The organism is Burkholderia sp. SIMBA_062, from assembly GCF_046534765.1.
GTDB lineage: Bacteria > Pseudomonadota > Gammaproteobacteria > Burkholderiales > Burkholderiaceae > Burkholderia > Burkholderia ambifaria.
This window is the reverse complement of record NZ_JAWRYD010000012.1, coordinates 1-55,694: the sequence shown is the minus strand read 5'-3', so window position 1 is coordinate 55,694 and position 55,694 is coordinate 1. Positions and strand designations below refer to the sequence as shown.

Sequence of the window (55,694 nt, the reverse complement as noted above, 5' to 3'; positions counted from 1 at the left end):
GGTAGAAGACGTTTCATCAGAATTTGCTCCGAGAAACCCCGCCATTTCCCCCAATGGGACTTCCTTCGGGGCGAGTGGCGGGAAGGAAAGGAGTGCTGTTGACAGGCAGCTTCTTCCACGGGTTAGGATCGCCGGCATGATTCTTGTCTACCGCTATCGCGTGAAGTCGCTCAACGGACTGCTCAACAAGCAGAGCCGTGCGGTGAACTACGTCTGGAACTTCTGCAATGACACGCAGAAGCACGCGCTCAAGTGGAGCAAGAAATGGCCGACGGGATTCGATCTGAACGTGCTGACGACGGGGAGCAGCAAGGAACTCGGCATCCACTCCGGCACGATCAACGCGACGTGCGAGCAATACGCGAAGTCGCGCAGTCAGCACCGTCGGCCCTACCTGCGCTATCGCGGCAGGAAATCGCTGGGCTGGGTGCCGCTGAAGGGGCGTGACCTGAAGCGCGAGGGTGACGCGTTCCGTTTCGCCGGCAACACGTTTCGTGTGTTCAACAGCCGACCGCTTCCCGAAGGCAAGATCAAGGACGGGACCAACTTTGCGCAGGATGCGCGGGGCAACTGGTTTCTCAACATCGCGATTGAGATGCCGGATGTTCAGGCCCGCCCGATCCATTCCGGTGTTGGCATCGATCTCGGCCTGAAAGACTTCGCCACACTTTCGACCGGCGAGAAGCTGCCCAATGACCGATTCGGCCGACGCGCGGCGGAGAAACTGGCGAAAGCTCAACGGGCGCGAAAGCACAAGCGGCATATCGCGAAGTTGCACGCGAAGGTCGCGAATGCCCGTGCCGATTTTCAGCACAAGCTCGCGCTCGATCTGGTGCGGCGTTTCGATTACCTCGCGGTCGGCAACGTGTCGGCCACGAAGCTCGCAGGAACCAGGATGGCGAAGAGCGTCTACGACGCATCCTGGTCGTCCTTCCGAAACAAGCTCCGTTACAAGGCGATGGCGCACGGGGCCACGTTCGAGGAAGTCGACGAAAGCGGTTCTACCCAGTCCTGTTCGTCGTGTGGATCGAAAGACAGCACGACGCGGCCGAAAGGTATCGCGGGACTGCGAGTAAGAGAGTGGGCCTGTAGTGAATGTGGTGTCGAGCATGATCGAGATACCAACGCTGCGCTGAACATTCTCCGATGCGGACGTGCATCGCCAGGTGTGGGAATCACCTGCCTTTAGGCGGGTGAGGACGTCAAAGGGTAGCGCTCCATGAAGTGACGACCGACAGCGGATGCCCGTGCGCGGGCGCATGACGACACGAACGATCACGCATCCGGCACCGGCACGCGCGACGAGAACTTGACCTCGCGCAGCGCGAGGCTCGATTGAATCGACGACACGCCGGCCTGCTTCCTCAACACGCGTTCGACGAATTCCGCGTACGCGTCGAGATCGGCCGCGACGACCTGCAGGATGTAGTCGGCCGCGCCGGTGATCTTGTGGCACGACGTTACTTCGTCGTGACGCCGCATCACATCCTCGAAGTGATCCGGATCCTGATCCGAATGCATGTTGAACGTGACCTGCACGAACGCGAATACGTTCATGCCGAGCGCGCGCCGGTCGAAGTTCGCCTGGTAGCCGGTGATCACGTGCTCGTCCTCGAGCCGCTTGCGGCGGCGCCAGCACGGCGTGACGCTCAGCGACAGCTTCTCGCCGAGCGTCGCGTTCGACAGCGCGCCGTCTTCCTGCAGCAGCCGGAGCATCGCGCGGTCGACGCCGTCCAGTTCCACCGAAGCGCGATTTTTGCTCATTACCGGGTCTCCGTAGGCGGTTTTCTCAAAATTGTACGAAACGACGGGGTGGAAAGCAAAGTTATTGCCGGCCGGCATCAATAGACTGTTTTCACCCCTCACAGCCTTCATTGCAACGGTCAACCATGCTCACGGTCTACAGCAGCGATCACCATCTGCATCGCGGCGTCGAACTGAAGGACGGCGCGATCACCGAGTCGTTCGAGAACCCCCTGCGCGCCGAGACGGTGCTCGCGCAGGTGCGCGCGGCCGGCCTCGGCGACGTGATCGCGCCGCGCGCGTTCGACCGCGCGTGCTATGCCGGCGCGCACAGCGCGCGCTATGTCGAATTCCTCGCCGGCGCGTGGGACGAATGGACCGCGACCGGCCGCACCTGCCAGGCGCTGCCGCTCGTGTGGCCGGTGCGCGCGATGCCGTCGGCGGTGACGCTGCCCGACTTCATCGACGGCAAGCTCGGCTTCTTCGCGATGGACGCCGGCGCGCCGATCAACGCCGGCACGTGGGACGCGGTGAGCGCGAGCGCGAACTCGGCCCTCACCGGCGCCGACCTGCTATCGAACGGCGGCGCGCGCGCGGCGTTCGCGCTGTGCCGCCCGCCCGGCCACCATGCGGGCCGCGAGTACATGGGCGGCTACTGCTACCTGAACAACGCGGCGATCGCCGCGCAGCACGGCATCGCGAGCGGCGCGTCGCGCGTCGCGGTGCTCGACGTCGACTTCCACCACGGCAACGGCACGCAGGACATCTTCTACGACCGCGCGGACGTGCTGTTCGCGTCGATCCACGGCGAGCCGCCGGTGTCGTATCCGTACTTCTCCGGCTACGCGAACGAGCGCGGCAGCGGTGCGGGCGACGGCTTCAACCTGAACCTGCCGCTGCCGAAGGGCACGCAGTGGGACACCTACGCGGCAGCGCTCGACCACGCGGCCGCCGCGATCGCCGCGCATGCGCCCGACCTGCTCGTCGTGTCGCTCGGCGTCGACACGTTCGAGCACGACCCGATCAGTCATTTCCGCCTGCGCTCGCCCGACTACCTGCGCGTCGGCGAAGCGCTCGCGCGCCTGAACCTGCCGACGCTGTTCGTGATGGAAGGCGGCTACATGGTCGAGGAAATCGGTATCAACGCGGTGAACGTGCTGCTCGGTTTCGAAGGGCGCGCATGACCGTATCGCTTTGCCTTTGATTGCCTTTGATGAACGACGATCCAATCACGAACGAAGCGCGTCAACGAAGGAGGCGAACATGAATCGACATCGGAACACGACGACATGCGCGGCCGTGCGTCCGGACGTGTCACGACGCCTGGACGCGGCGCGGCTCGAGCTGCTGCGGCTGCCGTTCGACGTCGTGCACGATGTGCAGCTCGCGCGTGCGGATCGGCAGCGCGCAGTCCGCGTCGGCGAGCGTCTTGCGCACCTGGCGCGCGAGGCGCCAGCGCATCGCCCAGAACTTGTCCGTGTGCGTCCACACGCGCATGTTCGCGACCGCCGTGCTGTCGTCGAAGCGCATCACCATCACATCCGGCGCGGGATCCTTCAGCACGTCGGGATCGGCTTCGGCAAGCGCCCGCAGCGCATCGAGCGCACGATCGATGTCGTCGTGCACGGACACTTCCACTTCGAGATCGAGACGGCGGGTCGGATTGCGCGTGTAGTTGCGGATCGAGCTGCCCCACAGCGCGCTGTTCGGCACGTATTCGCAGATGCCGTCCGGCTTCGTCAGCCGCGTCATGAAGAGCCCGACCTCGTCCACCGTCCCCGCGACACCCGTGCCGCCGTCGATGTAGTCGCCCACCTTGAACGGCCGCAGCAGCAACAGCATGATGCCGGCCGCGATGTTCTGCATCGTGCCTTGCAGCGCGAGCCCGATCGCGAGGCCGGCCGCGCCGAGCACCGCGACGATGCTCGCGGTTTCGATGCCGAGCTGTGAAAGCGCACCGACGATCGCGACGATGCGGATGCCCCACACGGCGACGTCGCAGAGGATCGGCCGCAGCGTGTCGTCGACGCGCTCCTTGTTCGCCAGCAGCCGGCTCAGCCAGTTGCCGATGCGCTTCGACAGCCACCAGCCCGCGACGAGTAGCGCGAGGGCGGCGCAGAGCCGGAGCGACAGCGCGGACAACGCGTTCCACAGGAACGTCCAGCGTTCCGGATGAAGATGATCGAGAAACATGACGGGGTTCCGGTTTGAGGACAGAAGACGCGACGAGGGGCGTCGTCCGCCGTGGTTGGGCGGGCATCCGCTCGCGCGTCGGCCGCCCTCGACTGTACACGCCAGGGTTATTTCGCGCGAATCCATGGGGGCCGACACTCACGCGTCAGCGCCGTGAAATCGCGATTTGGTTCGTGTACTAAGAGAGTATTCAAACAAATCGGACTTGTCCTATTTGGCTATGTTGGCCGTGCCGATACACTCGCTTCCAGGCTACCGGATCGCGATGATCGTTCCTCCGCGACACCCGGTTTCCCCCCCTTTTTCATTGATAGCGAGTGACGACGCAATGCGGCTTGACCTGTGTTTACGTCTCGCACGCGAACAAGGTCGGCCCGCGCGCTGCGGCGCCATCCGTTTTCCGATTCGCCGCGCGCTGATGCGCGGTGTCGTTGCTGCGGCATGGCTTGCCGGCGTGCAGGGTGCGGTGGCGTGGGCGTCTTCCGACGCCATGCCGCTTTCGCCCGTGGCTGCGCAAGCAGCGGACCTTGTCGACGTGCCTTTTTTCAGTTCCGCCCGGACCATCTGGGGCGGCTTGCTGGCATCGACCGCCGTGCCGCGTGTCGCGCTGGAGCCGCGTGCGACGAGCACTTCGGTCACGTTCGCGATGCGTACCGGTGCATGTGCGCCGTACGTTGTCCTCTGCGATGCGGCACGCGATGCGATCGAGCGCGTTTACGCAGCCCGCTTCGCCTACGGTTTTGCGTCGCCGCTTCCGGCAATCGCCACTCGGCCGGCATCCGACGCGCGTCCTGTCGATCTGGCGTCCGCCGAGCCGTTCGTGCTCGCGGAGCAGGAGCGCGGCACGCGAGCCGGCACAATCACCGGCAGCCTGCGCGCGTCGCTCGCGCGTGCCGATCTGCCGGCCGGCGTCGCCGGACAGATCGCGCGCATGCTGGCCGGCCGGATCGATGCGACGCAGCGCGGCGCGATTGGCGATACCTTCCGCGTCGCCTTCGAACCGGACGACAGCGCGACCCGGCCGGGCCGCGTGCGCGTGACGGCGCTCGACATCCGCTTTCGCGGCCAGCGCGTCGCGGCCGTGTGGTTCGCGCCGCAGGCCGGCTCGCCAGGCGCGTACTACGATCTCGACGGCATGCCGCTCGCCGGCGCGCGGTTCGCGATGCCGGTCAACGCGACGCGAATCAGCTCGCGATTCGGCGCGCGCGTGCATCCGGTCACCGGCGTGCGTCATGTCCATTCCGGTGTGGATCTGGCCGCGCCGACGGGCCGTGCCGTCCACGCGTCGGAGCGTGGGGTCGTGTCTTTCATCGGCTCCGAGCCGGGTGGCTACGGCAAGTACGTGGTGATTCGGCACGACGGCGGCTATGCGTCGTACTATGCGCACCTGTCGGCGTTCGAGCCGACGTTGCGAACCGGCGCGCGGGTCGTGCGCGGGCAGCGTGTCGGCGCCGTCGGCAGCACAGGCACCGCCACCGGCCCGCATCTGCACTTCGAGGTGCGGCGACATGCCCGCCTCGTGGATCCGATCGAACTGGTGCAGGCGGCGAGGGCGGCGAAACTGAAGGGCGAGCAGCGGGTGGCGTTCAACCGCGTGGCCCATGCAGCGCGCACGCAGCTGGCCGCGGCCACGTTGGCGCCGCCGCTCGCGATGTCGCAGTCAGGCGCACCGAACGACGGCTGACCGTCGAGCTCGGGCCCATCGCCGCCGTTGGCGGCGGCGCGCACATCGGCGCGGCGTACCAAAGCAAACCGCCACGCCGGGCGGCGTGGCGATGGTTGGCAAGGATGCGGCTGCTTAGCCGAGCGGCCAGTTCAGGATCGCGATGCCGTCGTTGTAATCGCCGTCCGTTCCGTCTTCCGACCCGACGAGCCCGAAGTAGGTCTTCTTGAAGATATCGACCTGACGCGAACCGATCTTCGAGGGTTTGCCGTTCGCCGTCACCACCACGCGCACCTTCCCTTTGCCCGAGTTCACGATCTGCGTGTTCAGGTTCGCGTCCTGCGTGCCCGCGCCCTGGAACGTCGCGGCCGGCTTCGGGTTGTCGTCGACATAGACTTCGATCATCTGCTGCGCGGCCGAATTGACCAGCGCCGTCACGCCGAACGCGATGTTCGGCGGCAGATTGAAGATGCCGTCGCGTTCGCCGCCGCCGGTCGTCGTCCCCGGCTGCGCGGGCTGCGGTTGCGGCGTCGCTTTCGAGAAGTAATTGACCACCGCGCCGACGCCGAACTTTGCCGCGGCCCCCGGCAGCACGCCGGGCGCGCCGGCCCACGTGACCGTGCAGGCGACCACCTGCCCCGCCGCATCGGCCTTCACCTTGTTCTGCCAGCTGCCGACGTCGAAGCTGTACGGGATGGTCGCGATGTCGACGAACACATCGTATTGCGGCAGCTTTTCCACGAGTTGCGTGGTCATGAACTGGCGCATCCGGTCGAGCACCGCCTGGTCGCCGTTCGCCTGTACGGCGGTTGCATCGTTGCCGGCGAGTTGCAGCAGTGCGTACAAATCGTCATGGGTAAACGGTTGTGACATGTCGTCCTCGTCTCGATGATAAGGCTCGCGTCGCGCGGCCGGCGAGTGGATCCCGCCGTTGTCGCGCACGGAGTACAGCGTGGGACTGCAAATGACTGCTCGAATGAATCGATTCGCAATGTGTGGATGGCCCCGGCGCTATCGCGGGGTCAGCCCGGCGATCGATCGGTAAGGCGCTTCACCGTGTCGCGCAAACGTTTGCTGTTTTAAACACGGTTCGGCCAGCATGGCGAAAAAATAAATAAAAAAATATTCGGCCGGGAATGGAAATTGTTCAGAAAATCGAAAGATGAAACGGTTCGATTTAATGGCGTGAATTCGATTGACTGTCGATCGACATAATCGCGAAATAATATCGATGCATGTCGCGAGTTTCTGAATAACGGGCGGCGCAGGCGGGAATGGAGGAAGGATCCGGCTTCGGAGCAGGCGCTCGGCGTTCGCATATGGCAGCGTATTGTTTCAACATCGTCTTTCCCTGTCGTGGCCGCGCCCACCGGCCACCACCGAACACCCACGCCGAAGCCGGATCGCAACGGGAGGGGTGTGCGGCGCCGGTGAAGCTCGATGACTGCTCACTCCGAACTTGAACAAGACACTCCACCGGCACCGCACCCCGAAAGCATATCGACCGGCAGGCGCGGGGCCTATCGGACGAGGCTGATTCTTGCGCGCGATATCGCAACGCGCTGGCCTGACATACCTGACAGGCGATCAATTTCGAGATTAGCGGTATCGTGCACGCAACGCGCGCGCCCGATGTTCGGCGGCTTTTTTGATTCAACCGGCCCGTTGCCGGGCCCTCACCAGGACAGTGCGATGACGAAACCCGAAATTCTGAAAGGCGACATCAAGGAGCAGGCCCAGGAAGCAGACCGTCACAACCTGGCGCGGCCTGCGGTGAATGGCGCACTGTGGGCGCGCGGCCTGACGACGCAGCGCGTGGCCGACCTGTTCAGAACGCTGCCGGGCCTGCCGGGACACTGGATGCAGCTGCAGAACGAAGTCAACGCCGGGAATCGCTATTTCTATGGTGTCCAGAACGGTCACCAGACCACCGACGAAGGAAAGGAACTGATCCGCTGGATCGCCGACGCGGTGGTCAGCGCGGCGCAAAAGGCGGGGTTCGATTTTCCGTTGCAGCAGCTTCGGTTTACGGCCGATACCGGGTGGCTGAAGCTGCAACGGGTGTCGGGGCGGGTGATGGTGTTGTCGCGGCCTTGAGATCAACGGCATGCGCCGCGCGCCGGATCGTCCTCGGCTCGGCGGCGCGAGCGTGTCGGTGGCCGCCTATGGCGCCACCGCCTGCCGTTCGCCCGGAGGTCCGACGCGGTCGGTGTCGCCGCCAAGGCGCCGCGGAGCATGCGGTTCGGCAAGGCCGGATGGCCGATCGGCGAGACTAGTCCCGAACCTGCGCGCCATGCGTGCATGAATCGTACGCATCGCGGCGCGATCGTCGCGGGTGCCTGAGCACGAACGCCATCGGCAAGCCGAATAGCAGGATCCATCGCACCGTGTAGTACACCATGACGTTCGAGTCGAACAGAAAGAACAGGAACGGCAGCGGCCACATCACGGCCCGCAGCGGCAGCCATCTGCGGGAGCGGATTCCCGTGTTGTTTTGCACGACAAGCAGAATGGCGGGGATCGCAAACGCCAAAACGAATCCCGCGATGCCGAAGTTCACCAGGAATTCCCCCGGCATGCCGAACAACAGGGTTGTCTTGTCGAGCGCGGTGCGCTCGAAATCGCGCATGATCTCGGATTTTTCCAGCGCAAACGTGTCGGGCCGATCACCCCACAGCGCACTTGGAACGATCGACGCGATCGCACCGACGAAGCTTCGCCCCATCGGATACGCATAGGTAGGTTGCGTGACCGTATCGATCGCCAGCGCCTGCACGTCAAAGCGCGACAGGTCTCGAAACAGGAACACGCTGACCGGCCCCATGCCCAACTCGAGATCGCGCTGTTCGGCAAACCGCTGCGACAGATTCGCGATATCGTCGTAGCCGAGGCCGAATTTCAACGGCATCAACAGCAGGCTGGTCAGCGCCACGCCGGTACCGGCGATCCTGATCGTGCGCGGACTGATTCGCGCGATGAAGCTGTGATGGATGAACAGTGCGAACACCAGCACGAAGACGACACCCTGGCGACTCCCGGCGATGCCCGAAGAGAGCCAGCCCAGCACGCCGAGCTGAACGAACGCCACAGCCGTCAGCACGACGCTGCGGCGGCGTCGCATCATGAGGCAGACGAATACCCACAGCGGCGACGTGTTCGCCAGCGCCTGAATGACCCCCAAACCGCGAAACGGATCGTTGTCGGTGCCGGTTTGCTCGACGCGCGTGTCGTATAGCTCGACGATTCGTGCGTAACCGCCCAGCTTGACGTAGATGTACGCGAGCGCACCGAGGGACAGCAGCGCGAACAGATAGGCGAGGCTGCTGACGCGCATGCCGGGCTCGAATGGCAATCCGGCGTTGCCGAGGCGGCTTGCGTTGAGGTCGAGCGTCAGCTTGACGATCAGCACGCCGGCGAGGCTCAAGAAATACCAGAGCGCGACGGCCGGATCATCTTGCGGCAACAGTCGCAGATAGATCTCGTCTCCCGCCAGCAGTTGCCACAGCGGGAACACGCCGAGAATGAAGAACAGAAAGATCCGGAACCAGCGTACGGTCGGGGTTCTCGGACGAATGCCGGCGATCGCCAGCAACAGCGCGACGTTCAGTAGCAGCAGCACGCCATGCATGCGCTGGGTAATCAGCAGCGTCGCGACGATCGCGGCAAGCGCGCCGACGACGACCGTCGTCCACACCATGTGCCGGTTGCCGCCTTTCCGGCGCACCTCGAGGTTCGAACGCAAGGAATTCATCGAGATTGTCCTTCGATCGCCCAACCGCTGTAGTAGCCGTACTGGCTGCCGCCGTCCGATTCTGTCACCGCCAGCTCGCCCGCACACTCGAGCACGACCCGTTCGTTGCGAACGATCGAGAATGTCGGCAGCCCGGGCGTGCTCGGGACATCGACGAACGAAATTCCGGTCGGTAGCGACCGGCGGTCGGCGCGGGCGTGCTGGCCGATCGTCAGCAAGGCGGGGGCGGTCAGGAATACACACACGCAAATGCGATCGACCAGTGGCCCGTGCGGCATGCGCGGCGACCCGTATGTCGATGCCGAGCGGCCATCGGCGGCAGCTGCGCGTTGCCCCGCCAGGCCCGGACGATAGAAAAAGAACAGCTCGTCGCGGACGATCGGCGGTTCGCTGCCCGTCTTGAACCAGCGGATGTAATGACGCGACGCGCGCAGATAGCCTTCGTGGTTCAGGATCGGGCCGAAGCGTGCGTCATACACGCAGGCCTGCCGGGCTCCTCCGGTCGGCGCGACATACGTCGATTCCGCCCAGTCGTTCCAGGTCACGATCTGCACCCAGGTCGCGCGGGACTCGATCGCCGCGCGCCATTCCTCCGCCATGCCGGCGAACCCGCGCGTCTCGAACGCGCGATAGTTCGTGCCTTGCGGCAAACCCCGGTAGTACGGCGTCACCGGCGCCATGAAGACCTTGCCGGCGTTGCGCAACGCGGGAGCCAGTGCGCGCGTGGAGCGGGCCAGCAGCGACGGTGCGCCCGCCGCACCGAAATAGAAATAGCCGTCCGCGGAACGGATTTTCCCGACGATCTCGGCTGCCACGTTTGCGTCGATTTCCCGTTCTCCGGTGCTCGGAGACAGATGCGGGACAAAATACGCGCCGAGGCGTCTGGCGGTCTCGATCAGCGATCGTGCGCCGGTGCCATGCCGCCCGCCCAGCGCGTATGCGGACAGCACGGGGCGTCCGTCGACCGTCAACTGCGCACGGCGTCCGCGAACCGTCCGGATGATGTCTGCGAGTTCGTCCTGGGCGTTGCCGTCGGCGGACACGAACAACCTGAACGCCCCGTCGAACCGGTCGGCTGCGTCGTAGATCGTCTCGACCCGCCGCTTGTAGTACGGCTCGGAAGCGTTCCACCCGCCGCAATTCAGTGCGAAGCCGTCGATGCCGGCCGCCATCGCGTCACGCATTTCCTGCGCATATTGTTCGGAGCCGGCCGCCTTTCCGCCTCTCGGCCAGGCCACCATGTAATGGGCGAAAACCCGGCAAGTGCCCCGCGCATCGCTTGTCTCGCGGGGACGCGCGCGAAGCAGCCCGCCAGGGGCCAGCGCGGTCGCGACCGTCGTCGTGATGAAGGATCGTCGTTTCATGACTGCTCCCGCCCGGCATTCGCCGGAAGCGGCGCGGCAGGCGTGGCGTGACGCGTCAGCAGAACACACGACCACGACAGGATGACGAACGCCGCCGCGCCGACGCCGCAAATTGCGCCATAGGCGCCGAACGTCCAGCCGAGTGCCGCGACCAGCGCGAGCGTGAGGACAGCCTCGAACGACGCCATCTTCACGAACGCGCGCCGGCTCCGCGCATACAGCCACAGCGACAGGATCCTGCAGAGAAACACGAGGCAGGCGCCCAGCAGCACGGCGAACACGAACGCAAACTGACTGGCCCGGCTCCCGAGCGAATGCACCGGAAACAGCCGTATCTCCAGCAATGCATACGATGCGGCGGCCAGAACGACCAGCCCCGCCAACAGGCTCGCCGCAAGCATGCGCGCGAACCCGGCCCCGCCGATCAATCGAAGCGCCCGCCCGCCGTTTCCGCTGATCGCCAGCGAAACCGATTGTCCGAAATTGAAGGCCAGGTTGTTGAAGCCTTTGGCGACGCGATACAGCGCGGCGCCGGCCGGCCCGGCCACGGCGGAAACGATCAGCACATCGAGGTGCTTGGCACCGGACAGCACCGCGTTCGCATACCAGCTGCTCAGCATTTCGCCGCGCGCCTGCGCGATAAAGTCGCGATACCAAGCCAGCCCGCCGCGCACGGTGGGCGGATATCGGCTCGGTTCCGGACCGGCCGTGCTGCCGCGCGTCACCCACAGGTAGGCAGCCAGCAGCAGCGCGCCATACGCGGCCTCGACCAGCAACAGCAGATCGGGAAGATGGCTGCGCAAGCCGTGGTATTCGGCGAGCACCGCGATGACAGCCAGGCGCGACAGCGCCGAGATCGTCGAGACGACCAGCACGACACCATTGCGCCTGGTCACCCGGAAGAATCCGAGCGCAAAGTGCGACAGCCCGTAACAAACGGGCGCGAGGACGAGCATGGCGGTCCAGTTCGGCAACGCGATCGAGCCGGTTCGGCCCAGCAGCGCGCAAGCCAGACAGAACAGCACGGTCGAACCGAATGCGCTGACGCAGTCGAGCCGAAGCAGGTTCGGAAACCGTGCCCGGATGCGATCGATCGTATAGATGCGCGCGGCCCCGAAGTTGAAGGCGTCGATGGCGACGTAGAACAGGGCCAGCAACGCATACGAGCGACCGACGAGCACGGGGTCGAGGAGATGCAGCGCCAGTGCCGCCACGACGAAATTCACCAGGGCCGGCAAGCCGGTGCTGGCGACGACGTGGATCAAGTCGGTGTTCAGGCGGCGCATCGCTCGACCAGGTAACGGCAGTACGCGTCGTATTTTGCCTGCAGCGCCGAATGGGAAAATGCAGCGGCTTTCGCCTGCTGCCTGATGCGCATGTCGACGAGCTGCGCGCGGTCGCGAGCGACCGCCTCGACTGCACCCACGATCGCGTCGACCGAGCCGGCCCGGATCAAGTCGCACGCGGGCAGCACTTCCGGTATTCCGCCCACGCCGGTTCCGAGCACGGGCGTGCCGACCGCCATCGCTTCCAGCATCGCGCGCGGCATCCCTTCCTGAAGCGAAGGCAGCACGAACAGATCGTGTTCGGCGACGGTCGCGCACGCCGTCTCCGACGATACCTGTCCGCGGAAGACGACGACGTTTGCGATGCCGAGCGTATGAGCCAGCGCTTCCAGTTCCCGGCGCAACGCACCGTCGCCGACGAGCGTCAGCACGACGGGCACGTTCTTGCGCTTCAGGCGCGACACGGCTTCGAGCAGCGCCACGTGCCCCTTGCTCCGGTTGTGCATCATCGAAACGTTGATCAGCCGCAATGAGCCGGGCCGCGCGAGCGCGTCGGGATCGCGCGCCGCGAAGAGCCCGTTCGGCAGGAAGGCGTCGCTGAAGCCGAACGAATCGACGCGCGAGCGCGCCGGATACTTCGCCTGCAAATAGGTTTCCGTCACGTATCGCACGCTTTGCGCGCGCCGCGCGGCGAGCGCGGTCGAGCTGCAATGGATCCATTTCGCGACACCGCGCAACGGATGGGTGGACGCATCCTTGCTGAAGTAATCCTCCGGATCGGCGACGATCTCGGCCGAGAACGGCTTTCTCGTGATCCAGCACAGCAGCAGTGCGAGCGTTGCCACATTGCCCGGAAAGCGGATCATCAGTGTTTGCGCGCTCCGGATGACGCGGTACAGCCGTACCGCCGTACGCGGCAAGCCAGTCAGCCAGCGGCGGCCGCGAATGGCGCCAAGGTCGACGAACGACGTGCGCAGCCCGGTGACGACGGAGCCGATCGGCCGGGCTTTCGGAAACGCGCGGGCGACGATCCGCACCGCGTCGAAATGCGGCGTGAATCGGCTCGCGAACTTCTCGTGGCCCATATGAGGACTGTAGATTTCGTCGCCCACGCGCGAAAAATTACCGTCCATCACAAAGGTGATTGAACTGCTCGATTTCATGACGAATCCTTTCGACCATCTCGTTGTAGCGCGTCGCGTCTGCCGTGCGCAGCGCCCGCCAGTACGTGCTGTCGTCGTGTGCAAGCTCGCGAGCCAGCGCGGCGACGCGGTCCGCGTCGAAGTCGCTGGCGTGCACCACGTAGCGCGACAGGCCGAGGTCGTCGTACGCGGCGTGGCCTTTGCGCTCGTACGCGATATGAATGCTCGGCACGCCGGCCAGCACGCTTTCGAGGCTGCCGTGCAGCCGGACGGAGACGACCACCGGGCGCTCGCGCGCGACGAGCGTCGCCAGATCGTCGACCTGCCCGACGTCGAACGCATCGCGATAGAACGTGTCGTCGCCGTTTCCGCGCCCGCTGCTTTGCAGCGCGAAACCCGCGTCCGGCAGCAGCTTCGCGACGCAACGCAGACGGGCGACGTAGTCGTCGCGATACGGTTTGCCCTTCAGGTCGCGGAACACGAACCGGATCGGGCGGGCGTGTTCGGCACGGCGTTCCGGGTCCGGCTGGCTGCGCGGTGTCCTGCCGATCTCGAGCACGACGAGGTCCCCCGTGCGAATGCCGTGCGGGTGTGCCAGCTCCTCGACGCTCTGGCCGTCGCGCAGGAACACCACGTCCACGCAACGCCGGACCAACGCGGCCAGCAGCGTGCCCGGCAGCGACTTCAGCGGACCGATGCTCTGCGGCAGATAGATCGATCGCTTCGAGCGCCGCAACGCCGTGCAGGCCAGTTGGCTGCCGTGCGCGACGAGCGATTTCCAGCCTTCCATGCCGCTGGACGCGCGCAGGTAACCGCCGCCCACGCCGAAGAACAGCGCCGGCCTCGCGCGGCCGAAGCGGCGCACTGATTCGATGCAGAAACGGGCCAGCGACCAGAGGCGGATGTTCGCGTCGTCGAGATAGCCGCGGAACGATGCCGGATCGAGGCAGACGATCGTGACGACGCCGTCGATGCCGGCGGCGCGGATCGCCTTCAGGCTCAACTTGACCAGCAGGCCGTCGCCGCTGTTTCGCGAGCTGTATGCGTGCAACAGATAAACGTCAGGCTTGTTCATAGATCCGCATCAGCGATTTCAGGAAATGTTCCTGCCTGAAGGTCTGGTCGAACACGTGCCGGGCGTTCTCACCCATGCGCCGGCATTTGTCGACCGTCAGGCGGTTGAGGTTGTCGGCGAGGCATTGCCCGGTGAGCTCGGTGAGGATGATCCCGTTGTAGCCATGGATCACCTGCTCGGGCAGCGAGCTTTCGCCGGAGACGACGAGCACCTTGCCGGCGCGCATCGCCTCGATCGGCACGAGTGCCAGCCCTTCCCAGCGGGACGGCACGATCACGACGTCCATCGCCTGCATGGCGCTCTTCGTCGCGGCTGCATCGACCCAGCCGTGGTAGACGATCCGATCGTCGCCGGCCCGCTCCGTGACGCCGCCGCGCACCGCCATGCCGTACACGTTGATCTCGATGTCCGGCTTCAGCGCCGGCACCGCGTCGAGTACGACGTCGAAACCCTTCTGGTAATCGAGGCGGCCGAAATAGCCGACGCGTATCGTCGAGCTGCCGGCCGGACGATCGAGGGCGGTCGTGGCCTCGTCGCCGGCAATGCCCGTGTAGACGAGGTCGACCTTCGACATCGGCAGCCGGTACTTGCGTGCCGCTCGCAACTCGTCCAGCGACATGCAGACGATCCGGTCGCATCGAGTCGCCAGCAGGCGCTCGGTCAGCGCATAGCCCAGCCGCGTCACGGGGTTGACGTCCTTCTTCAGGAAGGCCCACGCGTGCGGCGTGTACAGGACCTTCGCGTGTCGATGCCGGAGCAGGCGCACGTACACGCCGGGGAACGTGCTGTGGCAATGGATCACGTCGGGGCCGATGGCCTTCAGCAACGCCCGGATCTCGCGCGCGACCCTGGCGATGCGCGCCGGATGCCGGCTCGACCGGTATCCGATCAGCGTCAGCCCTTCGACGCCGGTCGTGCCGGTCATCTTGTCGGGATCGCAAATCAGCAGGACTTCATTGCCCATCGCGATCTGCTCGCGGGCCAGCGCGCCGACGTAGGTGGCGATACCGCCCACCCAGGTTTCCACGACGTGAACGATCTTCATGATGTCTCCCGCTCGCGCGTTGCGGGCGCGTCGCTCGCTTCGGTCGTGCCGTACGGCGCATATCGATACGCGCCGTATCGGGTGCGATAGCTGAATGCACGCGTATTGATGCCGTTGAAGAGGACGCCGAGCAAGCCCGACGAAATCCTGTTCAGCTGCTTCGCCGATTCGGCGATCTCGTCGATCGTCGTTTGTCTCGCGCGGCTCACGAGGAAGATCGTTGCGCAGTGCGGCGCCAGAATGCTGGCGTCCGACACCGCGAGTACGGGCGGCGTGTCGATGATCACGACGTCGTAGGCGGCGCTCATCTCGTCGAGCAACCGGGTCGTCGATTCACCCAGCAGCAGCTCCGATGTGGATTGCGACGCGACGCCCGTCGGGATGAAGTCCAACCCCTTCGAGACGCCGCGTCGCGTGGCGTCTTGCAACGAGACGCGGCCCGTCAGCAGGTCCGATAGCCCGGGTGTGCTCGGCACCCCGAACGAATCGTGCAAGTGACCGCGCCGCATGTCCGCATCGATCAGCAGTATGCGATGACCGGCGGCAGCCATCACGGCCGCCAGGTTGGCCGACACGAAGGACTTGCCGACACCGGGGCTCGGGCCTGTCAGCAGTACACGGTTGTTGTCCGCGTCGAGCAGGGCCAGGCCGAGGGCCGTGCGCAGGCTTCTCAGGCTCTCGATGGCGCCGTCGTACGGGCTCTGGTTGGCCAGCAGCGACGGGATCGACCGGCGCCGCGCGGCCGATGCGGCGGCGGTCCGCTGCATCGGCGAATCGGGGATCGTGCCGTAGACGGTCAATCCGGTGCGGCGCTCGATGTCGTCGGCGTTCTTCACACCGCCGAACAGCGCTTCGCGCGCGACCGCCGCCGTGACGCCCAGCATCACGCCGAGAATCGCTGACAGCGCGAGAATCAACGCCTTGCGCGGTTCGACCGGCTCTTCCGGGACGGGCGCGTTGTCCACTTCGCGAACGTTGCCGACCTTGCCCGCCGACACCAGCCTGAGCTGCTGGATATTGTTCAGCACCCCGACGTACATTTCGTTGCCGACTTCGACGTCGCGTCGAAGCCGGAGTTCGTCCTGTTCGATATCGGGGAACGCGCGCAGGCGCGACGACAGCCCGTCGATCTTCTGTTTCGCGCCATCGATCTGACGATCGAGCGCCTGCATCTCAGGATGGCCGGCCGCGAACCGGGCCGACGCCTCCGCGCGCTTCTGCTGCAACGCCAGCAGCGTCGCCTGGGTTGCGATGCTGTCCTGCAGGTAGGCCTGCGCCTCGATGCCGAGGTCGAACGTGCCGCGCTTGCGCCGCATCGCGTTGAATTTCGCTTCGGCCTGCTCCAGGTTCTGTTTCAGTTGCGGCGCGACGCCTTCGAGGAACGCGAGGGACTTCTCCGCCTCGGCCGATTTCCGCTTGACGTTCTGGGCGACGTACGCGGTGCCGATCGTATTCAGGATGTTCGCCACCGTGTCGGGGTCTTCACCCTTCAGCGACACGTTGATGACGTTGCTCTGCTTGCGAATCTCCGACACGCTCAGGTGTTTCTGCAACCGCTGGAGCGTCTTCAGTTCGGAGTGACGTTCCACCCGGAACACCGCGCCCGGCCGTGCATGGAGTGCATCGACACGGATTCGGAACGTGCCGCCGGCCTGCGTCGATTCGACGAGGTGCCCGAGCGCGCCTTCGATCGGCTGGTCGAGATCGTCGTTTTCCAGCCGGAACCGGCCGTCGGGGAGTGCCGTCAGTTCGAACAGGTCGCCCTCGAAGGTTTTCGGAACGTCGAACGTGCCGATATCGATCGACTCGGTACCCCAGCCGTATCCGCCGAACCCGAACAACCCGGGCCGGGACAGGCCGTGTGCGCGCGCGGCGATCGCCTTGCCGATCAACGGGAAGCGCTTCGGCGTCGCGTCGATATACAGGCGCAGGTTCTTGACGGCATGGCCGACGACCATTCTCGACCGGAGAATCTCGATCTCGGCCGCCGCCTGGATCTTGCCGTCGAAGAGCGACGACACGCTACCGAGCAGGGAGTCGGCCGCCCCCGTGCCGTCTTCGACCTGAATCAGCAGATTCGACGTGTAGATCGGGCGCGCGAGCAACGCATACGCCGCGCCCAGGGCAAACACGGCCGCCGCGATGCCGGCCACGAGCCAACGGTTCGTCAGCAGCAGATCGACATACCGCACGAGTTCCGGCTCGTCGCCCAGGTCTGCTTCGGGTAACGGGTTCGGTGCTTTGTTCATGGAAATTACGTTCATCATTTGATGCTCACCTCAGTGCCTGGATCTTCGGCACCCACGCGTTCACGCCTCGGTCGATCAGGGAATAGACATGCCGGAACGCGTCGATCGGCTTCAGGTACGGATCCGGCACATCCATGCCGTTCCTCCCGTCGAGTTGAAACACGCGCCCCAGCGAAAATGAATGGCGCTCGACGATCTCGCGCTGCTGGCCGGCTTCCATCGTCAACACGATGTCCGCACGACGAACCAGTGCCGCGGTGAGCTGCTGCGCGCGATGCGCGGAAATGTCGATCCCGGCTTCGGCCGAGACGGATGACGCGAGCGGGTGCGCCGGTGCCCCGACGAGTGCCGACGTGCCGGCGGAGACCACCTCGATACCCGGCAGTCGCGCCCGCAGCAGCCCCTCGCCGATAGGGCTGCGGCAGATGTTTCCGGTGCAGACGACGAGAATGGATCGAATCATTTTTCCTCCGGCTTTTCTGTTGTGATGGCCGTATCGATGGCTTTCGGTCATTTCGTGACGATCGCGCCCGTCAGCCCGGCATTGATCGCCGGCAACAACAGATTCAGCACGCGGCTGAACCGGACAAGGCTGTTGCTGTCCACGTAGACGACATCCTTCGGCTGAAGGTCGAACTGATTGGCGAGCACCATCGCGACGGGCGAGCGTGCGTCGAGGTGGAACACGCGCGGCGCATCGCCCGACGCACCGCGGATCACATAGAGCTGCGCGGCGTCGGCGGTCGCGCTGTTGAAGCTGCCTGCCTGCGACAGCGCGTCGCTCAGCGTCAGCCGGCCCGTGCGCAACGGCAGCGCGGTAACCGGCCGGGTCACTTCGCCCATCACGTAGACGCCGTTCTCCTCGCGCGGCAGCACGCGCAACAGATCGCCGTCGCGCAGCAGCACGCCGGCGGGATTCGTGCCGCGCGCCAGCATGCCCGGCAGGTCGAGCGGATACGAGACGCCGTCGCGCACCAGCACGAGCCGGCTTTGATCGGCCGCCGGCATGAAGCCGCCCGCGCGGCCGACCGCTTCGTACAGCGTCATCGGCACGTCGTTGACCGGTACGGTGCCGGGCGTGCGCACCTCGCCGTCGACATGAACGTGCTTCGCGCGGAACGATGCGACGCGCACCGTGACCTTCGGCGCGACGAAGTAGCGCGCGAGCGCGGCGGAGATCGCCCGGCGGGCGCCGTCGACGGTCAGGCCCGCGACCGGCACGTTGCCGGCATAGGGCACCTGCACGTTGCCCGCATCGTCGATCACGAACCCTTGCGGTGGATCGGACGGCCGCACATTCGTCTGCTGCCCCGGCCCCTGCGCGATGGTCAGCTCCGGGTGGTCCCAGACGGTCACCTGCAGCACGTCGCCCGCGCCGAGCGTATAGGCGGCGGGGCGGCCGAGCAGTGCATCGGCCTGGTTCGCGTCGGCCGCGCGCGCGTCGGCCTTCAACTGGCGGATCAGCGTCGCGTCGATTTCGGCGATCGGCACCGGCGGCGTCGCGGCAGATGCCGTCGCGTTGCCGTTCGAACCCGGCAGGCCGGTCGTGGCAGGCATCTTCATCCCCGGCGCGAACGCACAGCCCGACAACACCGCGCAGCACAGCACGCCGACGCAGGCGCGCACGGCGCCACTTGCGGGCGACGGAGCGATCGCGGACGTGCGATGGCGGCGACCGCCGAAGGATCGGAAGAGAGGTAACTTCAAGGTTGAGCCTATTCGGACGTGTGAAGCGGATGGACGATGTGCATGCGGTGCTCAGTACGCGTTCTGATGGCCGAAGCCGCGCCACACCGTCGCACCGATGATTCGCAGATCCAGCGCGAACGACCAGTTGCGCAGGTAGTAGAGGTCGTACTCGACGCGGGACCGCATGCTTTCGAGTTGTTCGGTCGCGCCGCGCAGCCCGTTGACTTGCGCCCAGCCGGTAATGCCGGGCTTGATCCGGTATCGGTGGATGTAGCCGTCGACGAGCGTGCGGTACTGCGCGTCGTGCTCCACCGCATGCGGGCGCGGGCCGACCACCGACATGTCGCCGAACAGCACGTTGACGAACTGCGGAAACTCGTCGAGGCTCGTGCGCCGCAGGAACGCGCCGATCTTCGTCACGCGCGGGTCGTTGCGCGTGGCTTGCGCGACCGTGCCGGCTGGTTCGACATGCACGCGCATCGTGCGGAACTTGTAGATGTCGAAGGTCTGGCCATCCGCGCCGCGCCGCTTCTGCGTGAACAGCACGGGCCCCGGCGACGTCAGCTTGATGGCCACGGCGACGACGAGCAGCAGCGGCATCAACCCGACCAGCACGACGGCCGCGAACGCACGGTCGAAGATCGCCTTCGCGAACCGTGCACCGCGCGACAGCGGCGATGCGGCCAGCGAAATCGCCGGTTCGCCGAGGATGTCCTCGACACGGCTGCCGAACAGCGCATGCTTGCTGACGTCCGGCATCAGGCGCAGTTCGACGAAATCGTGGCGGAATTCGTCGATCACGCGGGTGATCGTGGCGTCGTCGTCGAGCGGCAGCGCGATCCAGATCTCGTCCACGCGTTCGGTGCGCGCAAGGGCGGCGAACGACGCAAGATCGGTGGCGACGAAAGCGCCTTCGCCGAACGTGGCCGCGTGCTCGGTGGTGCGATACGCGCCGACGAACCGGTAGCGCGACGCGCCCGCCGTGTCGATCGAGTCGACGAGGCGTTCGAGCCATTCGCCGCCGCCGACGATCGCGACGCGGGACGGCCTGCACGGCACATGAAGGCAGCGGTGGCGTGCGACGCTCAGCCCCACCCGGAACACGGCGAGCGCGATCGCGACGCCGAGCGTCCAGCAGAAAAGCCAGGCCAGCAACGTCATCGTGACGGGCATCAGCGCGATCGTCATCAGTAGAACGAAGCCCTGAACGACAAACCAAAGAGCGAGTGTGCGCAGCGCGTAGCGCGTGGCCGGACGCGTCCGGCCGTCGAGGCCGATGCCGGCGAGCCGCAACATGAACGCCGCGAGCAGCGCGCTGGCGCCGATCAGGATCCATTCGGTTCGGAGCGCGGCGAGATTCCACATCGAATCCCAGTGCGTGATTCCCGCGATGACGATGATAAGGATGACATCGACGGCGCATATGGCTCTTGTTGCGCTACCTTTTTCCTGCTTGCGTTTCATACCTGTGTCCATTCAGCTTGATGCACCGTCAATCCGGTGTTGCGGCGTGGACTGATCGCTGGCGTATCGGGGCGAACCAGATCTGACATCGATAATTAAAAATGACAGTTGGCAAGGAAGAAGCCGAGTTTATTGGGGGGGGGCTCTCGGAACCATCAGACAACGTGTCGTCCACCGAAGCAAATAGATAGGACAAGTACTATTTCGTTGCGCATACCTACGCGGTCAAACAACGAAACGTCGGGGGTAGGGGCGAGGGTAGAGCGGGATTGTTGTAAGACCCGGCCGATAAAGATCGGTGTCGTCTGCGCTTTTAATGCAAGCGTTTCATCCGACACGAAGTACTGAACGAGAGTGATGCGGATTGCCGTGAGGCGGACGTGGAGGTCGCCAGACCGACACCGTGATATCTGCCGAATGCGACTGCCCAGCAGGCAGCACCACGATTTCCACGTGCTGGCCCAGCCGCACCAGCGTGTGCATCGGCAGATCCAGAGAAACGTTCCGGATTCTCTCGCGCTGCGCCGGGATGACTATCGGCCGCGCCATCTCGGCGGCGAGTGCCGCAGCCGGCCTCGCTCAAGCCGCGCGATGCAATCAACGCGTTGAGCTTTAATGCGGTCGCGCGGCGCGGCGCGGCGCGGCGCGGCGCGTCGCAGCCCGCCTCCCGGGAACTTCACGCCCGGCACCACGAGCCGCTTCTCCGCCCCTTCCATTCGCTGCCGCTGGCAGCTTCTCGTCGTTCGACGGAAAGTCCGTGACCAGGTGCGCGGGATTCATACGATCCGAGCGGAAGCTATCTCGTTAAGGATAACGTCAAATCGGTTTGACAATCGTCTATTTAAAAGCCGTGAATTTCGATTTTAGTACTTGTCATACGTGATTTGTCGTCAAACTTAGAAATCGTCCGATTTATCGACGGAGGCTCTATCCATAGAATGGCGGCGGTGGAATTCATTCTTCCACGCATCGAGTTCCGATTGGTTAATTAATCGAAATTCGTTCTAAAACCAATTCTTTAAATAGAGATCATTCGATGAAACTCAACAAGATCGCTCTGGCACTGGGTATGAGCGCTGCACTGTTCGGAATGGCGCAAACGGCGCAGGCTGAGCCCGTTTCGAAGAAGATCACGCTGACGGCGCAGATCAACGACGCCATCTTCGTGTCGAAGCCGGACGGCTCGACCTGGTACGGCACGGAAGAACTGAACGCCACCGACTACACGCAGAAGAAGTTCACCAAGACGCTGCCGGTCCGCGTTTGGTCGAAGAACCCCGACTTCAACGTGTCGCTCGCACAACCGCTGAAGATGTCGAGCGGCAAGTACGAGATGAAGAACCCGCAAGTGACGTTCTCGAGCAACGGCGGCGACGCTGCAGTCCAGTTCGGCTCGGTCCAGAAGATCACGCAAGTGGTGGCGGGCAACGGCGGCTTTGACGAAATCCACAACCTGAAGATCGACGTCGACTCGCCGGACATGATCGGTTCGAACAGCACCAACGGCAGCTATAGCGGCGATCTCGTGATGGTGTTCGAGCCGGTCGCATCAGCGGCTCCGTAATCGCCCCACACAGAGCCCCGATTCGACCGGGGCTCTCTCCCCGCCGAGTTCCCATGGCCGTTTGTCCCAATCCTCCATAGAAAAAAACAGCGTGATCGCCTATCAAGCTCCTTTTCGATTCAACAAGCTGTGGCTGGGTGCATTCCTTTTTGTTTCGTCGTACTCATATGCACAACTAAAAGTCACGTATGGGGTGCCTGAGGGGTTCAGCGCGGTTCAACTGGATGATAGCGCGAACTATGTTGGGACCTTCAATGGGCGCACGCTGCCGGGGTTCATCAGTTATTCGTCAACCGACACAGCGCTCAAGTTCGATGCGGAGAAGTATGCGGCAAACGGCATCTTGCCCGACGACGTCGACACCATCCGGCGCGTCATCTCGAAGCTCGACTACAAGCGCTGCAGCAAGGGGTGCGACGTCGAGATCGACGGGTACTACGTCACGGTCGACAAACTGAAGCGATCGATCTCGATCCGTGATTCGCGCGAGGACTATATCGCGCCGGAAACGGATTTCGGGCTCGTCAACAACCAGTCGATCGATTTTCGGGCGGCGTCCGACGGCTACCGTGCCGCCAACGTGAACGGCAACACGTACGTCGGGCTTCCGTTCCAGAGCTTCGGCTACATGAACTGGTACGCGAACCGTACCGAAACGCGCAATTTCAGCGGTAACCAGCAAGGGCTGTCGTCGTATTACCTGCAGAAGAACTTTTCCAAAACGTACGTTCGGGCAGGCAAGCAGAACAACATCGACTACGCGGCCGGAACGGTCAGCACGCTGCTGACGCCGAGTTTCGACCAGTTCGTGACCTTCGGGAGTCAGACCCATCTGCGGGTCGACACCAACACCGGCTCGCTGGTTCTCTATTCGGCAGCCGAAGGCAATTACGAGTTTTACCGGAATGGCCGGCTGATCCTGAAGCGGCCCGCCGTGCTCGGGCGCAACGAAATCAGCTTTGCCGATTTGCCGGGCGGCTACTACCCGGTCGAGGTCCGGCTCGTCGATCGCAACGGTAATGTGGTCAACCGGGAAACCCGCGAGGTCAACAACCTCAATTTCGGCGCGAGCAGCGGCAACGCATGGCACGTGACGGCCGGCAAGGAGATGTACACCGGCGGCTATCTGCTCGAAGCCGCGATGAGCCGGAACTTCAAGCAGTTTTATCTGAACGGGTCGATGCTTGCCGGCAGGGGCGGCAAGTGGGCCGGCGAAGTCAATGTCACCCGGCCGACGCAGGTGGCCGGGGTCGACATCACGCCAACGCTGGGCCTGTTGAGCGGAGAGCGCAGCACGGGCGGCTACGTCAACCTGTCGGTGGCGAGCGAGGCGCTCGGCAGCCTGATGGTCAGCCGCTATCAGAATACGGAGGTGTCGCGCTTCTACTTCGGGCAGCCGAGCACGGGCGTGTCCTACAGCCGCATCTTCCGCGGCGTGACGTTCGGCTACAACTATCAGCGCTCGAAACTCAGCGAGACGCAGCAGGCCGAGGCGCGCTGGAACTATAGGCCGAACGGTCTGTGGGGAACGTTCGCGCTGGGCGTCCAGAAGGGCGGCTATCAGGGCAGCAGCGGCTATGGCGTGTATTTCAACATGACCATGATGCTGGACAAGGCACAGGCCAGCTTCAGCGCCGCGCATTCCGGCGGCCAGACCCAGCTCAGCGGCGACGTTCGCAAGGATTTCCAGGACAGTTTCGGCACGACAACCGTCGGCCTGACGGCGAACCGGATCGGCACCGACTACGGCGTGAACGTCTACGGTACGCGCTCCGGCACGCGCGGCGACGCGTCGCTAAACCTCGGCCAAAGCAGCGCGGGCAGCAACGCGGACTTCAACTACCGCGGCATGTTCGCGGCCAGCAAGAACGGCGTGGCATTCGGGCGCTACAGCTCGAGCGGTAGCGCGATGCTGTTGAAGACGCCGAAGATTCCGGGCATGAAATACGGCTTTAACGTCGAAGGCAGCCCGGTTGGCGGCAACAGCACGTATGCGGTGCCGCTCGACGCATACGCCGACGTGCCGTTCGCGCGCGTGATGAGCAACAGCGAAAAGATCGACATGAACGTCGAAGTGCCGGCAAACGTCGTCCGGGCTCACCCCGGCCAGGTTTATGCGGCCACGGCGAAGGTCGATATCAACATGGTGTACAGCGGTTTCCTGAAGGATGCGAACGGCAAGCCGGTGAGCGGGAAGGTGCTCGAGACCGGCGACACGGTGCATCCGAACGGCCTGTTCTCGATCGTCAGCAAACAGATGCTGTCGCAGATCACGCTCGATCAGAACGGGCATCGCTACACGTGCAGCCTGAAAGACACCAATGGAAATGACTTCCGTTGCCAATGACGATGCATTCAACCATTTCCAGGAATTGACCACATGATCCACAATTTGCGAACCACGCTTCCGATTCTATGCGGCCTGCTGATTGCGGCGTCCCAACCGGCGATGGCCGATGGCGAGCTGATGGTAATGCCGGCCACCACCAAGGTATTCAACGCTCACGACCAGCACGTCACCGTGAAGAACATGGGCGATGCACCGCTGTACCTCGCGATTTCGACGCAGAGGGTGATGAATCCGGGCAAAACGCCCGAAGTGAAAGAGGATATCGGCAACCTGCAGCATCCCGGTGTACTCGCGAGCCCCGACAAGCTGACGCTCGGGCCGAACCAGACGCGCTCGATCGTGCTCAAGTCACTCGCGGAGCCGGCCAGTGAAGAACTGTATCGGCTCTACATCGTGCCGGTCAGATCGCTGCAGGTTGAAGAGGCGCCGCAGGACAAGATCACCGCGCCGATGTCGGTAGCGGTCGGGTATGGCGTGCTGGTCCGACATATGCCGCCGCCCGGCAAGCAACGTAGCGGCTGGACGCATCGCTGCGAAGGCGGCGGCCTCACGCTCGAAAACACGGGCAATGTGCGGGTGGTCTTCACCGATGTGAAATACGACCAGGCGCCGTCCGCGCAAACCATTGCCGTCTTTCCGGGCACGCCGCAGCACTTTCCGACGAAGCGGATGTCGCTGAACGTCGACGACAAACCGCAGACGCTGGAGTGTCCGTGATGACTCGCGCGTCGCGGATTGCACTGGGGATGTTGGCGGCGCTGGCGTGCACCGGCAGCATGGCCGCCGGCGTCCTGAAGTTGTCGCGCGCGGAGCTAACCCTGGAGCCGGACCGGCCGGCAGGCGAGCTTTACGTCGAAAACGCCGGCGATACGCCGCTCTATCTGGATATCGAACAGCAGCTGCTGACCAATCCGGGCGATAAGCCGGAGCATCTGGTGCCGGTCGCGGAAGTGGAGAAGCCAACTCTGCTGGTCACGCCGGGCCGGTTAGCGCTGGCGCCAGGGCAGAAATACAGAGTCGGATTGAAGGTGCTTGCCGTGCCGTCGCAAACGAACGTGTGGCGGATCACGTTCCGGCCGAACGAGCGGATTCTTGTCGATGCGTCGTCGAGCGACGGCGCGCCGGCTCCGTTGTTCGTCAATGTCGGGTATGGCGTGGTGATCTACCAGCGCGCGGTCTTGAAGCACTGAATGTCCACACGAAGGCGACATCGGTTCGTGGTTTCGGCGCTGCTCGCAGGCGTTAGCAATACGTTAGGCCGACGAAGGGGGCGGGTATGTTGCCGGCCCCGCCGTGACGGGCGAATGGGGCCTTCGGGCGAGATGGTGAAATGGATTGAATGCAAAGTGAAGCGATTAAATCGATGAGCAGAATCGAAATTATCAGGCAATGGCGGAGTTGTTCATTGGCTATGCGGGTTGCCGCACTTTCCTTTGCTGCATCCTCTCGGGCGCTCTTTCCTGACAAGGTCGCCGATGGCTATGGCGGCGTGCCGTTGTTCAAGATCGTGACGAAATCGTAGGAGAAGAAATGATGAAGATATGGAGAAATTGCGCATTAGCCGCGTGTCTCGCTTTACTTTCCTTTAAAGCATCCGCCATCATACTCGTGACCGCCAAGGTTGCTGATGGCTATAGCAATTGCACGTGGAGAAACAACGGCAATGGAACCAGCACGTTGAGTGTCACAATAAGATACAGAGAGGCTGCGGGCAATCTTGGAGGGCAGAAATTCTGGTCGCGAGGGATACTGCTGTATACATACGATGCTTCCGGAAATATGCGGCCCAGTAGCGCGGCAGCCCGCTATGTAAAGATAAATGGCGATTTTCACATGACAGTCTATAAGGGCGATGGTTATATGATGTACTACGGATACAACCCGGAGTGGAAAAAAACGGATCCGTTCACAGCCAACGTCGAGGTATTGATCACCAATGATCAGGTAAAGGACTGGCCCGGGATTGCCATTCGTGCCGGGAACTACACGGACGGTAACGATGTCGGCGAGGTCACGGGCGCGGCCTATATCAACATGGCGAGCAACAGTGGGGCATGCACGGTGCTGGATCCGTCAAAGCCGGTCCCCCCGCCGCCCGCGATGGTCGTCAACATGGCCGCACCGGATTGGAATCTCGGGGACCTGAGGCGGGGCGAAAACGAGAAAACGCTTGCCGGTGCGTCGCAGCAGCTCTGCTTCACGTACATGGGGTTCGAGAGTTACCGCAATTTCGTCATCAACGCGACGAATGCGAACGGAATGTCGGGCAACCGCTATCTGCTGAAGAACATCAGCAAGCCTTCGCAGACAGTTCCGTACAGCGTGACGCTGGACAGCGGCAGCGCGATTTTCCCGTTACCGAATATCGGCAATAGTGAAATAAGGTTGAACAATAACTATCGCACGTGCTTCGTGCCGACGTTCAAGGCCTCGGTGGACAAATCCACGGACGGTGGCGATTACAGCGACGTGTTGTCGTTCACGGTCGTGACGAAAACGTAGGAGCGTGGAATGAAAAAAATCATCCTGAACGGATCGCTGGCGGTTCTGGCTTTGCTGCCGACATTTGCGTCGGCGCAAATTCTGGCGATCACGGGCAAGACCCAAAGCAGGGTCACGGCCAAGGTGGTTCGCCCAAACAATCTGATCATCACCGACGACAAGGGCGGCTGGTTCGGGCAAGGCCTCGCGATGCAGCAGTTAGGCGGGTGGAATACCGCTTACGAGGTGCGGGCGCGACTGCGCGTCGTATCGACGACGGGCACGTTTCAGGTCCGCATGGATCAGCCGCTGGACATCCGGAATCAGGCGAACCCGACGCTCGCATTCCGGAGGCCGGCCGTCAGCATGGGCGCCGAAAACGCTGCCCCGAAGCAGTTCACCGTCGGGCAAGCGATCGAATTTGTGAATCCGGCATCGCCGTCGGAAGACATCGATTCGGAAGGTTACTATACGCTTGACGTTTCCGCGTATCCCCCGGAGGGCGATTTCAAGAGTACGGCCGGAACCTATACCGGCACGCTGTCGCTGGTCTTCGAGCCGGTCGTGACGGAGCAGCAATAGCGGCGGCCGTCGCGTGTGCCGGAGCCGATCAGGTTCGTGATCGCTCGCCACGACGCGGGCGGTGCATTTTCTTCCCAACCGTCGTCGACTTCGCTTTTTCGAGCATGGTGCACGAGCGAGCGGCTACCGGCGCAAGACGAGCTCTGACGAATGTTTCGGCACGATGCCGGTTCACCGAGACGCGAACATGAAACTGCACACATTCTCTTTTTCGATTGCGTCGATTGCGGCAGTGATCGCCGGGTTCATCTCGAGCCCCGCGTTTGCCACGATCGACGTGCTTCCGAAGGAAATCACGGTCGACTCGAATACGTCGAGCGTGGAGATCGTCAACAATGGCGACCGGCCCGAGTACGTGACCATTTCGCTGTCCCGGCTGCTCAATCCGGGCGTGCCGCTGGACGACGAGAAGCTCGAATCCGTCGGAACCGCGGCCAAGCCGTCGCTGTACGCGTATCCGTTCAAGCTGAGTCTTGCGCCAGGGCAATCCAAGAAGATCGTATTGAAAGCGCTGCAGCCGGTCCAGAACGAAACGGTGTATCGGCTGGACGTCAAGCCCGAAATCAAGGTGTTGGGCAAGGAGCAGCAGAACGCGATCGGCAATATTGTCGTCAACTTCGCGTTCAGTGCGCTCGTGCGCCAGTTGCCCGAGAGCCCGCGCGAGGCATTGTCCGTTACGTGCGATGCGCATGGCGCGCGCCTGACCGCGACCGGAAACATTCGCTATGCGGTGAAGGATGCGACGGTCGACGGGCAGGCGGTGCCTCGCTTCAATGTCTACCCGGGTGTGCCGCGACCGCTGCATGGTCGTGTCGTCGAGATTCCGGGGTATCCGGCGTGTCGCGGTGATGCCGCCGTGCCGGACGCGGAAGCATCCCGGGTCGACGGGCTGCCGCAAAGCCTCCCGTCAACTTCCTCGAACTGAGCTTCCTCCCGGCTCTTCGCGCTTCAACGGCCCCGGGTGATATCGCAGGTTCCTCCGTTCGCTGAACTGACCCAGTCCGGAAGGAACTGCCCGCGACGCGCATTGCTTGCGTCGCACAACCCGACATCGCGGCGATTTCCGTCCGCTCGCCGATGCAAAGGGACGGGCGCTCGAGTGCGTCGTGTCGGCGGAGTTGGCCGATGGCTATATCGGCGACCCGACCCGCCTGCGGCAACTCGTGTCGAACTGTCATTCGCGTCGTGCGGATAGCGTTCGAACTGATGCGCCAAGCGCGGCCGTCAGGGGTGCAAGTGCGCGTTCACGGTGTCCTTCAGCCGCGCGGCGGTGATTTCGCCCATGTGCGATTCGGCCAGATTGCCGTTCGCGTCGAAGAACAGCGTCGTCGGCAGCCCGCGCGAACCGTAGGCCTTCATCGTCTGCAGCGTGCGATCGAGCAGCACGTGATCGAACCGCAACCCCTTTCGTTCGAGGAACGCGCGCACGGTCTGCGCGTCTTCGCCCTGGTTGACCATCAGAACCGTGATGTCCGGATGATCCTGCTGCGCCTGCGCAAGGATCGGCATTTCGCGTTGGCACGGCGGGCACCAGGTGGCCCACAGATTGACGACGACGGGTTTGCCGGCAAAGCGCTGTGGTGCGACGGGCGTTGCGTCGAGCGCTTCGAGCCGCATCATGGCAAGCGGCGGCGCACCGCGCTGCAACGTCGCGAGCGTGCCTTGCGCGATGCCCCATGCGGCGAGCCCCGCCAGCATGCCGGCCAGCACCGGGCGACGCAGCGCGGGCAGGCGGCGCAGTCGCCAGCCGGCGAACACGAGCGCAGCGGCGACGCCGATGCGCCAGTCAAAGCCGCCGTCGCCGAGCGCGACGATCGCGCGCGGGGCGGCTAAATATTCCGACCACCATTGACCGACGTAACCGACGCGCGCGGCGATCAGGCCAAGCAGCAGCGTGTCGAGGATCAGGCTCGCCGCGCTCTTGTGCTGGCCGGCCGGCGGGCGGCGCTGCATGAAACGGGCGACGAGCCATGCGATCAGCGCGGCGGCGGCTACCGCGACGACGCGGATCGAGAAGGGACCGATGCTCAGCATGGAAGCGACACGATGAGGATGGAGGGGCGACCGGTGAAAACGGCACGGTCGAATGGCATGTCGCGTTTCGACCCGACATCGTGCGCGGCGTTCCCGCGGCGGCCGTGACGGCGCGTGTCACCTCCGACGATCCGGATTCCTCGAACGGGCACTCCTCACCGGGCGGCGATTTCTTTCGTGATGCCCGGTGAAGTGCGTCGGGCGACGAACCGGCAGCGTCGCCGGACGATGCGCACGGCGACTGCCGCCCGGCGGCCCGTGATTGCGCGATCCGCCGGGCGTCGGGCCTTACAGCTTCTTCGACGTGTCCGGTGCCGTGTCAGCCTGCTTCGCAGCCGTTGCCGGATCGAGGGTTGCGAGCGTCTGCTCGGTGAATTTCTCGTACAGCCAGTCCATGCGCATGCTGTCGATGCCGGCGATGCCGCCGAGCGCGTACGACGCCGACACCTTGAAGCGGTCGACCGGATGATTGTCGGCATCGACGAGCGTCACGGTGCCGTTGACATGATCGTTGCCCGCCATGAATCCGAACATGACCGCGGAAAAGCTCGACCGCACGCGAATGCCGGTGACTTCGACATTCAGGTGCATCGCATCGGTGGAATCTGCGTTGGCGAGCAGTTTGCGTGCGCCCAGTGCGCTTTCGATTTTCTCCTGCAGTTTCTTCGCGTCGAACTTCAGGTTGTCTTTCAACTCTTCCCGCGCGGTATCGTCGAGCGTGACCTTCACGATTACGGGTTTCGTGCCGAAGTGGGTCGTCGATGCGGTCACGGGCGCCCCCGCCGAATTGCTCGTATCGCGTGTCACACTGCTTGCGCAGCCCGACAGGAAGCCGATGGTCACCAATGCCAGAGCGGCATGACGGAAAAGAGATTTCATGATTTGGTCTTTTGATTGGGGTTATTTGAACAGGCTTGGTAGCCGGAACTGAATCTAACATGGGGTGATTCGATTCAATTCATCGAATTGACGGGAAAGATCGAGAATCGGTTCGGCATTTGTTCACCGGGGCACCGACGCGCCGATGAATGATCCGCGGCGCGGTGAGCGATGACGAGTGCCGGAGATTGGCCGTTGCTATCGCGGCGCCGGCGATCGACGCGCGATTACCGTCCGTGGCCGGATACCGCACCGCCCAGCCGATACGCGGTGAAGAACTCGTACCACGGCGTACCTTGCGCGACCGGCACGCCGAGCGCCGACGTGCGCTGCTTCAACGCGGTGAACACGTCGTTGATGCGCGCGGTCTGCGCGGCATCGCTGAACGGACGCGGCCGTACCCGGCCGGCCGCGAACGCGCCGTAGGCGATCGCGAGTAGGCGCGCGCCGTCGTCGATCGAGAAGATCGAGCCGTTGATCGCTTCGACGAAGCGCGGCCGGTCCTCTTCACGCGATACGGCGATGCACTGAAACACGATCGCCGACACTTCACGCAGGTCGTTCTCACGCAGCAATGAGGGCAGGCGCGCGGCGATCCGGTTGGCAGGTTCTTCCTGCAGCGCGGCGCCGAAGTCGAGCACGGCGGCCATCGGATTGCGGTCCTGCTTCATGCGATCAAGCGCCGACGCCGACGACGCGGCCGCCGCTTGCGGGTCGTCGCCGGGCGCGGCCCGCAGCACGTCTGCGACCTGCTGCCGCCACTCCGGAAAAATCATCCGCACATTGCCGAACTGCTCGCCGCCTTCCGCGGCCGGATTCCATCGGTAGACGATCGTGCCGCCGTGAACGAACGGCGAATACAGGTGCTCGGCCGTTTGCGGCAGCGGCCGTCGATTGATCGGCAGCCACGCGAGCGTCAGCCAGTCGTAGCGGCCGGTGGCGGGCACCGACGGGCTGGAACTCGCGACGACCTGCCAGGTGCCGCGGTTCGCGTAGCGCCGGCGTGCATCGGGCACCGCGACGGTCTGCTGTTTCGCGGTATCGAAGTAGGTCGTGCCGGTCACGTTTTCGCCGCTGTCCGGGGCCGGCGTGATGGTGGCGATGACCCACGATGCACCGTCGGCCGAACGATAGTCGGCCGGCTGCAGCGTGGCGACGTCGTGCACCATGCGCGTTTCGGCGGCGACGGGGCTCGGCGGGAGATGGGCGGGACCGGCGACGATACTCGGCATGGACATCCCTCGGAATCGGGTGCGTATCGGCGGATGCGGCCGATACGCGGCGGCGCATGGCATTGCTCATAACTGTAGGACGCCGTGGCCGGAAACGGAAACCAGCCGAGGTGGGCTCCGGCGACGCCAGCGACGGCAGCGACGCCAGCGGCTCCAGCGATGCCAGCGATGCCAGCGACGCCAGCGGCTCCAGCGATGCCAGCGGCCCGGACAGCGCAAAGCCGCGCTCACGCGCTCCGCCGCTTCGGCTTACCATGCGCACCTGGGCCGGAACGACGGACCCCGATCGGGAGCGAACATGACCGACACGAAAGCCATCACAGCGCACTGGACACACGTCGCCGACCAATGGATCGACTGGGCCGGCAGGCCGGGCCACGACGCCTTCTGGAAGTATCGCGAGGGGCTGGCCGCCTACCTCGGCCGCGGGGCCGGCCGCGCACTGGAGATCGGCTGCGGCGAGGGCCGCGTGAGCCGCGAGCTGAAGGCGCTCGGCTACGACGTGACCGCGAGCGACGCGGTGCCCGCGATGCTCGACGCCGCGCGTCGCGCGGATTCCGCGCACCGCTACGCGCTCGCCGACGCCGCGGCGCTGCCGTTCGATCCGGCCAGCTTCGATATCGTGATGGCGTACAACGTGCTGATGGACCTCGACGACATGGCCGGCGCGCTGCGCGAGGTGCGCCGCGTGCTGAAGCCGGGCGGGCTGCTGTTCGTGTCGCTCGTGCATCCGTTCCGCGATCGCGGCCGTTTCGCGGGGCCGCAACCGGACGCGCCGTTCGTGCTGGAAGGCACGTATTTCGGCAGCGAGCATTTCGAAGGCGTGGAAACGCGCGACGGGCTGTCGATGCACTTCGCGGGCTGGTCGCTGCCGCTTCAGGCCTACATGGATGCGCTGGAGGCGGCCGGCTTCGCGATCGTGTCGCTGCGCGAGCCGCCCCCCGACCGCGCCGACACGGACACGCTGAAGCAGTGGTCGCGCGTGCCGCTGTTCCTGTGGATCAAGGCGCGGCCGCTGGATTGAAGCCGTCGCGGCCGCGCTGCATGCGGCACGCTCAGCGCGGCAAGACCTTCCGATAGATCACGAACCCGGTCTTTTCCGCGACCGTGTCGTACAGCCGCATCGCCGTGTGATTCGTTTCGTGCGTCTGCCAGTACACGCGTTCAGCGCGATGCGCGTGCGCGGCGTCGTACACGGCTTCGATCAATGCGCGGCCCACGCCCTTGCCGCGTTCGCTGTCGAGCGTGAAGACATCCTGCGTGTCGAGCCGATCGGCGTCGATGCGCAGGGGCTCGCGCCGCATCCGGACGACTGGCGCGATCGTGCGCCGAAGCTCGTCTACATCACGCCGTCGCATCAGTATCCGCTCGGCGCGGTGATGAGCCTCGAACGGCGGCTCGCGCTCGTCGCACAGGCGCGCGCGGCCGGCGCCTGGATCGTCGAGGACGACTACGACAGCGAGTTCCGCCACCACGGCACGCCGCATGCGGCCGTGCAGGGGCTCGCCGACGATGCGCCCGTGATCTATCTCGGCACCTTCAGCAAGGTAATGTTTCCCGCGTTGCGGCTCGGCTTCATGGTCGTGCCGCCAGCGCTCGCGCAGCCGCCGCGCGACGCGGCGGGCGCGCTGATGCTGCACGGCCGCGCGGTCGAGCAGCGCGCGCTCGCGGATTTCATCGACGCGGGGCATTTCACGCGGCATCTGCGGCGCATGCGGCGCGTCTATGCGGAGCGGCGCGACGCGTTGCACGATGCGCTGGCGCGGCGGCTGGGCAAGCGGTTGACCGTGTCGGGCGGCGCCGGCGGCATGCATCTGTCCGCGCGCCTCGACGTGCCGGTGGCCGACACGGAACTGAGCCGCGTCGCGCAGGCGCACGGCTGATCCTGCGGCCGCTGTCGTCGTTCTGCGTGCCGGGCACCGCGCACGGCTACAACGGGCTCGTGCTCGGCTACGGCGGCGCGCCGGCCGAGCGGATGGACGCGCTCGCGCGCCGGATCGGCGAGATGATCGATCGCGTGCTGGCCGCGCGGTGACGGCCGTCGCGCCGCGTTCCGATGGCGTCGGAGCGCGACGGCTTGCGGCCTCGCTTAGCCGCGCATCGGCGGATTGATGCGCGCGAACGCGTCCTGCCGGCGATACGGGAAATACGGATACGGCGCTTCGACCGCGCTCGCCGCATCGAGCGTCGCGATCTGCGCGTCGGTCAGCGACCAGCCGACCGCGCCGAGGTTCTGGCGCAACTGTTCCTCGTTGCGCGCGCCGATAATCACCGACGACACGGTCGGCCGTTGCAACAGCCAGTTCAGCGCGATCTGCGGGACGGTCTTGCCGGTTTCCTCCGCGATCGCGTCGAGCACATCGACCACGTCGTACAGCCGTTCGTCGTCGACCGGCGGTCCGAAGCCGGCCGTGTCGTGCAGGCGGCTGCCTTCGGGCAGCGGCGCGTTGCGGCGGATCTTGCCGGTGAGCCGGCCCCAGCCGAGCGGGCTCCACACCAGCGCGCCGAGGCCCTGGTCCGCGCCGAGCGGCATCAGGTCCCACTCGTAGTCGCGGCCGACGAGCGAGTAATAGACCTGGTTCGCGACGTAGCGCGACCAGCCGTGCCGGTCGGCCGCCGCAAGCGATTTCATGATCTGCCAGCCGGCGAAATTCGATACGCCGATGTAGCGCAGCTTGCCCGCGCGCACCAGGTCGTCCAGCGTCGACATCACTTCCTCCACCGGCGTGGCCGCGTCGAACGCGTGAAGCTGCAGCAGGTCGATGTAGTCGGTGCCGAGCCGGCGCAGCGCGTCGTCGACCGCGCGGATCAGTCGCGCGCGCGACGTGCCGGCGTCGTTCGGCCCGTCGCCGGTCGGCAGGCCCGTCTTCGTCGAGATCAGCACCTGGTCGCGCCGTCCGTGGATCGCGGCGCCGAGTACGCGTTCGGAGGCGCCGTCGGAATACACGTCGGCCGTGTCGAACAGGTTGACGCCGGCTTCGAGGCAGATGTCGATCAGGCGGCGCGCTTCGTCGACGCCCGTGTTGCCCCATGCGCCGAACAACGGGCCGGCGCCGCCGAACGTGCCTGCGCCGAAGCTCAGCACGGGAACCTTGAGGCCGGAGCGGCCGAGCGTGCGGTATTCCATGTCGTGTGCCCTCTGTTGAGCGGAAGCCGGCGCGAGTGGGCGCCGGCAAGGTTGACCCTCACTCTAGCGCTTGCGGTTCAGCCGGATAATTGGGCAGACTTCGAAAATATCATTCGGAGAAAGCGAAGAATGCTGCTCGATAACCTCGCGCTGTTCCTGCGCATCGTGGAAAAGGGCGGGCTGGCCGCGGCCGGCCGCGAGGTCGGCCTGTCGCCGGCCACGGTCTCCGAGCGGCTGGCGGCGCTCGAGAGCCATTACGGCGCGGCGCTGCTCACGCGCACGACCCGCGCGATCAGCCTCACCGACGAGGGCCGCACGCTGGTCGCCGGCGCGCGGCGGCTGCTTGCCGAGGCCGATGAACTCGAAAGCCGCGTGCGGCTCGGTGCGCAGACGCTGTCGGGGCCCGTGCGGCTCAGCGCGCCGGCCGACCTCGGGCAGGCGCGCGTCGTGCCTATCGTCGACGCGTTCCTGGCCGAGCATCCGGGCGTCACGGTCGACCTGCATCTCGGCGACGGCTACGTCGATCTCGTCGGGCAGGGGCTCGATTTCGCGATCCGGCGCGGCACGCTCGCGGACAGCGCGCTGCGCAGCCGCTCGCTCGGCCGTTCGCGCCGCGTGGTGTGCGCCGCGCCCGGCTATCTCGCCGCGCACGGTGCGCCGCGGCATCCGGATGAACTCGCCGCGCACGACTGCATCGTGATGCGTTTCGGGCAGGAGCTGTATGCCGAGTGGCCGTTCCGCATCGACGACGAACTGAAGCGCGTGTTGGTGCGCGGCCGGCGCGTGGCCAACGACGGTGCGCTCGTGCGCGCATGGTGCGTCGCGGGGCACGGGATCGCGCTGAAGTCGCTGCTCGACGTCGAGCAGGATCTGGCGTCCGGCGCGCTCGTCGAAATTCTGCGCGACTTCTCGCCGGGCGAAGTCGACCTGCAGATCGTTTATCCGGGCGGCGCCGCGCAGCCACGGCGCGTGCGGGCGCTGATCGAGCAATTGGCGCAGGCGCTGGCAGCGGGATGATCGCAACCGGATCGCGCCGCGCCGGGTGCCTGTCCGTGCCAGCTGCGACGTGATGACGTCGGATACGGTGTGATAGCAGACGAAGCGGCTGCCGGCACGACAGCGAACGCAAAAATTGGCCGCCGGCCTGGTTGTCGACGTTTCGTCATTTAGCTAATATTCAAAACGTTAAACGAAACCGAACCCGAACCCCATGGACGACGTCACCCGCATCAGCGCACTGGCCAACGAAAGCCGTCTGGCCGTGATGCGCTGGCTCAAGCAGCCTCGCGAGCATTTTCCCCCGCAGCCGCACGGCGACTTCGACGAACTCGGCGTGTGCTGCACCTACATCACCGAGAAGCTCGGCATCGCGCCGGCGACGACCACGCGGCACATGCGCATCCTCGCGGATGCCGGGCTCGTGCAGGCGACGCGCGTCGGCAAGTTCACGTACTACAGGCGGGTCGACGATGCGCTGCATCAGTTGGGCCGCGATCTCCTGAAACTCTGACTTCACCGAGGCAATCGACATGGATGAACTTGCCCTGCTGGCCGATGCCGACCGGCGCGCGCATGCGTATCTCGCCGCGACGAACGAACGGCGCGCGTATCCCGACGCGGCCGCGCTCGCCGGTCTTGCGGCCTTCGACGAGCCGCTGCCCGATACGGGCCATCCGGCCGACGACGTGCTGCGCCTGCTCGACGAGCGCGGCACGCCCGCGACCGTCGCGTCGAACGGCCCGAACTACTTCGGCTTCGTGATCGGCGCGACGCTGCCGGCCGCGGCGGCGGCCGAGCGGCTGATGCTCGCGTGGGACCAGTGTGCGTCATCGTTCGCCAATTCGCCGGTGGCCGCGACGATCGAGCGGCAGGCCGCGCGCTGGATCGTCGACGTGCTCGGGCTGCCCGAGGGCAGCGCGGTCGGCTTCGGCACGAGCGCGACGGCCTGCACGCTCGTCGCGCTGGTCGTCGCGCGGCGTGCGCTGCTCGCGCGCAAGGGCTGGGACGTCGACGAGGACGGCCTGATCGGCGCGCCCGAGGTCAAGGTGGTGGTCTCCGAGCTCGTGCACGTCACGGTGAAGAAGGCACTGCGCGTGCTCGGCTTCGGGATGAAGCGCGTGATCGTCGCGCCGGTCGACCCGCACGGCCGCATCGATCCCGCGCAGTTGCCGCCGCTCGACGACTTGACGATCCTCTGCGTGCAGGCCGGCGAAGTGAACACCGGCGAATTCGATCCGTTCGCGGCGCTGATTCCGCCCGCGAAGGCCGCCGGCGCGTGGGTGCACGTGGACGGCGCGTTCGGGCTGTGGGCGCGCGCGTCGTCCAAGCGCGCGCTGACCAACGGCATCGACGGCGCGGACAGCTGGACGACCGACGGCCACAAGTGGCTCAACACGCCGTACGACGGCGCGATGGTGATCTGCCGCGACGCGGCCGCGCTCGCGACCGCGATGAACAGCGACGCCGTCTATCTGAGCGGCGCGCAGGACGCGCAGAAGAACCTGAACCTCGAATTCTCGCGGCGCGCGCGCGGCATTCCGGTGTGGGCCGCGCTGTGCGCGCTCGGCCGTGCCGGCGTGGCGACGATGGTCGAGCGGCATTGCGCGCAGGCCGCGCGCGTCGCGGACGGCCTGCGCGCGGCCGGCTACGACGTGCTGAACCGCGTCGTGCTGAACCAGGTGCTCGTGCGCGCCGGCACCGACGACGAGACGACCGCGATCCTTCAGGCCGCGCAGGATTCGGGCGATGTGTGGTTCGGGCAGACCGTGTGGCAGGGGCGGCCGGCGTTCCGGATCAGCGTGTCGTCGTGGCGCACGGAGGACGAACATATCGATCGTCTCGTCGCGTTGCTGACGAGGCTGCGCGGCGTGCACGTGGGCTGAGCAGCGGCGGCGCGCGACCCTGGCGCGGCGCTTGCATTGCGCATGCGTCGCCAACCCGCGGCAGAAGCTGTCTCGTTGTGCCTCAGACCGGGCAGTGGTGTGCGGCTATGCCGACGCGCGCATACACGTTTCTCATCCGCATGAAAATGCCGGACAATAGCGCGGCATGCGCGCCGCGCCGGCCCGGGCGGCACGTTCAACCGCTGCATCACGCTGACGAGATCCCCATGTCCACGACGCCTCCCCGGGAACTGCTGAAAGCTGCCGACATCGCGAAGATGGAACCGACGCGCGCGGTGCATTCGCTGAACCCCAATGCCGTTCGCCTCAAAAGGCAGCTCAGCGACCTGACCGGCCTCACGCAAATCGGTGCTCACCTGCTCACGCTGATGCCCGGTCACGAATCGGCCGAATATCACCGTCACCTGTACGAGGAAGAATGCGTGTACGTGCTGTCCGGCACCGGCACGGCCACGATCGGTGAACGCGCTTTCAACATCGGGCCGGGAGATTTTCTCGGTTTTCCGCGCGGCGGGGATGCACACACGTTGCAGAATACCGGCGACGTGCCGCTGCAACTGTTCATCGCCGGCCAGCGCCTCGAACACGACGTGTGCGAATACCCGAGAATCGGCAAGCGGCTTTACATCGCCGGCGAACTCGAAGATTTCGTCGATCTGCCGAAACAGCCGTAGACGGCACGCATCCGCATCGGCCGTCGCCGCGCTTATGATGCGGGAACGCCACTCACGGGATTCCACGCCATGGACGCGCCGCATCCGCCGATGAATGCCCCGATTTCCGAAACGGAACCTAAAACCGAAACCGTCGCCGAGCCGCGCGCGTCGCGCGTGCATCGGCCTGTCGCGCTCGTCACCGGATCGACGTCGGGGATCGGCGCGGCCATCGCACGACGGCTGTCGGCGGATGGCTATGCGGTGATCCTGCATTCGCGCAGCTCCGCCGACACCGGTCGCGCGATGGCGCGCGAGCTCGGCGCGAGCTACGTGCAGGCCGATCTCGCCGACGATGCGCAACGCGTGCGGTTGATCCGCGACGCGCTCGCGGTGCACGGGCGGCTCGACGTGCTGGTCAACAATGCAGGCGCGAGCCGCGTGATTCCGCACGACGATCTCGCCGCCGCGACGCCCGACGTGTGGCGCGAGTTGCACGAGATCAACGTGATCGCGCCGTTCCGGCTCGTCGCAGAGGCGCAGCCCGCGCTGCTCGAAGCGGCGTCGAGCGGGCGCGCCGGGTGCGTAATCAACGTGAGTTCGCATGCGGGCGTGCGGCCGAAGGGCGCGTCGATTCCGTATGCGGCGGCGAAGGCCGCGCTCAATCACACGACGCGCCTGCTCGCGCGCACGCTCGCGCCGGCGATTCGCGTCAACGCGGTGGCGCCGGGGCTCGTCGATACGCCGCTGACGGCCGACTGGACCGAAGCGCAGCAGCTCTGGCGCGAGCGCGCGCCGATGCGCCGCGCGGCGACGCCGGACGACGTCGCGCAGACGGTCGCGATGCTCGTCGCGTCCGATTACGTGACGGGCGAGATCGTGATGCTCGACGGGGGAATGAACCTGACGTGATGCGGCGCGGTAAGGTCGTGATCCGGCGGCGCAGCGAAGCCGCCGAGCGGTCTCGACCCGGCGTCATTCGCCGGCGGCCGATGCCTGCCGGCGCGATCGCACCATTCAGCCAAGGTTCGCCTGCAGCCGCGCGAGCGCCTGGTCGTGCGTGCGTTCGAACTTCAGCGGCGTGACGGCGATGTAGCCTTCGCCGAGCGCGACCGTTTCCGAATCCGCATCGTCGTCGCGCGGTGCGCGCGTCAGCTTCAGCCAGTGGTATTCGATGTCGCGCGGATCGCGCCCCGACACGATGTCGACGCCTTGCAGCGTGCCGGCGCCCTGGTTCGTCACCTTCAAGCCGCGCACGTCGTCGGCCGGCCGCGGCGGGAAATTCACGTTGAGGCACGCATCGCGGTCCCAGCCGGCCGCGACGAGCCGGCGAATCACGTCCGGCGCGTGCGTGCGCGCCGTATTCCACGGCACCGCGTCGCGGTCGCTGAATGCCTGGCTCAGCGCGATCGCCGGCACGCCGACCAGCATGCTCGTCATCGCCGCGCCGACGGTGCCGGAGAACACCGTTTCGGTGCCGAGGTTCGCGCCGCGATTCACGCCGGACAGCACGAAGTCGGGCCGCGCGTCCTTCATCAGGTGGCTGACCGCGATCGCGACGCAATCGCCAGGCGTGCCGCGCACGGCGAAGCGGCGCTCGCCCTTGCGATGCACGCGCAGCGGTTCGTGCAGGCTCAGCGAATGCGACGTGCCGCTCTGGTCTTCCGCCGGTGCGACGATCCACACCTCGCGCGCCAGTTGCGTGGCGACTTGTGCGAGCACTTCAAGGCCGGGGGCGTCGAATCCGTCGTCGTTGGTGAGCAGGACGCGGTCGAACAGCGGGCGGGTTTCTTGCATCGGGATGATCCTCGCAGGTAGGCAATGAGAGGGAAAGGCATCGCGGGTACACCCGCAAGGCTAGCATTGCGTCGTGATGCGTGTCGTGCCGTGCAATGCCATTCAGTGCCGCGCGCTGCGCGCGCATGCGAAAACGGGCGCATGACGCGCCCGTTCATCGGTTCGATGCGCCGCCCGCGCGGCGGCTCGGACCGCGTTACCCGAGCAGATGCCGCAGCAGGCCGGCCGACACGACGCCGACGATGACGGTCGGCAGGATCGACAGGCGCGTCGCCGCGACCAGCGTGACGGCGAGCGCGAGCAGGTCGGCCGGGCGCGTCGACACGAAGGCCGGCGCGATCACCGAGATCAGCACGCAACCGGGCACGTTCTCCATCACCGATGCCATCCGCGGGCTCAGCGTGCGGTTGCGTAGCAGCACGTAGCCGAGCACCCGCGACAGGTAGGTCGTCGACGCCATCAGCACGATGGTCGCCACCGTCGCGAAATCAGGCAGCATCGCGCGGCTCCCACAGCAGCGCGGCGATCAACCCCGCGCACGCGCCGGCCGCGACGTACCACGCGCCGGGCACGGCCAGGTGCGTGGCGGCTGCGACGACGAGGCTCACGAACCACGGACGGCTCGCGCGCATGCCCTTCCACATCCCGCGCAGCAGCACCAGAAACACGGCCGTAAACGCCATGTCGAAGCCGTACTGCTCGACGTTGCCGATCGTCGGGCCGACCGCCGCGCCGAACGTCGTCATCGAGATCCACGTCAGGTACAGCCCCGAGCACACGCCCGCGTAATAGGGGACGCTGATGTGCGTGGCCGAGCGCGAGCGCGCATCGGCGAGCGACATCGCCCAGCTTTCGTCGCACATGAAGAACAGCGCGGCGAACGCGCGACGGCGCGGCAGGCGCCGGATATACGGCGCGAACGCCGCGCCCATCAGGATGTGGCGCGAATTCACGAGAAACGACATCGCGACGATCAGCGCGATGTGCGGCGGCGACGTCCACAGATGGATCGCGGCGAATTCGGAGCCGCCACCGAAATTCAGGCCCGTCATCATCGGGACCTCGAACAGGCTCAGCCCTTTTTGCGCGGCCTGCGCGCCGAGCACCAGCGCGAACGGCACGAAACCCAGCATGACGGGCAGCGCGGCGCGCAATCCGCGCCCCATCTCGGCGACATGGGCGGGCTTGTCGCGAAGCCCGGACGACGTTGAAACGCTACTGCTCATTACTCCTCCTTGGGGAGGAGGATTGTCTGCTTTTTTGACTCGAATCGGGTTGCGTTATGGCCAGATCTTCCGGAGAATTTGGCATTGAACGCGTGTTTCGCGATTTTTTTGGAATTCGATGCCAATGAAGCTTGACGCTATCGACCGACGGATCCTGAGCGCGCTGCAGCGCGACGGCCGCATGCAGAACGTGGAGCTCGCGCACGAAGTCGGGCTGTCGCCGTCGCCGTGCCTGCGGCGCGTGCGGCTGCTCGAGGAAGCGGGCGTGATCGAGAAGTACGTGGCCGTGCTGAACCCGGCGAAGGTCGGCAAGGGGCTGACGATCTTCACGCGCGTATGGCTGAAGGGGCAGGACGCGGAATCCGTGAACCGCTTCGCCGAGGCCGTCCAGCAGATGCCCGAAGTGGTCGAATGTCACCTGATGGCCGGCGACTGCGATTTCCTGCTGCGCGTGGTGGCGGCCGACATCGACGACTACCGGCGCTTCCAGATGGAATACCTGACGCGCATTCCGGGCGTGCTGAGCGTGAAGACCGACATCCCGATGCAGAAGGTCAAGCTCACGTCGGCGCTGCCGACGTAACGCGGCGCGAACGCGCGACGACGATTCGGCGGATCGTCACCAGCCAGCGACAATCGGCCGATACACTGGCGGGACAAGCCGCTTCGCCGCGCACCGGCTGCATCACGGTGCGCCTTCGATGCTCAAGCAACTAACGGTCAACCGCGAGGCGATCGCACGGGCGCGCTGCGCGCGATGCGATCCGCCGGGCGGTGCCGATTTCTGGTCGAGCCATTCATGCAGCCATTCAACCCGCCATGGAATTCGCTGGAAATCGTCAAGCTCGTGCTCGGTGTGCTGACGCCGTTGTCGGTCGCATGCCTCGGCTGGCTCGTCGCGCGCCGGCTGAAGCGGCTCGAGCTCGTGCAGTGGACCAACCAGCGGCTGATCGAGAAGCGGCTCACGCTGTACGACACGGTCGCGCCGCAGCTCAATGCGCTGCTGTGCTTCTACACGTGGATCGGCTACTGGAAGGACATCTCGCCGGACGACGTGATCCGCGCGAAGCGCGACCTCGACCGCACGTTTCACATCTACCGCTACCTGTTCGACGAGGACGTGTACGACGCGTATCACACGTTCATCCACGCGCTGTTCGAGATGCACACGGGGCCGGGGCGCGACGCGCGGATCCGTTCGCTGATTCACGCGCCGGACGGCGACCGCAGCGTGCACGGCACGTACGAATGGAACGCGGCGTGGGCCGAGCGGTTCTCGACCGCGAACGTGACGGACAAGGCCGAGGTGGTGCTGCACTACACGCGGCTGATGGAGCGGCTGCGCGTCGCGCTCGGCGCGAATCGCTGACGATCGCATGACTTGAATCGGGCGAGGTGCGCGATTCGGTGTCGGCGCGGGTGGCGCACGGTGGAAGCGCCAGCAGGCTCAATTCCGTCCCGCCACCGCGAGCCGCGCGGCCAGCCCGACGAATACCGCGCCGAGCAGATACTGCGGCAGCTTCGGCGGCCGGCGGCGGGCGCCCATCCGCTGGCTCAACCGGCTCGCGGACAGAATCACCGCGCCGTTGACGACGAGCCCGATCAGGTTGAGCACCGTCGCGAGCACGAGGATCTGCACGGCGATCGAGCCGTGCTCGGGGCGCACGAATTGCGGGAACAGCGCGAGGACGAACAGCGCCATCTTCGGATTCAGCAGGTTCGTCGTCAGGCCCTGGCGGAAGATCGCGGCGGTCGAATGGCGGCGCGGCGACGCGACCGGCGACAGCGCGGTCGCGTCCGAACGGAAGGTTTTCCACGCGAGATAAAGCAGATATGCGGCACCCGCGAAGCGCACGGCGTCATAGGCGAGCGGCACCGCGACGAAGAGCTGCGACAGTCCGAGCGCGGCCGCGAGTGCATGGCCGTAGGTGCCGGCCTGAATGCCCGCGAGCGTGGCGAACCCCGCGCGACGGCCCTGGCTCACGCTGCGCGACGCGATCAGCAGCATGTCGGGGCCGGGCGTGGCGGTCAGCGCGAGGCACGCGCCGGAGAACAGCGCGAGCGTGGAGAGGTCGATCATGGAAGTCCCGTCGTGCCGCATCGGCGTGAAAGGGAGATCAGTGTAGGAGCGCGTTCGGCGCGGGTCAATTGACCGAACGGCCGATGATTCGATGTGCCGGCACAGCCGATCGCCCCCGGATTCGCTCCGTTTTCGACGCGCCGACGCACTCGTGCCACGCCGCCACGCGCGAATCGAGCGCACGCGCCGTCACGCCGGTCACTGCTTCCTGCAACCCACCTGATAATCGATCACGGTGTTTGCCGACGGCGTGTCGGGCTCACCGCCGACCGTCGTCACGCCGAGCACGCCGGCCGCGCTCCTATACCGCAGCGCGCAATACCCCATGCCGGTGCCCGAGCATGCTTCGGCTTCGATGATCCCGTGCTTCGCGAGCGTCGCCGCGCCATCCATCTCATTCGGCTTCTCGTGCGGACGCAACGGCTGCCAGCCGTGCGAGATCAGGATGTTGCGTGCCTTGTCGAGCGGTTTGCCGTACACGTTGGGCACGACTGCACGGCCGTGACAGTACGTGCGTTCCGCGGCGACCGCGGTCAGCCGCAAGCCGCCGTTCTCTTCGCGCAGCTCGCCGACGGGCGCCGACGGACCATCACCGCCCCAGACCAGCAGCGCGCCGCTTTCCAGCGGCTCGACCGAGCCGAGTTGCCAGCCGGCTGTGCGCGCCGTATAGCCGAGCGCGACGAGCGCCGAGCCATCGAAAACGCCGATGTTTGCGTTGCGCGCAAAGCAGATCGCGCTGGTCCCCGGCTTGAACCCGCTCGCGAACGTGACAACCGTATAGCGGCCGAGCGGCGCCTCGGACGTCACGATCCAGCCGAGCTTCGCGACGTCGCGGCCGGCCGCGGTTGTGGCCTTCGCGCGATATTGCGCACAAAACGCGTCGAGCGTGCCGTTCTCGGGCGAGCGCGGCAGCGCGCCGAGCGCAACCAGCGACGCACCGGCGATATCGGAAGCCGTGCGCAGCGCCTCGGCCGCGGCCGACGCCGTGCCGCCGAACATGACGCACGCGAGTGCCGCGAGCGATGCGACGCGGCGGCCCAACGGTCGGGCAGCGATGCGGCGCACGTCGGCTCAGCCCTGCGCGATCACGTCGATCCGCAGTGCTTCGCCGCCGTCGACGATCGCCAGCAGACGATCGACGTTCGGGTGCGCACCCGGGCGGTTGCGTGCGTCGGCGGTGTGCTCCGCGAACACCGCGAGACCGTGTTCGGCGGCCTTCGCATCGAGCGTGCCGAATGCCTGCTTCAGGTAGTTGTACACCGCGAGCGAGCCCTGCTTGCCCGGCTGGTTCTCGATGCTGGCGACCACGTCGCCGTTCGCACCGACGAGATCGATCCGGGCGATGCCGTCGATGGGCGGCAGTTGCGCGAGGTTGTCCTTGAATACTTGGGTCGGTTGAATCACTGAAACACTCCGTCGGTTCGATCATGGGCCAATCGGGCCGTATCTTATCCGATCGTCATCCGGCCGGCCGCGCCGCGCCGGCGAGTTCCACAGCGCTGCCCGCCACCATCGGCATCGCGCGTGCTTTTCCGCTAGAGTAGGAGATCACCGGCCGCATCTGCGCGCACGCCGGCACGCGGCGGCCACGTTCCGCCATTGCATACGAGGGGCCCCGATGGACATTGAGCAACGCTACACCGCCAATGCGCCGACGCGCGCGGAAGTCGACGCACTGGCCGGTATCACCGTCATCGAATTCGGCACGAACTGGTGCGGGATCTGCGCGAGCGCGCAGCCCGCGATCGTCGCGTCGCTCTCCGCGCATCCGGCCGTGCGGCACCTGAAGATCGAGGACGGCCCGGGCCGGCCGCTCGGCCGGTCGTTCCGCGTGAAGCTGTGGCCGACGCTGGTGTTCCTGCGCGACGGCGTCGAAGTCGCGCGCGTCGTGCGCCCCGCCGACGCGAAGCAGATCGAAGCCGACGGCTTCGCCGCACTCGTCTGAGGGGGGCATCATGCAACAGGCCATCACGCACATCGGCGTTGAAACGCGCGGGAGCGGCCTCGTCGAGTTCACGTCGCAGGCGCGTGCGTTCGTCGACCAGCAGGCGATCCGCACCGGGCTGCTGACCGTGTTCTGCCGCCATACGTCCGCATCGCTGCTGATCCAGGAGAACGCGGATCCGTCGGTGCAGCGCGATCTCGAACGCTACTTCGCGACACTCGCGCCGGAGGACGACACGCGCTACGAGCACGACACCGAAGGGCCCGACGACATGCCCGCGCATCTGCGCACGGCGCTCACGCAGGTGCAACTGTCGATCCCGGTCGAGCACGGACGCATGGTGCTCGGCACCTGGCAGGGCATCTATCTGTTCGAGCATCGTCGCGCGGCGCATCGGCGCGACATCGTGCTGCATTTGATCGGCGAATGAGCGCGGGAGCGCGAACGGACCGGCAGGCCGGCCCGTGACGCGTCGCGGCCGCGTTCAGCCGAGCAACTTCTCGACGAGCGCGCCGAGTTCGCGCAGGTGAACGGGCTTCGGCAGGAACGCGTCGAACACCCGCTGGTTCTCGCGCAACGCGGCCGATTCGTACGCGCTGACGCCAAGGATCGACGCACACCTGCCGTCGTCGTCCGGTTGCGCGACCATCCGGATGCGGCGCGCGACTTCGAAGCCGCTCAGGTCCGGCAGTTCGAGATCGAGCACGACGAGGTCATAACGCGCGTCGCCGAAACGTGCGATGCCTTCGTGCCCGGTGCCGCACAGATCGGTGTCGAGGCCGAGCGCCGACAGCATCGCGCCGAGCGTTTCGCGCGCGTTGTCGTTGTCGTCGACCACGAGCGCGCGGCGGTTGCGATGCACGTCGACGGCCGGCCATGCGGGCGCGTCGCCGGCCGTTTCGGCGGCATCCGGCGCTTCGGCCGGCAGCGTGACGACGAACTCGCTGCCTTCGCCGACGGCGCTGCGCACGTCCACATGGCCGCGCAGCGTCGTCACGATCTCGCGCACGACGGCGAGCCCCATCCCGATGCCGTCCACATGCAGGCCGACCGCGTCGTTCGCGCGGTAGAACGGCTCGAAGATCTTCGGCAGATGCTGCTTCGCGATACCGGCGCCCGTGTCCCGCACGGCAAGTTTCAACTGCCGGCCGGCCGGCGTGTCGACGAGCAGGATCGATACGTCGATCGATCCGTCCGCGGTGTACTTCACCGAATTCTCGATCAGGTTGGACAGCACCTGCCGCAACAGCTTGCGATCGGAGCGGATCGCGAGGTCGCGCGGCTCGACCTGCTGCGAGATCGCGATCCGTTTGGTCGCGATCTTCGCGCGCAGCGGATCGAGCACCTCGGCGAGCAGCGACGCCATGCCGACCGTTTCGGCTTCGGCGAGACGCTTGGTCGAGCGCAGCTTGATGTAGTCGGTCAGGTCCTTGACCAGCGCCTCGAGCGACGACGCGGAATTCTGCAGCCGCCGGATCGTCTTCAGGTTCGCGTCGGATTGCGGCCGCGCGAGCAGGATCTCGATCGACCCGCAGATCGCCTGCAGCGGCGTGCGCAGTTCATGACTGACCATCCCGAGGAACGCGTTCTTCGCCTCGATCATCTCGAACGCGCGATCGGATGCCTTGCGTTCCGCATCGAGCGCCGCGTCCTGGCGTTCGAGCAGGTCGTCGCGCGTGCGCATCGTATAGAACAGCAGCAGGAACAGTGCGCACAGGATCACGCCGAGGATGATGCCGAGCGACAGGATCGCGCGCTGCCTTTCCTTCAACTGATGGAACGTGAAGTCGCGCTGCGCCATCTCGATCGCGCGGAAGTAGTTCGCGAGGCCGTTGACCTTCGGCCAATGCGCACTGACCTCGTCGATCACGCGCTGTGCGTCGTTCGGCGCGTCGCGCAACCGCGGCACGTCATGCTTCAGGCGCGCCATGAATTCGCCGAGCGCCGCGATCTCGCCGCGCGCGCGCGGGATGCGCAGCCAGTATTGGGACACCTCGGACGGCCGCTGCAGGAATCCGAACGACACCGACAGGCTGTCGAGCTGCATCTGCACGTGGTCGTAGTTGTCGTCCACGTGCGTGGCGTAGAGAATCAGCTGGCGGTCGAAGCGCGTGTAGACGTTGCGGTATTGCGCGGCAGTCCAGAACACGCCTTCACGCGGCCCTTCGAGCACGCCCTCGTTGACCGACGTCGCGAGCAGGTCCCACAGCAGGAATGCCCACGCGGCGAATCCCAGGATCCACAGCGACCCCAGGACCAGGATGATTTTTCTGTTCTTCCACCGCCGGCGCTTCATGTCGCGCGCTTACTTCACGGTCAGGCCGATGATCTGCCACGCGAACTTGGCTTCGCCGAGCGGCGTCTTCAGCTCGTCCGGATACTGGTCGCGCGGATACATGATCCACAGCGGTCCGTAGTTGTCGTTGCCGAGGACCTTGCCGTTCATCGTGCGCGCGAGGATCACGCCGTACTTGTCGGCATCCGACACGGGGATCGTGAACGTGTACTCGTCGATGCAGCGGAACTCGATCTGCGTGCCGTGCGCGTCGACGGTCTTCAGCACGTCGGACAGGCGCGGGCCGGTGAAGGTCGCCTTCGGCGTCCAGCTCGTCGACGTGACGATCGTGTACTGCGGCAGCGCCATCAGTGCCTGCTCGGAAAAGACGAACGTCGTCTTGCCGGGCTGGTTGCTGCGGCCGATCTTGCCGTCGACGGTGAACGTGAACGACGCGCCCCAGCACGCGGCGGCCATGCCGAGCAGGCCGGCCGCAACCAGGCTCTTGATCCGGATCGTCGAGATTCGCATGTGTTTCCCCTCGGTCGTGTTCGTGTGAAGGTGGGTGATCGTTGTGGTCTCAGCTCGCGGCGGCGGCTGCGGCGGCCGGCAGCGTGATCTTCAGTTCGCGTGCGACTTCGGCGAACAGGATCGGCAGGCGCACCGGCTTTTCCTCGCAGCGCGCGTTGTAGTGCGACACGATGTGCGCGATCTCGTCCTCGCTCGCCTCGCCGGTGGAGATCTTGCCGGTCAGCAGGAAGATCGGCGCGCCGCCGTTCTCGCTCGAGCGAATGCCGCGCACGAGCTCGGCGGCCGTCTGGTCGCCGAGCATCCAGTCGAGGATGTAGGCGTCGAAGTCCTCGACTTCCAGCGCCTTGCGGAACGACGCGCCGTCAAAGTAAGGGACCGCGTTCACGCCTTTCTCGATGAAGTATTCGCACACGGTCTCGGCGACGTCCTGCGAATCGTCGACCACCGCGATCCGTGCCGCATAGACGGTCGGCTGGCTCGAGCGCAGCTCGATGACGTCGACCGGATAGGTGCGGCCTTCGCGCGCGTGCTGGCGTTCGGTGACGACCCATTCGCCCTGCCACTGCAGCGCGACGAAATCCGTTTCGATCTGGCTGCTGGCCTTCGCCGAGATCGCCGCACGGCAGCGAAAGCGGCGCGATTCGATCACGAGCGTCGCGTCGATCATCTCTGCGGCGGCCGGCTGCGCGCCCTTGTCGTCGAGCAGGATCGCGGGCGGCACGCCAAAGTGCGTCGCGATGTCCTGCAACTGCGACAGGTTCCACGGGATCAGGCCTTTCATCTTGCGCGTGACGACCGAGAAACTGAGGCCCAGCACGTTCGCGATGGTCGTGTTGTGACTGCGCGGCGGAATGCCGTTGCGCGTCAGCAGATCGCGCACCTTGGTGGCGGTGATGAGATCGACGTTGGCCTGCTCGCTGGTGGACATCTCGAAAGGGTCTCCTGGGTTTTAGCGACGAAGAGCATATTCAAAAGTGACGCGATACGCAAACTTTGAAATCGCGAATCACCTTGACATGCCATATTTCTCCATTATTATTGCTCACCACGTCACTATTGTTTGTTGCGTCAGGTTTGGAGGCCGCTGTCGACGACAGTCGGCCCAGCGAAAAGCTGGCGGGCAGCGTGTGACCGAACGATTCGAAGAGAGCCTGAGAGCCTGAGAGAGCTTGGACTGCGTGTCGGCGTTGGCGAATTGTATTCGCCTCGCCGCGCGCAAGCCGGGTGCGCGCTCGCGGGGTGGGATAGCGCGAAGCAGTGCGGCGCGGATAAAACGTGGGGAACGCACAAATGTATCGCCGTTTGCTGGCACCGGGGCTGCTGTTGCTGTTGGCCGCGTGCGCGCAGGATCCGTCCGTTACACGCAACACGGTGCGGATCTGCGATGACACAGGTTGTTCCGACCGCCCTAAAGATCAGGTGTCCTACCAAAAAAGGGATGATGCGGACGACCGCGAAGATCCGCGCATCGTTTCGCTGAAGCAGGCCGCGAAGGCCCAGCCGAAGGCCGCCTTCGACCTCGGCCTGCGTTACTTCCGGGGCGACGGCGTGCGCCAGGACAGCTATCAGGCACTGAAGTGGATGCGCGACGCCGCGGAGCGCGGCGACCTGAACGCGCAGAAGGCGCTCGGCAGTTTCTACCTGTTCGGCCTCGAGGAGATGGGCTCCGATCCGCGCGAAGCGGACAAGTGGCTGTCGATCGCGGCGAGCCGCGGCGACAAGGAATCGAAAAAGCTGCTCGAACTCGCCCGCAAGGCCAAGAAGGAAGACGAGGAAGACTGGAAATGGCGCACGCAATGGCGTGACGTCTATTACGGCTACTGGTACTCGGGCTATCCGTACTACGGCGTCTGGAATCAGACGTACTGGTACTACTGACCGGACCGAAAGCAACGGGGGCTGCAGCGGGGAGACCACCATCGCGCAGCCACGCCGGGGGGCTTATCGAAGTTCGCACGAACATATAAGCCGAACAACGACTCTATCGATCGATAACGACATGAAGACCAACCTTTCCCAACGTCTCACCCAAGGTGCGCTGGTTGCAGCGCTTTGCGCGTCGGTCGCCGGCTGCGGCGGCGTGGTGACGCCCGGCGGCCAGAACGCCGGCGTGACCGGTGCTGCGGCGGGCGGCGCCAGCGCCGGCGCGGATACGACCCTGCAGCGCTGCACGTCGCCGCTGGGCACGATCGCCGTCGACGACGGCCGCAACGCCGACTGGTGGGGCCCGTTCGGCAGCGCGACCAAGATGACGACCATCGACCCGCTGCTGCGCCTGGCCGTGCAGCAATCGAACTGCTTCGTAATCACGTCGATCGGCAACCAGAAGAGCGACGCGCGCCTGTCGCGCATCACGCAGCTGCAGCGCAACTCGGGCGAGTACCGTGCGGGCTCGAAGCAGCAGAAGGGCCAGCGCGTCGCGGCCGACTACTACATGGAACCGCAGATCGTGATCAACGATTCGCCGGTCGGCGGCATCGGCAGCATGATCGGCGGGCTGATCGGCAACAGCGCGGTCGCGGCGGTGGCCGGCCATCTGCAGACGAAGGCATCGGTCGTGACGCTGACGCTGTTCGACGTGCGTTCGGCCGTGCAGATCGCGGCGTCGGAAGGCAGTTCGACGGCGACCAACTACGGCGCGGTGCTGGGCGGATTCGGCGGTGGCGTGGGCGGCGCGCTGTCGGGCTTCTCGTCGACGCCGGAAGGCAAGGCGACCGTCGTCGCGTTCATCGACGCCTACAACAAGATGGTCGTCGCTCTGCGCAGCTACAAGGCGCAGGACGTCAAGGGCGGCCTCGGCCGCGGCGGCCAGCTGCAGGTCAACTGATGTCCCGGGCCGGCGCGGCATGCCGCCGGCCGGTTTCGGATACCAGACCTGGCGGTGCGCGCGGCGCCGTCCGCGTGTACCGGCTCCGTCGCCCTGTTCGCTCCGAGGTGATCCCGATGAAAGCCGCACATCGATTGCACTGGCCTGTCTGACGCTGACCGCGTGCGGCGGCGGGACCGGTGGCTCGGGCGGCAGCACGCTGACGTGGCGCTACGATGCGCACACGCCCGCGGCCGACGGCCCGAGCTTCCCGGCGCTCCTCGACAGCGAAGGCGCGAAGGGCTATCGCCGCGAAGGGCGGGCAAGTGTTGGGCAGCACGACGTCGTGGATCTACGTGCAGGACCAGACGTAGTCGCCGACCTTCACGTACCAGTCGGCCGCGACTCAGTCGACCGGCGCGAACTTCGTGCAGCAGGCGAACGATTTCGGCGGGCAGGGCAACGCGTATCTCGGCGAACTGGCGTTCACCCTGCCGCCGACGGCGGCAATGCAGCAGGCGCCTTTCTATTTCAAGCCGGCGAACTGCACGAGTTTCCGGTGCACGACGCTGAATCTGCTCACGCAGAACTGAGCGGGCGCTGCCGGCCCGGCGCGCATCGCGCGGGCCGCTCCTTGCCTGGCGTTCCGCGCCGGCTGAACCGGGTACGTCGCGTGCGCCGCACCGTCCACGGATGCATCTCCTGCCGTGGGCATTGTATTGGCGCGCGCAGACGGGGAGCGATGTCGCGACTTGTCCGAGGGGACAGGACGTTATGGGCAATTGCGCCGCGAAGATTCGTTCGAGTTCAAAACAAGCTATGAAATAAATAGGACGTGTACTAAAAGGATAATACACAACTGATTTTCGCAGTGTCGTTTGGCATGATCGGGATGTCTCTATCCCAATGCTTCCATCGTGACGCCCAGCCCGGCAGGGAATTTGCCGCATGTCCGCATCCCGGGCGCCGTCACGCCGAGCCATGCCATACAGCACGCTTCAGTCCATTCGCCGCTACCAGAGCATTTCGATGTTCGGTGGCGGCATCGTCGTCACGATCCTGATCCTGATCGCCTGCGGGCTCGGGATCACGTCGATCGTTTACGGCTATCTGGACGGCGAGCGGCGCAATTTCCTGAACGGCGTCGAAGAGGCCGTCGACGAGGTGCAGGTGGCCGAGACGTCGTTCCGCAACGGCGTCGCGAATACGCAGTTGATCTGGCACGAACTCGGCGCGGCGCCTCCCGATGTCGTGAATGCGTTTTTCGCGAACGGCCAGCAGTTGGCGATCAAGCCGTATCCATCGCTCGTGGTCGGCGTGCCGGGGCAAACCGGGCAGCGCGACGAGGTTGCGCGCTATCTCGCGCTGTCATTCCTGCTGTCGCGCATCGGCGCGGCGAGCTCGCTCAATCGCGGGCGCACGCTCGAGGGCTACCACTACAGTACGCGCACGGGCATGTTCGGCTTCGTGCCGCATCTGGCGCGCGACAACCCCGCGCTCGCGACGCCCGACGCGCGCGCGCGCGTCCTTGCGGCGCTGCACATCGATTTCGACGGCCCGGTGCCGACCGACGGTCGGCCGCACGTTCGCTGGCTGCCGCCCTACATCAATCCCGTGACGGGGCAGGCGCGTATCCGGATCGCGGCCGAAGCGCGCGCCGACGGCCGGTCGTTCGCGGTGCTCGCCACCGAATACTCACCGGAATACCTGCTGTCATGGCTGCCCGGGCGCGGCTCGGCCGGCGTGTTCTTCATCGTGTCGGCGGACAACCGGCTGATCGCGATCGACCCCGGCGTCGAGCGGACCAACGCGCTGACCGAGCGCCTGCTGAACCTCGATGTCGTGCATGGCGATGGGGCAGCCGACGAGCCGTTCTTTCGCGACGGCGTGATCGTGTTCCGCTCGCGGCTCGCGGCCACCGGCTGGACGATCGCCTATGTGCTGTCGTGGGCCGACGTGGCGGCCGGCATCGGCGTGCAGGCCGGCGCGCTCGCGGCGTCGACGCTCGTCGCGATCGTCGTGATGTGGTTGCTGCTCGTGCGATTCCACCGGCGCGTGCTCGTGCCGGTCTACGCCCGTTCGGCGCGCGTGTTCGAGAGCGAGGCGCTGTGCCGCAGCGTGATCGCGATGGCGCCGGTCGGCATCGGTCTCGTGTCGCTGTCCGACCGCCGCGTGATGCTCGCGAGCGACGTGCTGGCGCAGATGCTCGTCCCGCACGGCGGCGATCACCATGCATTGGCCGCGCGGGCGCTGGCGCAATACGACGCGTTCGTCGCGAACGGCGGCGCGGGCCGCACGATGATGACCGAGCTCGTGCTCGATGCACGCGGCGACGCGCCGCTGCACCTGGAGGTCATCGCGCACAGCGCGCGTTACCAGGGCGAGGACGTGCTGATCGCGGTTTTCGCCGACACGACCGCGCAGCGCCGGCTCGTGCATCAGCTCGAGGAAGCCGTGCGCGCGGCCGATTCGGCGAATGCGGCCAAGTCATCGTTTCTCGCTGCGACGAGCCACGAGATCCGCACGCCGCTCAACGTGATTCTGGGCAACCTCGAGCTGCTCGAGCGCACGGCGCTCGATGCGTCGCAGCAGAGTCGTGTGCAGACGCTGCGCGCATCGGCCGAGGGCCTGCTCGCGATCGTCAGCGACATCCTCGATTTCTCGAAGATCGAAGCCGGCGCGATGTCGGTCGAGTCGATCGAGTTCGACGTGATCGCGGTGATCGAGCGTGAGCTGGCCGCGTTCGCGCCCGTCGCAAGGGCGAAAGGGTTGCAGCTATTCGCCGATATCGATGCGAGCGCGGGGCAGCGTATGCGCGGCGATCCGACACGGCTCGCGCAGGTGGTCGGCAACCTGCTCGGCAACGCGATCAAGTTCACCGGCGAAGGGCGCATCGTCGCGCGCGTCGCGGTGGGCCACGACGTGCGCGGGAAGCCCGAGCTCGCGATCGGCATCGAAGATACGGGCATCGGGATCGATCCCGCGCAACAGAACAGGCTGTTCAAGCCGTTCTCGCAGGTCGACGCGTCGATCACACGGCGCTACGGCGGCACGGGGCTCGGGCTCGCGCTGTGCGATCGGCTGGTCGCGGCGATGGGCGGGACGATTTCGGTCCAGAGCGCACCGGGCGTCGGCAGTCTGTTCACCGTCCGCCTGCCGCTGCGCATGGGCATTGCGCCGAAATCGCCGGTCGGCGCCGGCGACAGCCGGACGCTGATCGTCGTGGCGCCGGAGGACGCGTGGCGCGCGTTCGCATTTCCGCATCTGCGCGCATGGGGTTTCGATGTCGCGATGCATCCAAGTCCGATCGGGATAGCCGCCGGGTGCCTCGTGCGTGCTCACGCGATCGTACTCTTCGGCGATTCGGACCAATGGCGGCGCGAGGAGCTCGACAGTCTCCGGGGCGGCGCGCCGGTCGTGCTCGCCACGCCGGACGGTCCGCTGCAGCCGGACGTCGCGGGTCGCACGATCCGCGTGTCGAGCTATTCGCTGAACGGGCTGCGCACGGCGATCGAGCACGCGCGCGTCGCGACTGTCGAACAGCGGCCCGCGCCGGCCGGCGAAGCCGGTGACGACCAACCCGTGGCGGCTTCCGGCGCGCGTGTGCCACGCGTGCTGGTCGCCGACGATGCGTCGGTCAACGGGTCGATCTTTCGCGAGCAGCTCGACGTGCTCGGCTGCGCGGTGCGGTGCGTGTCGTCCGGGGGGGGCGCGCTCGATACGCTCGCGAACGGTGCATGGGACGTGCTGCTGCTCGGCGCCGACTTGCCCGACATGTCGGCCGGCGAACTGGCGGAAGCCGTCCATGCGCGCGCGCTGTCGTGCCACATGATCGTCGTCGCATCGCATCTGGCGCCCGACGACGCGCGGCGTTACGCCGCATCGAACGTCGAGTGCGTGTTGACGAAGCCGGTGACGCTGGCCGACTTGCGTCGCGCGCTCGCGCGCGTCGCGCGACAGCGCGGGATCGCGTTTCCTGCCGCCGCGGCGGACGAACGGCCGGCGTCGAGAGCAATGGCAGCCGCGGTAGCGCACTGGCCGGGAAGATAAAAAAGCGACGCCATGGCGGCATAGATCGCCCGGCGTTCAAAACGGGGAAGGCAGACACGCCGCATCGCACAGATTGCGCGTGATTTCGACTAAAGAAGGAAGGGTAAGGCCGTGCGCTATATGGGAAAGGTGTTCGGGCTGCTGCTTGGGTTTGCGACGCTGCCGGAGAAATCCAGACGGGATTTCCTCACGAAGCTCAACGAATTCATGATGATGTCGCCGTCGCAGAAGCGCCGGGCCATCACCGAGTGGCAGCATGTCGCGGACGACGGGTCGGGCGAACCGGACAAGTCCGTGACCAAACGTTAGGGAGCGGCCAAGGCCGTTTCGCGGGACGGGATGGATCGACGGTATGGGGAAGGCCGTCGATTGGATGTGCGTGGGCGGCGAATCGGCGAACGTGCCGCCGCCGTTGCGATGCCGTGTCCGGGCCTGGTTGGCGGCGCGTCGGCGGTTGCGTCGAAGCCCGGCGGGCGCGGTCCAGTGCAGCAGCCGCACGTCGATTTCTCGCGGCG

54 protein-coding genes and 2 pseudogenes (1 of these 56 running past the window's edge) are annotated in these 55,694 nt (G+C 65.8%); 27 read left to right on the top strand and 29 right to left on the bottom strand.

Annotated features, from left to right (window positions below):
• On the bottom strand, positions 1-17 hold the start of the coding sequence (locus SB786_RS15255; RefSeq protein WP_410728150.1) for a hypothetical protein. 289 nt of this gene lie to the left of the window's left edge; only the first 17 of its 306 coding nucleotides appear in the window; its start codon is at positions 15-17; its stop codon lies off the left edge, out of view.
• A gap of 119 nt (positions 18-136) precedes the next feature.
• Between SB786_RS15255 and SB786_RS15250 the strand changes: the two genes are divergently transcribed.
• A complete protein-coding gene (locus SB786_RS15250) occupies positions 137-1,189 on the top strand; it encodes an RNA-guided endonuclease InsQ/TnpB family protein (RefSeq protein WP_410728149.1) in 1,053 nt (350 codons plus the stop codon).
• Positions 1,190-1,275: 86 nt separating this feature from the next.
• Here SB786_RS15250 and SB786_RS15245 read toward each other — a convergent pair whose 3' ends face one another.
• Positions 1,276-1,764 carry an Lrp/AsnC family transcriptional regulator gene (locus SB786_RS15245; protein ID WP_410728148.1) on the bottom strand — a complete coding sequence of 163 codons (489 nt, stop codon included), beginning with the start codon at positions 1,762-1,764 and terminating at the stop codon, positions 1,276-1,278.
• 125 nt (positions 1,765-1,889) lie between these two features.
• Between SB786_RS15245 and SB786_RS15240 the strand changes: the two genes are divergently transcribed.
• A complete protein-coding gene (locus SB786_RS15240; protein WP_410728147.1) occupies positions 1,890-2,927 on the top strand; it encodes a histone deacetylase family protein in 1,038 nt (345 codons plus the stop codon).
• 130 nt (positions 2,928-3,057) lie between these two features.
• On the opposite strand, the gene SB786_RS15235 is transcribed toward SB786_RS15240, so the two are convergent.
• Positions 3,058-3,936 carry a mechanosensitive ion channel family protein gene (locus SB786_RS15235; protein WP_410728146.1) on the bottom strand — a complete coding sequence of 293 codons (879 nt, stop codon included), beginning with the start codon at positions 3,934-3,936 and terminating at the stop codon, positions 3,058-3,060.
• Between the two features lie 328 nt (positions 3,937-4,264).
• On the opposite strand from SB786_RS15235, the gene SB786_RS15230 reads away from it, so the two are divergent.
• Positions 4,265-5,620 (top strand): M23 family metallopeptidase, encoded by a 1,356-nt coding sequence (locus SB786_RS15230; RefSeq protein WP_410728145.1) that lies wholly within the window; start codon positions 4,265-4,267, stop codon positions 5,618-5,620.
• Between the two features lie 114 nt (positions 5,621-5,734).
• Here the strand turns inward: SB786_RS15230 and SB786_RS15225 are convergent, their stop codons facing one another.
• Positions 5,735-6,472 (bottom strand): fucose-binding lectin II, encoded by a 738-nt coding sequence (locus SB786_RS15225; protein WP_410728144.1) that lies wholly within the window; start codon positions 6,470-6,472, stop codon positions 5,735-5,737.
• 819 nt (positions 6,473-7,291) lie between these two features.
• Here SB786_RS15225 and SB786_RS15220 point away from each other — a divergent pair.
• Positions 7,292-7,696, top strand: a complete 405-nt coding sequence (locus SB786_RS15220; protein ID WP_410728143.1) for a peptide ABC transporter ATPase — start codon at positions 7,292-7,294, stop codon at positions 7,694-7,696.
• A gap of 175 nt (positions 7,697-7,871) precedes the next feature.
• On the opposite strand, the gene SB786_RS15215 is transcribed toward SB786_RS15220, so the two are convergent.
• From SB786_RS15215 to SB786_RS15170, 10 genes are all read right to left on the bottom strand, one after another.
• The gene (locus SB786_RS15215; protein ID WP_410728142.1) at positions 7,872-9,350 is read right to left on the bottom strand and encodes a hypothetical protein; all 1,479 of its coding nucleotides are present in this window, start codon (positions 9,348-9,350) and stop codon (positions 7,872-7,874) included.
• Positions 9,347-10,714: a glycoside hydrolase family 71 protein gene (locus tag SB786_RS15210; protein ID WP_410728141.1), complete on the bottom strand. Its 1,368-nt coding sequence runs from the start codon at positions 10,712-10,714 to the stop codon at positions 9,347-9,349. Before SB786_RS15210 ends, SB786_RS15215 begins: the two co-directional genes overlap by 4 nt.
• Entirely contained in the window at positions 10,711-12,000 is a 1,290-nt protein-coding gene (locus SB786_RS15205) for a hypothetical protein (protein WP_410728140.1), read from the bottom strand. Before SB786_RS15205 ends, SB786_RS15210 begins: the two co-directional genes overlap by 4 nt.
• Positions 11,988-13,163 (bottom strand): glycosyltransferase, encoded by a 1,176-nt coding sequence (locus SB786_RS15200; protein ID WP_410728139.1) that lies wholly within the window; start codon positions 13,161-13,163, stop codon positions 11,988-11,990. The genes SB786_RS15205 and SB786_RS15200 overlap by 13 nt, the downstream gene beginning before the upstream one ends.
• Entirely contained in the window at positions 13,123-14,217 is a 1,095-nt protein-coding gene (locus SB786_RS15195; protein ID WP_410728138.1) for a polysaccharide pyruvyl transferase family protein, read from the bottom strand. The genes SB786_RS15200 and SB786_RS15195 overlap by 41 nt, the downstream gene beginning before the upstream one ends.
• Positions 14,204-15,262 carry a glycosyltransferase family 4 protein gene (locus SB786_RS15190; protein ID WP_410728137.1) on the bottom strand — a complete coding sequence of 353 codons (1,059 nt, stop codon included), beginning with the start codon at positions 15,260-15,262 and terminating at the stop codon, positions 14,204-14,206. The genes SB786_RS15195 and SB786_RS15190 overlap by 14 nt, the downstream gene beginning before the upstream one ends.
• Complete coding sequence (locus SB786_RS15185; protein WP_410728136.1) at positions 15,259-17,511, bottom strand: polysaccharide biosynthesis tyrosine autokinase; 2,253 nt, start codon at positions 17,509-17,511, stop codon at positions 15,259-15,261. The genes SB786_RS15190 and SB786_RS15185 overlap by 4 nt, the downstream gene beginning before the upstream one ends.
• Positions 17,512-17,536: 25 nt before the next feature.
• Positions 17,537-17,974, bottom strand: a complete 438-nt coding sequence (locus SB786_RS15180; protein ID WP_410728135.1) for a low molecular weight protein-tyrosine-phosphatase — start codon at positions 17,972-17,974, stop codon at positions 17,537-17,539.
• Positions 17,975-18,021: 47 nt separating this feature from the next.
• On the bottom strand, positions 18,022-19,074 hold the full coding sequence (locus SB786_RS15175; protein ID WP_410728290.1) for a polysaccharide biosynthesis/export family protein: 1,053 nt from the start codon (positions 19,072-19,074) through the stop codon (positions 18,022-18,024).
• Positions 19,075-19,269: 195 nt separating this feature from the next.
• Positions 19,270-20,664 carry an undecaprenyl-phosphate glucose phosphotransferase gene (locus tag SB786_RS15170; RefSeq protein ID WP_410728134.1) on the bottom strand — a complete coding sequence of 465 codons (1,395 nt, stop codon included), beginning with the start codon at positions 20,662-20,664 and terminating at the stop codon, positions 19,270-19,272.
• A gap of 1,036 nt (positions 20,665-21,700) precedes the next feature.
• On the opposite strand from SB786_RS15170, the gene SB786_RS15165 reads away from it, so the two are divergent.
• The 8 genes from SB786_RS15165 (at position 21,701) to SB786_RS15130 (ending at position 28,566) form a co-directional block, all read left to right on the top strand.
• The gene (locus SB786_RS15165; protein WP_410728133.1) at positions 21,701-22,228 is read left to right on the top strand and encodes a CS1 type fimbrial major subunit; all 528 of its coding nucleotides are present in this window, start codon (positions 21,701-21,703) and stop codon (positions 22,226-22,228) included.
• A 91-nt stretch (positions 22,229-22,319) separates the two neighbouring features.
• Positions 22,320-24,575: a TcfC E-set like domain-containing protein gene (locus tag SB786_RS15160; protein ID WP_410728132.1), complete on the top strand. Its 2,256-nt coding sequence runs from the start codon at positions 22,320-22,322 to the stop codon at positions 24,573-24,575.
• Positions 24,576-24,608: 33 nt separating this feature from the next.
• Entirely contained in the window at positions 24,609-25,295 is a 687-nt protein-coding gene (locus SB786_RS15155) for a pilus assembly protein (protein WP_410728131.1), read from the top strand.
• On the top strand, positions 25,295-25,768 hold the full coding sequence (locus SB786_RS15150; RefSeq protein ID WP_410728130.1) for a hypothetical protein: 474 nt from the start codon (positions 25,295-25,297) through the stop codon (positions 25,766-25,768). The genes SB786_RS15155 and SB786_RS15150 overlap by 1 nt, the downstream gene beginning before the upstream one ends.
• A gap of 173 nt (positions 25,769-25,941) precedes the next feature.
• Positions 25,942-26,100, top strand: coding sequence for a hypothetical protein (locus SB786_RS15145; protein ID WP_410728129.1), 159 nt, complete (start codon positions 25,942-25,944; stop codon positions 26,098-26,100).
• A gap of 8 nt (positions 26,101-26,108) precedes the next feature.
• The gene (locus tag SB786_RS15140) at positions 26,109-27,080 is read left to right on the top strand and encodes a hypothetical protein (RefSeq protein WP_410728128.1); all 972 of its coding nucleotides are present in this window, start codon (positions 26,109-26,111) and stop codon (positions 27,078-27,080) included.
• A gap of 9 nt (positions 27,081-27,089) precedes the next feature.
• Complete coding sequence (locus tag SB786_RS15135) at positions 27,090-27,641, top strand: hypothetical protein (RefSeq protein WP_410728127.1); 552 nt, start codon at positions 27,090-27,092, stop codon at positions 27,639-27,641.
• 187 nt (positions 27,642-27,828) lie between these two features.
• Entirely contained in the window at positions 27,829-28,566 is a 738-nt protein-coding gene (locus tag SB786_RS15130) for a hypothetical protein (RefSeq protein ID WP_410728126.1), read from the top strand.
• A gap of 299 nt (positions 28,567-28,865) precedes the next feature.
• Here the strand turns inward: SB786_RS15130 and SB786_RS15125 are convergent, their stop codons facing one another.
• From SB786_RS15125 to SB786_RS15115, 3 genes are all read right to left on the bottom strand, one after another.
• Positions 28,866-29,675 (bottom strand): TlpA family protein disulfide reductase, encoded by an 810-nt coding sequence (locus SB786_RS15125; protein WP_410728125.1) that lies wholly within the window; start codon positions 29,673-29,675, stop codon positions 28,866-28,868.
• Positions 29,676-29,963: 288 nt separating this feature from the next.
• On the bottom strand, positions 29,964-30,554 hold the full coding sequence (locus tag SB786_RS15120; protein WP_410728124.1) for a DUF4410 domain-containing protein: 591 nt from the start codon (positions 30,552-30,554) through the stop codon (positions 29,964-29,966).
• 227 nt (positions 30,555-30,781) lie between these two features.
• The gene (locus SB786_RS15115) at positions 30,782-31,786 is read right to left on the bottom strand and encodes a hypothetical protein (protein WP_410728123.1); all 1,005 of its coding nucleotides are present in this window, start codon (positions 31,784-31,786) and stop codon (positions 30,782-30,784) included.
• A gap of 298 nt (positions 31,787-32,084) precedes the next feature.
• Between SB786_RS15115 and SB786_RS15110 the strand changes: the two genes are divergently transcribed.
• Positions 32,085-32,810, top strand: coding sequence for a class I SAM-dependent methyltransferase (locus tag SB786_RS15110; protein WP_410728122.1), 726 nt, complete (start codon positions 32,085-32,087; stop codon positions 32,808-32,810).
• Positions 32,811-32,841: 31 nt separating this feature from the next.
• Here the strand turns inward: SB786_RS15110 and SB786_RS15105 are convergent.
• Positions 32,842-33,045, bottom strand: a pseudogene (locus tag SB786_RS15105) (GNAT family N-acetyltransferase); the annotation flags it as partial.
• Between SB786_RS15105 and SB786_RS15100 the strand changes: the two are divergent.
• A pseudogene (locus tag SB786_RS15100) lies at positions 33,043-33,821 on the top strand (PLP-dependent aminotransferase family protein); the annotation flags it as partial. The pseudogenes SB786_RS15105 and SB786_RS15100 overlap by 3 nt on opposite strands.
• 54 nt (positions 33,822-33,875) lie before the next feature.
• On the opposite strand, the gene SB786_RS15095 reads toward SB786_RS15100, so the two are convergent.
• Positions 33,876-34,913: an aldo/keto reductase gene (locus SB786_RS15095; RefSeq protein ID WP_410728121.1), complete on the bottom strand. Its 1,038-nt coding sequence runs from the start codon at positions 34,911-34,913 to the stop codon at positions 33,876-33,878.
• A 129-nt stretch (positions 34,914-35,042) separates the two neighbouring features.
• On the opposite strand from SB786_RS15095, the gene SB786_RS15090 reads away from it, so the two are divergent.
• The 5 genes from SB786_RS15090 to SB786_RS15070 all read left to right on the top strand — a co-directional run bounded on the left by SB786_RS15090 (position 35,043) and on the right by SB786_RS15070 (position 39,381).
• Positions 35,043-35,930, top strand: a complete 888-nt coding sequence (locus tag SB786_RS15090) for a LysR family transcriptional regulator (RefSeq protein ID WP_410728120.1) — start codon at positions 35,043-35,045, stop codon at positions 35,928-35,930.
• Between the two features lie 193 nt (positions 35,931-36,123).
• A complete protein-coding gene (locus tag SB786_RS15085; RefSeq protein WP_410728119.1) occupies positions 36,124-36,423 on the top strand; it encodes an ArsR/SmtB family transcription factor in 300 nt (99 codons plus the stop codon).
• Positions 36,424-36,442: 19 nt separating this feature from the next.
• Positions 36,443-37,795 (top strand): pyridoxal phosphate-dependent decarboxylase family protein, encoded by a 1,353-nt coding sequence (locus SB786_RS15080; protein ID WP_410728118.1) that lies wholly within the window; start codon positions 36,443-36,445, stop codon positions 37,793-37,795.
• A 227-nt stretch (positions 37,796-38,022) separates the two neighbouring features.
• Positions 38,023-38,490, top strand: a complete 468-nt coding sequence (locus SB786_RS15075; RefSeq protein WP_410728117.1) for a cupin domain-containing protein — start codon at positions 38,023-38,025, stop codon at positions 38,488-38,490.
• 69 nt (positions 38,491-38,559) lie between these two features.
• The gene (locus SB786_RS15070) at positions 38,560-39,381 is read left to right on the top strand and encodes an SDR family NAD(P)-dependent oxidoreductase (RefSeq protein WP_410728116.1); all 822 of its coding nucleotides are present in this window, start codon (positions 38,560-38,562) and stop codon (positions 39,379-39,381) included.
• A 105-nt stretch (positions 39,382-39,486) separates the two neighbouring features.
• On the opposite strand, the gene surE is transcribed toward SB786_RS15070, so the two are convergent.
• The 3 genes from surE to SB786_RS15055 all read right to left on the bottom strand — a co-directional run bounded on the left by surE (position 39,487) and on the right by SB786_RS15055 (position 41,492).
• Positions 39,487-40,266, bottom strand: a complete 780-nt coding sequence (surE, locus tag SB786_RS15065) for a 5'/3'-nucleotidase SurE (protein ID WP_410728115.1) — start codon at positions 40,264-40,266, stop codon at positions 39,487-39,489.
• A 196-nt stretch (positions 40,267-40,462) separates the two neighbouring features.
• A complete protein-coding gene (locus tag SB786_RS15060) occupies positions 40,463-40,765 on the bottom strand; it encodes an AzlD family protein (protein ID WP_006749368.1) in 303 nt (100 codons plus the stop codon).
• Complete coding sequence (locus tag SB786_RS15055; protein ID WP_006761394.1) at positions 40,755-41,492, bottom strand: AzlC family ABC transporter permease; 738 nt, start codon at positions 41,490-41,492, stop codon at positions 40,755-40,757. Before SB786_RS15055 ends, SB786_RS15060 begins: the two co-directional genes overlap by 11 nt.
• 124 nt (positions 41,493-41,616) lie before the next feature.
• On the opposite strand from SB786_RS15055, the gene SB786_RS15050 reads away from it, so the two are divergent.
• Together SB786_RS15050 and SB786_RS15045 are read left to right on the top strand one after the other, a co-directional pair.
• The gene (locus SB786_RS15050) at positions 41,617-42,075 is read left to right on the top strand and encodes an Lrp/AsnC family transcriptional regulator (RefSeq protein WP_006486309.1); all 459 of its coding nucleotides are present in this window, start codon (positions 41,617-41,619) and stop codon (positions 42,073-42,075) included.
• A gap of 216 nt (positions 42,076-42,291) precedes the next feature.
• Complete coding sequence (locus SB786_RS15045) at positions 42,292-42,861, top strand: hypothetical protein (protein ID WP_410728113.1); 570 nt, start codon at positions 42,292-42,294, stop codon at positions 42,859-42,861.
• Between the two features lie 78 nt (positions 42,862-42,939).
• Here the strand turns inward: SB786_RS15045 and SB786_RS15040 are convergent, their stop codons facing one another.
• The 3 genes from SB786_RS15040 to SB786_RS15030 all read right to left on the bottom strand — a co-directional run bounded on the left by SB786_RS15040 (position 42,940) and on the right by SB786_RS15030 (position 44,976).
• The gene (locus tag SB786_RS15040) at positions 42,940-43,572 is read right to left on the bottom strand and encodes a LysE family translocator (protein ID WP_410728112.1); all 633 of its coding nucleotides are present in this window, start codon (positions 43,570-43,572) and stop codon (positions 42,940-42,942) included.
• 198 nt (positions 43,573-43,770) lie between these two features.
• Positions 43,771-44,571, bottom strand: coding sequence for a hypothetical protein (locus tag SB786_RS15035; protein WP_410728289.1), 801 nt, complete (start codon positions 44,569-44,571; stop codon positions 43,771-43,773).
• A gap of 72 nt (positions 44,572-44,643) precedes the next feature.
• Positions 44,644-44,976 carry a DUF2322 family protein gene (locus SB786_RS15030; RefSeq protein ID WP_006760903.1) on the bottom strand — a complete coding sequence of 111 codons (333 nt, stop codon included), beginning with the start codon at positions 44,974-44,976 and terminating at the stop codon, positions 44,644-44,646.
• Positions 44,977-45,190: 214 nt separating this feature from the next.
• Between SB786_RS15030 and SB786_RS15025 the strand changes: the two genes are divergently transcribed.
• Positions 45,191-45,517, top strand: a complete 327-nt coding sequence (locus SB786_RS15025) for a thioredoxin family protein (RefSeq protein ID WP_410728111.1) — start codon at positions 45,191-45,193, stop codon at positions 45,515-45,517.
• Positions 45,518-45,527: 10 nt separating this feature from the next.
• On the top strand, positions 45,528-45,947 hold the full coding sequence (locus tag SB786_RS15020; RefSeq protein ID WP_006760900.1) for a secondary thiamine-phosphate synthase enzyme YjbQ: 420 nt from the start codon (positions 45,528-45,530) through the stop codon (positions 45,945-45,947).
• 54 nt (positions 45,948-46,001) lie between these two features.
• Here SB786_RS15020 and atsR read toward each other — a convergent pair whose 3' ends face one another.
• From atsR to SB786_RS15005, 3 genes are read right to left on the bottom strand one after another with little or no spacing between them, the layout of a single operon-like run.
• The gene (gene atsR / locus SB786_RS15015) at positions 46,002-47,813 is read right to left on the bottom strand and encodes a hybrid sensor histidine kinase/response regulator AtsR (protein WP_410728110.1); all 1,812 of its coding nucleotides are present in this window, start codon (positions 47,811-47,813) and stop codon (positions 46,002-46,004) included.
• Between the two features lie 9 nt (positions 47,814-47,822).
• Complete coding sequence (locus SB786_RS15010; RefSeq protein WP_410728109.1) at positions 47,823-48,323, bottom strand: molybdopterin-dependent oxidoreductase; 501 nt, start codon at positions 48,321-48,323, stop codon at positions 47,823-47,825.
• 49 nt (positions 48,324-48,372) lie between these two features.
• Entirely contained in the window at positions 48,373-49,251 is an 879-nt protein-coding gene (locus SB786_RS15005) for a response regulator (RefSeq protein ID WP_410728108.1), read from the bottom strand.
• Positions 49,252-49,613: 362 nt separating this feature from the next.
• Between SB786_RS15005 and SB786_RS15000 the strand changes: the two genes are divergently transcribed.
• The 4 genes from SB786_RS15000 (at position 49,614) to SB786_RS14985 (ending at position 55,179) form a co-directional block, all read left to right on the top strand.
• Complete coding sequence (locus tag SB786_RS15000; protein WP_410728288.1) at positions 49,614-50,201, top strand: tetratricopeptide repeat protein; 588 nt, start codon at positions 49,614-49,616, stop codon at positions 50,199-50,201.
• A 121-nt stretch (positions 50,202-50,322) separates the two neighbouring features.
• The gene (locus SB786_RS14995; RefSeq protein ID WP_410728107.1) at positions 50,323-51,150 is read left to right on the top strand and encodes a hypothetical protein; all 828 of its coding nucleotides are present in this window, start codon (positions 50,323-50,325) and stop codon (positions 51,148-51,150) included.
• Positions 51,151-51,557: 407 nt separating this feature from the next.
• The gene (locus tag SB786_RS14990; RefSeq protein ID WP_410728106.1) at positions 51,558-51,722 is read left to right on the top strand and encodes a hypothetical protein; all 165 of its coding nucleotides are present in this window, start codon (positions 51,558-51,560) and stop codon (positions 51,720-51,722) included.
• Positions 51,723-52,110: 388 nt separating this feature from the next.
• Positions 52,111-55,179 (top strand): ATP-binding protein, encoded by a 3,069-nt coding sequence (locus SB786_RS14985; protein ID WP_410728105.1) that lies wholly within the window; start codon positions 52,111-52,113, stop codon positions 55,177-55,179.
• 36 nt (positions 55,180-55,215) lie between these two features.
• On the opposite strand, the gene SB786_RS14980 is transcribed toward SB786_RS14985, so the two are convergent.
• Positions 55,216-55,694: hypothetical protein (locus tag SB786_RS14980; protein WP_410728104.1), on the bottom strand; the 479-nt coding region annotated here is incomplete at its 5' end.

Excerpts from the sequence above, each read along its gene's own strand:
- SB786_RS15130 (WP_410728126.1), top strand. The coding sequence starts at position 27,829 with ATGAAACTGCACACATTCTCTTTTTCGATTGCGTCGATTGCGGCAGTG.
- surE (WP_410728115.1), bottom strand. The coding sequence starts at position 40,266 with ATGCAAGAAACCCGCCCGCTGTTCGACCGCGTCCTGCTCACCAACGAC.
- SB786_RS15190 (WP_410728137.1), bottom strand. The coding sequence starts at position 15,262 with ATGAAGATCGTTCACGTCGTGGAAACCTGGGTGGGCGGTATCGCCACC.
- SB786_RS15145 (WP_410728129.1), top strand. The coding sequence starts at position 25,942 with ATGAGCAGAATCGAAATTATCAGGCAATGGCGGAGTTGTTCATTGGCT.
- SB786_RS15110 (WP_410728122.1), top strand. The coding sequence starts at position 32,085 with ATGACCGACACGAAAGCCATCACAGCGCACTGGACACACGTCGCCGAC.
- SB786_RS15240 (WP_410728147.1), top strand. The coding sequence starts at position 1,890 with ATGCTCACGGTCTACAGCAGCGATCACCATCTGCATCGCGGCGTCGAA.
- SB786_RS15220 (WP_410728143.1), top strand. The coding sequence starts at position 7,292 with ATGACGAAACCCGAAATTCTGAAAGGCGACATCAAGGAGCAGGCCCAG.
- SB786_RS15170 (WP_410728134.1), bottom strand. The coding sequence starts at position 20,664 with ATGAAACGCAAGCAGGAAAAAGGTAGCGCAACAAGAGCCATATGCGCC.
- SB786_RS14985 (WP_410728105.1), top strand. The coding sequence starts at position 52,111 with ATGCCATACAGCACGCTTCAGTCCATTCGCCGCTACCAGAGCATTTCG.
- SB786_RS15185 (WP_410728136.1), bottom strand. The coding sequence starts at position 17,511 with ATGAACAAAGCACCGAACCCGTTACCCGAAGCAGACCTGGGCGACGAG.
- SB786_RS15250 (WP_410728149.1), top strand. The coding sequence starts at position 137 with ATGATTCTTGTCTACCGCTATCGCGTGAAGTCGCTCAACGGACTGCTC.
- SB786_RS15155 (WP_410728131.1), top strand. The coding sequence starts at position 24,609 with ATGATCCACAATTTGCGAACCACGCTTCCGATTCTATGCGGCCTGCTG.
- SB786_RS15060 (WP_006749368.1), bottom strand. The coding sequence starts at position 40,765 with ATGCTGCCTGATTTCGCGACGGTGGCGACCATCGTGCTGATGGCGTCG.
- SB786_RS15165 (WP_410728133.1), top strand. The coding sequence starts at position 21,701 with ATGAAACTCAACAAGATCGCTCTGGCACTGGGTATGAGCGCTGCACTG.
- SB786_RS15230 (WP_410728145.1), top strand. The coding sequence starts at position 4,265 with ATGCGGCTTGACCTGTGTTTACGTCTCGCACGCGAACAAGGTCGGCCC.
- SB786_RS15245 (WP_410728148.1), bottom strand. The coding sequence starts at position 1,764 with ATGAGCAAAAATCGCGCTTCGGTGGAACTGGACGGCGTCGACCGCGCG.
- SB786_RS15045 (WP_410728113.1), top strand. The coding sequence starts at position 42,292 with ATGCAGCCATTCAACCCGCCATGGAATTCGCTGGAAATCGTCAAGCTC.
- SB786_RS15090 (WP_410728120.1), top strand. The coding sequence starts at position 35,043 with ATGCTGCTCGATAACCTCGCGCTGTTCCTGCGCATCGTGGAAAAGGGC.
- SB786_RS15000 (WP_410728288.1), top strand. The coding sequence starts at position 49,614 with ATGTATCGCCGTTTGCTGGCACCGGGGCTGCTGTTGCTGTTGGCCGCG.
- SB786_RS15040 (WP_410728112.1), bottom strand. The coding sequence starts at position 43,572 with ATGATCGACCTCTCCACGCTCGCGCTGTTCTCCGGCGCGTGCCTCGCG.
- SB786_RS15205 (WP_410728140.1), bottom strand. The coding sequence starts at position 12,000 with ATGCGCCGCCTGAACACCGACTTGATCCACGTCGTCGCCAGCACCGGC.
- SB786_RS15070 (WP_410728116.1), top strand. The coding sequence starts at position 38,560 with ATGGACGCGCCGCATCCGCCGATGAATGCCCCGATTTCCGAAACGGAA.
- SB786_RS15050 (WP_006486309.1), top strand. The coding sequence starts at position 41,617 with ATGAAGCTTGACGCTATCGACCGACGGATCCTGAGCGCGCTGCAGCGC.
- SB786_RS14995 (WP_410728107.1), top strand. The coding sequence starts at position 50,323 with ATGAAGACCAACCTTTCCCAACGTCTCACCCAAGGTGCGCTGGTTGCA.
- SB786_RS15075 (WP_410728117.1), top strand. The coding sequence starts at position 38,023 with ATGTCCACGACGCCTCCCCGGGAACTGCTGAAAGCTGCCGACATCGCG.
- SB786_RS15235 (WP_410728146.1), bottom strand. The coding sequence starts at position 3,936 with ATGTTTCTCGATCATCTTCATCCGGAACGCTGGACGTTCCTGTGGAAC.
- SB786_RS15195 (WP_410728138.1), bottom strand. The coding sequence starts at position 14,217 with ATGAACAAGCCTGACGTTTATCTGTTGCACGCATACAGCTCGCGAAAC.
- SB786_RS15035 (WP_410728289.1), bottom strand. The coding sequence starts at position 44,571 with ATGTTCGGCGGCACGGCGTCGGCCGCGGCCGAGGCGCTGCGCACGGCT.
- SB786_RS15215 (WP_410728142.1), bottom strand. The coding sequence starts at position 9,350 with ATGAATTCCTTGCGTTCGAACCTCGAGGTGCGCCGGAAAGGCGGCAAC.
- SB786_RS15095 (WP_410728121.1), bottom strand. The coding sequence starts at position 34,913 with ATGGAATACCGCACGCTCGGCCGCTCCGGCCTCAAGGTTCCCGTGCTG.
- SB786_RS15025 (WP_410728111.1), top strand. The coding sequence starts at position 45,191 with ATGGACATTGAGCAACGCTACACCGCCAATGCGCCGACGCGCGCGGAA.
- SB786_RS15005 (WP_410728108.1), bottom strand. The coding sequence starts at position 49,251 with ATGTCCACCAGCGAGCAGGCCAACGTCGATCTCATCACCGCCACCAAG.
- SB786_RS15115 (WP_410728123.1), bottom strand. The coding sequence starts at position 31,786 with ATGCCGAGTATCGTCGCCGGTCCCGCCCATCTCCCGCCGAGCCCCGTC.
- SB786_RS15200 (WP_410728139.1), bottom strand. The coding sequence starts at position 13,163 with ATGAAATCGAGCAGTTCAATCACCTTTGTGATGGACGGTAATTTTTCG.
- SB786_RS15055 (WP_006761394.1), bottom strand. The coding sequence starts at position 41,492 with ATGAGCAGTAGCGTTTCAACGTCGTCCGGGCTTCGCGACAAGCCCGCC.
- SB786_RS15085 (WP_410728119.1), top strand. The coding sequence starts at position 36,124 with ATGGACGACGTCACCCGCATCAGCGCACTGGCCAACGAAAGCCGTCTG.
- SB786_RS15175 (WP_410728290.1), bottom strand. The coding sequence starts at position 19,074 with ATGAAGATGCCTGCCACGACCGGCCTGCCGGGTTCGAACGGCAACGCG.
- SB786_RS15010 (WP_410728109.1), bottom strand. The coding sequence starts at position 48,323 with ATGCGAATCTCGACGATCCGGATCAAGAGCCTGGTTGCGGCCGGCCTG.
- SB786_RS15020 (WP_006760900.1), top strand. The coding sequence starts at position 45,528 with ATGCAACAGGCCATCACGCACATCGGCGTTGAAACGCGCGGGAGCGGC.
- SB786_RS15080 (WP_410728118.1), top strand. The coding sequence starts at position 36,443 with ATGGATGAACTTGCCCTGCTGGCCGATGCCGACCGGCGCGCGCATGCG.
- SB786_RS15125 (WP_410728125.1), bottom strand. The coding sequence starts at position 29,675 with ATGCTGAGCATCGGTCCCTTCTCGATCCGCGTCGTCGCGGTAGCCGCC.
- SB786_RS15120 (WP_410728124.1), bottom strand. The coding sequence starts at position 30,554 with ATGAAATCTCTTTTCCGTCATGCCGCTCTGGCATTGGTGACCATCGGC.
- SB786_RS15140 (WP_410728128.1), top strand. The coding sequence starts at position 26,109 with ATGATGAAGATATGGAGAAATTGCGCATTAGCCGCGTGTCTCGCTTTA.
- SB786_RS15135 (WP_410728127.1), top strand. The coding sequence starts at position 27,090 with ATGAAAAAAATCATCCTGAACGGATCGCTGGCGGTTCTGGCTTTGCTG.
- atsR (WP_410728110.1), bottom strand. The coding sequence starts at position 47,813 with ATGAAGCGCCGGCGGTGGAAGAACAGAAAAATCATCCTGGTCCTGGGG.
- SB786_RS15150 (WP_410728130.1), top strand. The coding sequence starts at position 25,295 with ATGACTCGCGCGTCGCGGATTGCACTGGGGATGTTGGCGGCGCTGGCG.
- SB786_RS15210 (WP_410728141.1), bottom strand. The coding sequence starts at position 10,714 with ATGAAACGACGATCCTTCATCACGACGACGGTCGCGACCGCGCTGGCC.
- SB786_RS15225 (WP_410728144.1), bottom strand. The coding sequence starts at position 6,472 with ATGTCACAACCGTTTACCCATGACGATTTGTACGCACTGCTGCAACTC.
- SB786_RS15180 (WP_410728135.1), bottom strand. The coding sequence starts at position 17,974 with ATGATTCGATCCATTCTCGTCGTCTGCACCGGAAACATCTGCCGCAGC.